36 protein-coding genes (2 of these 36 only partly in view) are annotated in these 57,671 nt (G+C 57.2%); 19 read left to right on the plus strand and 17 right to left on the minus strand.

From position 1 onward, the window contains the following. A protein-coding gene (locus SK58_RS13360; protein ID WP_048220068.1) for a pyridoxal phosphate-dependent aminotransferase crosses the window boundary here: on the minus strand, positions 1-1,047 show its 5' portion. It extends 123 nt beyond the left edge of the window; 1,047 of the gene's 1,170 nt are visible here — the first part of the coding sequence; the start codon lies at positions 1,045-1,047; its stop codon lies off the left edge, out of view. A 113-nt stretch (positions 1,048-1,160) separates the two neighbouring features. Between SK58_RS13360 and SK58_RS13365 the strand changes: the two genes are divergently transcribed. Then, positions 1,161-2,003, plus strand: coding sequence for a LysR family transcriptional regulator (locus SK58_RS13365; protein WP_015570561.1), 843 nt, complete (start codon positions 1,161-1,163; stop codon positions 2,001-2,003). On the opposite strand, the gene SK58_RS13370 is transcribed toward SK58_RS13365, so the two are convergent. Together SK58_RS13370 and SK58_RS13375 are read right to left on the minus strand one after the other, a co-directional pair. Then, positions 1,990-3,495 (minus strand): carboxylesterase/lipase family protein, encoded by a 1,506-nt coding sequence (locus SK58_RS13370; RefSeq protein WP_048220069.1) that lies wholly within the window; start codon positions 3,493-3,495, stop codon positions 1,990-1,992. The genes SK58_RS13365 and SK58_RS13370 overlap by 14 nt on opposite strands. Positions 3,496-3,537: 42 nt before the next feature. Continuing rightward, entirely contained in the window at positions 3,538-4,881 is a 1,344-nt protein-coding gene (locus tag SK58_RS13375; protein ID WP_017384005.1) for a 2-oxoadipate dioxygenase/decarboxylase HglS, read from the minus strand. A gap of 227 nt (positions 4,882-5,108) precedes the next feature. Between SK58_RS13375 and SK58_RS13380 the strand changes: the two genes are divergently transcribed. Beyond that, positions 5,109-6,032, plus strand: coding sequence for a LysR substrate-binding domain-containing protein (locus SK58_RS13380; RefSeq protein WP_003857247.1), 924 nt, complete (start codon positions 5,109-5,111; stop codon positions 6,030-6,032). 41 nt (positions 6,033-6,073) lie between these two features. Here the strand turns inward: SK58_RS13380 and SK58_RS13385 are convergent, their stop codons facing one another. From SK58_RS13385 to SK58_RS13395, 3 genes are all read right to left on the minus strand, one after another. After that, positions 6,074-7,765 (minus strand): methyl-accepting chemotaxis protein, encoded by a 1,692-nt coding sequence (locus SK58_RS13385; RefSeq protein WP_032648265.1) that lies wholly within the window; start codon positions 7,763-7,765, stop codon positions 6,074-6,076. A 159-nt stretch (positions 7,766-7,924) separates the two neighbouring features. Further along, positions 7,925-9,043, minus strand: a complete 1,119-nt coding sequence (locus tag SK58_RS13390) for an S-(hydroxymethyl)glutathione dehydrogenase/class III alcohol dehydrogenase (RefSeq protein WP_047741297.1) — start codon at positions 9,041-9,043, stop codon at positions 7,925-7,927. A gap of 32 nt (positions 9,044-9,075) precedes the next feature. Then, the gene (locus tag SK58_RS13395; protein ID WP_032104106.1) at positions 9,076-9,351 is read right to left on the minus strand and encodes a metal/formaldehyde-sensitive transcriptional repressor; all 276 of its coding nucleotides are present in this window, start codon (positions 9,349-9,351) and stop codon (positions 9,076-9,078) included. A 605-nt stretch (positions 9,352-9,956) separates the two neighbouring features. Here SK58_RS13395 and SK58_RS22390 point away from each other — a divergent pair. The 6 genes from SK58_RS22390 (at position 9,957) to SK58_RS13420 (ending at position 12,820) form a co-directional block, all read left to right on the plus strand. Next, positions 9,957-10,268, plus strand: a complete 312-nt coding sequence (locus tag SK58_RS22390) for a hypothetical protein (protein ID WP_075262150.1) — start codon at positions 9,957-9,959, stop codon at positions 10,266-10,268. A 339-nt stretch (positions 10,269-10,607) separates the two neighbouring features. Beyond that, the gene (locus tag SK58_RS13400; RefSeq protein WP_048220070.1) at positions 10,608-11,231 is read left to right on the plus strand and encodes a hypothetical protein; all 624 of its coding nucleotides are present in this window, start codon (positions 10,608-10,610) and stop codon (positions 11,229-11,231) included. A 168-nt stretch (positions 11,232-11,399) separates the two neighbouring features. Further along, positions 11,400-11,672: an ElaB/YgaM/YqjD family protein gene (locus SK58_RS13405; protein ID WP_003857263.1), complete on the plus strand. Its 273-nt coding sequence runs from the start codon at positions 11,400-11,402 to the stop codon at positions 11,670-11,672. A gap of 187 nt (positions 11,673-11,859) precedes the next feature. Next, positions 11,860-12,099 carry a regulatory protein YcgZ gene (ycgZ, locus tag SK58_RS13410; protein WP_003857265.1) on the plus strand — a complete coding sequence of 80 codons (240 nt, stop codon included), beginning with the start codon at positions 11,860-11,862 and terminating at the stop codon, positions 12,097-12,099. A 119-nt stretch (positions 12,100-12,218) separates the two neighbouring features. Further along, on the plus strand, positions 12,219-12,518 hold the full coding sequence (locus SK58_RS13415; RefSeq protein WP_017693452.1) for a hypothetical protein: 300 nt from the start codon (positions 12,219-12,221) through the stop codon (positions 12,516-12,518). A 23-nt stretch (positions 12,519-12,541) separates the two neighbouring features. After that, positions 12,542-12,820, plus strand: coding sequence for a biofilm development regulator YmgB/AriR family protein (locus tag SK58_RS13420; RefSeq protein ID WP_017384011.1), 279 nt, complete (start codon positions 12,542-12,544; stop codon positions 12,818-12,820). A gap of 84 nt (positions 12,821-12,904) precedes the next feature. Here the strand turns inward: SK58_RS13420 and SK58_RS13425 are convergent, their stop codons facing one another. Next, a complete protein-coding gene (locus SK58_RS13425; RefSeq protein ID WP_048220071.1) occupies positions 12,905-14,362 on the minus strand; it encodes an EAL domain-containing protein in 1,458 nt (485 codons plus the stop codon). Between the two features lie 285 nt (positions 14,363-14,647). Between SK58_RS13425 and SK58_RS13430 the strand changes: the two genes are divergently transcribed. Continuing rightward, positions 14,648-15,532, plus strand: a complete 885-nt coding sequence (locus SK58_RS13430) for a hypothetical protein (RefSeq protein WP_023296585.1) — start codon at positions 14,648-14,650, stop codon at positions 15,530-15,532. A gap of 33 nt (positions 15,533-15,565) precedes the next feature. On the opposite strand, the gene SK58_RS13435 is transcribed toward SK58_RS13430, so the two are convergent. The 4 genes from SK58_RS13435 to SK58_RS13450 all read right to left on the minus strand — a co-directional run bounded on the left by SK58_RS13435 (position 15,566) and on the right by SK58_RS13450 (position 38,544). Then, on the minus strand, positions 15,566-16,741 hold the full coding sequence (locus SK58_RS13435) for an HlyD family type I secretion periplasmic adaptor subunit (protein WP_048220072.1): 1,176 nt from the start codon (positions 16,739-16,741) through the stop codon (positions 15,566-15,568). Next, positions 16,738-18,903 (minus strand): type I secretion system permease/ATPase, encoded by a 2,166-nt coding sequence (locus SK58_RS13440; RefSeq protein ID WP_017384015.1) that lies wholly within the window; start codon positions 18,901-18,903, stop codon positions 16,738-16,740. Before SK58_RS13440 ends, SK58_RS13435 begins: the two co-directional genes overlap by 4 nt. A 176-nt stretch (positions 18,904-19,079) precedes the next feature. Further along, complete coding sequence (locus tag SK58_RS13445; protein ID WP_048220073.1) at positions 19,080-37,085, minus strand: Ig-like domain-containing protein; 18,006 nt, start codon at positions 37,083-37,085, stop codon at positions 19,080-19,082. Between the two features lie 121 nt (positions 37,086-37,206). Then, the gene (locus SK58_RS13450) at positions 37,207-38,544 is read right to left on the minus strand and encodes a TolC family outer membrane protein (RefSeq protein ID WP_023303703.1); all 1,338 of its coding nucleotides are present in this window, start codon (positions 38,542-38,544) and stop codon (positions 37,207-37,209) included. A gap of 732 nt (positions 38,545-39,276) precedes the next feature. Here SK58_RS13450 and SK58_RS13455 point away from each other — a divergent pair. After that, entirely contained in the window at positions 39,277-40,020 is a 744-nt protein-coding gene (locus tag SK58_RS13455; protein ID WP_015570569.1) for a DeoR/GlpR family DNA-binding transcription regulator, read from the plus strand. A 13-nt stretch (positions 40,021-40,033) separates the two neighbouring features. Then, positions 40,034-41,101 (plus strand): oxidoreductase, encoded by a 1,068-nt coding sequence (locus SK58_RS13460; RefSeq protein WP_048220074.1) that lies wholly within the window; start codon positions 40,034-40,036, stop codon positions 41,099-41,101. A 41-nt stretch (positions 41,102-41,142) separates the two neighbouring features. On the opposite strand, the gene cybB is transcribed toward SK58_RS13460, so the two are convergent. The 3 genes from cybB to SK58_RS13475 form a co-directional block, all read right to left on the minus strand. Continuing rightward, a complete protein-coding gene (cybB, locus tag SK58_RS13465) occupies positions 41,143-41,673 on the minus strand; it encodes a cytochrome b561 (RefSeq protein ID WP_015570570.1) in 531 nt (176 codons plus the stop codon). Between the two features lie 87 nt (positions 41,674-41,760). Further along, positions 41,761-43,200 (minus strand): aldehyde dehydrogenase, encoded by a 1,440-nt coding sequence (gene aldA, locus SK58_RS13470; protein ID WP_045348295.1) that lies wholly within the window; start codon positions 43,198-43,200, stop codon positions 41,761-41,763. A gap of 198 nt (positions 43,201-43,398) precedes the next feature. Then, entirely contained in the window at positions 43,399-44,193 is a 795-nt protein-coding gene (locus SK58_RS13475; protein WP_017384495.1) for a YdcF family protein, read from the minus strand. A 214-nt stretch (positions 44,194-44,407) separates the two neighbouring features. Here SK58_RS13475 and SK58_RS13480 point away from each other — a divergent pair, with 214 nt between their 5' ends. From SK58_RS13480 to SK58_RS13495, 4 genes are all read left to right on the plus strand, one after another. Continuing rightward, complete coding sequence (locus tag SK58_RS13480; RefSeq protein ID WP_017384496.1) at positions 44,408-46,060, plus strand: MFS transporter; 1,653 nt, start codon at positions 44,408-44,410, stop codon at positions 46,058-46,060. Between the two features lie 22 nt (positions 46,061-46,082). Next, positions 46,083-47,165 (plus strand): HlyD family secretion protein, encoded by a 1,083-nt coding sequence (locus SK58_RS13485; protein ID WP_017693458.1) that lies wholly within the window; start codon positions 46,083-46,085, stop codon positions 47,163-47,165. After that, positions 47,162-48,541 carry an efflux transporter outer membrane subunit gene (locus SK58_RS13490; protein ID WP_023303697.1) on the plus strand — a complete coding sequence of 460 codons (1,380 nt, stop codon included), beginning with the start codon at positions 47,162-47,164 and terminating at the stop codon, positions 48,539-48,541. The genes SK58_RS13485 and SK58_RS13490 overlap by 4 nt, the downstream gene beginning before the upstream one ends. A 73-nt stretch (positions 48,542-48,614) precedes the next feature. Next, a complete protein-coding gene (locus tag SK58_RS13495) occupies positions 48,615-49,274 on the plus strand; it encodes an O-methyltransferase (RefSeq protein ID WP_017693460.1) in 660 nt (219 codons plus the stop codon). Positions 49,275-49,359: 85 nt separating this feature from the next. Here SK58_RS13495 and hrpA read toward each other — a convergent pair whose 3' ends face one another. Next, positions 49,360-53,262, minus strand: coding sequence for an ATP-dependent RNA helicase HrpA (gene hrpA, locus SK58_RS13500; protein ID WP_048220076.1), 3,903 nt, complete (start codon positions 53,260-53,262; stop codon positions 49,360-49,362). A 203-nt stretch (positions 53,263-53,465) separates the two neighbouring features. Between hrpA and azoR the strand changes: the two genes are divergently transcribed. After that, positions 53,466-54,071 (plus strand): FMN-dependent NADH-azoreductase, encoded by a 606-nt coding sequence (azoR, locus tag SK58_RS13505; protein ID WP_015570577.1) that lies wholly within the window; start codon positions 53,466-53,468, stop codon positions 54,069-54,071. A gap of 90 nt (positions 54,072-54,161) precedes the next feature. Then, positions 54,162-54,848: an RluA family pseudouridine synthase gene (locus SK58_RS13510; RefSeq protein WP_017384499.1), complete on the plus strand. Its 687-nt coding sequence runs from the start codon at positions 54,162-54,164 to the stop codon at positions 54,846-54,848. Between the two features lie 7 nt (positions 54,849-54,855). Here SK58_RS13510 and SK58_RS13515 read toward each other — a convergent pair whose 3' ends face one another. Beyond that, positions 54,856-55,395 carry a DUF2058 domain-containing protein gene (locus SK58_RS13515; RefSeq protein ID WP_017384500.1) on the minus strand — a complete coding sequence of 180 codons (540 nt, stop codon included), beginning with the start codon at positions 55,393-55,395 and terminating at the stop codon, positions 54,856-54,858. A 168-nt stretch (positions 55,396-55,563) separates the two neighbouring features. Here SK58_RS13515 and SK58_RS13520 point away from each other — a divergent pair, with 168 nt between their 5' ends. Together SK58_RS13520 and SK58_RS13525 are read left to right on the plus strand one after the other, a co-directional pair. Continuing rightward, a complete protein-coding gene (locus tag SK58_RS13520; RefSeq protein ID WP_045348316.1) occupies positions 55,564-56,538 on the plus strand; it encodes a DUF1852 domain-containing protein in 975 nt (324 codons plus the stop codon). Between the two features lie 25 nt (positions 56,539-56,563). Continuing rightward, entirely contained in the window at positions 56,564-57,592 is a 1,029-nt protein-coding gene (locus SK58_RS13525; protein ID WP_045906719.1) for a methionine synthase, read from the plus strand. 3 nt (positions 57,593-57,595) lie between these two features. On the opposite strand, the gene SK58_RS13530 is transcribed toward SK58_RS13525, so the two are convergent. Then, positions 57,596-57,671, minus strand: partial view of a LysR family transcriptional regulator gene (locus SK58_RS13530; RefSeq protein WP_015570582.1) — the final stretch only. It continues 857 nt past the right edge of the window; the window shows 76 of its 933 coding nt (coding positions 858-933); its start codon lies off the right edge, out of view; the stop codon is at positions 57,596-57,598.

Genomic DNA, 57,671 nt, shown 5'->3' on the forward strand with positions numbered 1-57,671 from the left:
GGTGGCAACCCCGTACTCGACAATCAGCCTTTTCACCATCTCGCTGTCGCGCTCGTCGCTAAAGCCTCTGTAATCCGCCAGCAGGAAGAACGAACCGGCACTTGGTAGCAGCCTGAACGGTGAGTCGGCGAGCAAACTTTGCAGCAGATCGCGCTTGCGCTGATAAAACGCCGCCAGTGACAGCCAGGTTTGCGGATCGGTCATGTGTTCGGCAAACGCGTACTGCATCGGCGTATCGGCCGAGAACATTAAAAATTGATGGACTTTACATATCTCATCCATCAGCTCCGCGGGTGCCACACAATAACCCACGCGCCAGCCGGTGACGTGATAGGTTTTTCCGAAAGAAGAAATAATCACGCTGCGCTCCGCCAGCTGCGGGTGCGTCGCCATTCCGTGGTGCGGTTCGCCATCAAAAACGACGTGCTCGTACACTTCGTCAGACAAAATGATGATGTCGGTGTGGCGCGTCAGCGCTGCCAGCTGGTGCAGATCGGCGGCTGAAAACACCTGTCCGCTCGGGTTGTGCGGCGTATTGACGATGATCATCCGCGTGCGCGGGGTAATAGCCGCCCGTACTTCATCCCAGTTCACAGCAAAATCCGGTACCGTCAGCTTAATGGCAATCGGCGTCGCCCCTTGCAGACGCACAATCGGCGCATAGCTGTCAAAGGAGGGCTCGAAATAGATCACCTCATCCCCAGGATGAACCAGGCCGCTGATGGCTGAGTAAAGCCCTTCGCTGGCGCTGGCGGTCACCAGTACCTCACTCGCCGGGTCATAGCGCGTGCCATAGAGCGTGGCAATTTTGTCCGCAATGCGCTCCCTGAGCGGTTGCAGCCCGGTCATGGAGGCGTACTGGTTATGCCCTGCCTCCATGGCGCGGGTCACGCCGGTGATAAGTTTTGGGTCGCAGGAAAAATTCGGCGCACCCTGAGAAAGGTTGATGGCGTTATGCCGGGCTGAAAGCTGGCCGATAACGGTAAAAATGGTGGTTCCCACATCGGGCAATTTGGATCGTGTCTGCACCGGCGTTTTCAAAGTCATCCTCTGTCCCTTCTCGTGGTGAATGCATAACTATTCAAACAACAACTTCATTGCCGGGACAATCGAATTGTTGTCATAATAGCCATAACAAAAACGCATAGCTAAGGTGAGATATGTCGCGTCGTTCATTTCCGCTCAATGCCGTAGAGACGTTCATCGTGACCGCGCGTCACCTGAATCTTACCCATGCCGCCAGGGAGCTTTGTCTGACGCAGGGGGCGGTAAGCCGCAAAATCGCTTCGCTGGAAAGCTGGTTCGGCTTCCCGCTGTTCGAGCGCCATGCGCGCGGCCTGCGTCTCTCCTCTCAGGGAAGCGCCCTGCTGCCGGAGCTGCAATCTGCGTTTGAGCACCTGCTGAACGTTGCTGAACAGGCACGAACGCACCAGACCGTTATTCGTCTGAAAGCGCCTACCTGCGCGATGCGCTGGCTGGTGCCGCGTCTGCTACAGGTGGAGCGCGAACAGCCGGAACTCCAGATTGCGCTGACCACCACCACCGATCATAACGTCAATTTCAAAACCGAATCCTGTGACGCGGCGATTGTGTTTGGGACACACATGAGCGCCGGCGATCTGCTGTTCGAAGAGGCCTTAACCCCGGTGATGAGCCCGGTACGGGCCGGTTCTGCGCTGGAAACTCTCACCTTCCTTCACCCCACGCGGGACAAAACGGACTGGACGCTGTGGCTGGCGAAACAGCCGGGTCCGCCGCCAGCTATGCTCAAAAATCAACACTTCGAAACCATGGATCTGGCCATTACCGCCGCCATTCAGGGGCTGGGCATCGCCATCGCGGATGAAACGCTGGTGGAGGAGGACGTGCGCGCCGGACGGCTGATGCGGCCTTTTGACACAAGCATAAAGACGGGGGCGAGCTACCGGCTGGTATTACGCGACGCACCCGGCCCGGAAAACGGGCTGGATGCGTTTCGCGCCTGTTTGCTCAGTCGAGGCTGACGTGGTGTTTCATCACCCGTTTGAAGAGGCTCATACGGGCACGCATGAAGCGGTTTTCAAGCCGAAAACCTGCATGTTTATTCACACCGATACGTAACAGCACGTCCCGCCCTTTCCGGCAGGCGGGCCAGCGCGTGGGCCCTGCCAGGCTATCGCGAGCCCCCGCATCCCGGGCGAAGTTCACCCAGTAGTCCGCCACCTGAGCGGCGAAGGCCAGATCGCGTTCATTTACATACTGCCGCGAGGGTTCCACCTGTCCAAGGGTATCGAACACGTAGGGCACTTCGTTGCCGTGCCAGGCGCCGTTGATGTACGTCGCGTGCTCCGCTTCGGCCACATAATCAAACCAGTATCGCCAGCACAGGCCGCCCGCCCGCTGCTGCGCCTGCATCACCACGTATCCCATGGTTGTGAAGGCCATGTCGCGGCATACCTGCCTGCCAAGTTCCTCATCGCCCTTCACGCCAGGATAAAGCAGCTTAATCAGCCCCAGGCCAAAGCGCCGCTCGCGGCGAAGCTTCTGGATCTGCCCGGCCAGATCGACCCCGAACACCGACATCACGCTGGCTTCGTCGCTGTTTGACCCAATCATCACCGGTACAGGATGCTGGCGGGCCGCGAAAAAGACGTCGAGCATGGCCTCAGGCAAAACGCAATCCCCCACGATGGGCGCAGGGGCGATATTCAGCGGCGAGGTCAGCGGCCAGAACGCCTCAGGCGGGATCGCGCGAAGCTGTTCCGCGGTGGCATTGTGCAGGCCGAAATGGGCGGCAATCGCTTCGCCTTTATGCATGGCCTGCCCGCGTGGGGTGTCGGGCAGCGTGTACCCGCTTTGCACAATGGCTTTATGGAACAGTCCTCGCGCAAGCGGAGAGGCCATCAGCGACAGCACGCTGCGCGCGCCGGCCGACTCGCCAAATACGGTGATGTTCTCAGGATCGCCGCCGAACGAGGCGATGTTATCGCGCACCCATTCCAGGGCCTGGATCTGATCGAGCAGCGCAAAGTTATGCACCACGCGCTCTTCTTCCCCCTCCAGCGCCGGATGGGCAAAAAAGCCGAGGTGTCCGAGACGGTAATTGATCGTCACCACCACCGTGCCGCGCTTCGCCAGCGCCCTGCCGTTATACGGAGGCAGCCCGCCAGCGCCGAGGGTAAATCCTCCGCCGTGCAGCCAGACCATCACCGGAAGCGGATCGGCGCGTGCGACTGGCGACCAGACGTTAAGGTACAGGCAGTCTTCAGAGAACTGGCCGGGATCGCCGCCGCCCAGCTCCTGACAGCTTTCGCTGCTCTGCCAGCTGGAGGCGGAGAACGCCGTCGCCGGACGTACGCCATCCCAGCGCGCGGGGGGACGCGGGGAGCGCCAGCGCCACTGGCCTACGGGCGGTGCCGCATAGGGAATGCCGCACCACACGTGAGTATCGCCTTCAGTAAAACCAATCAATGCGCCCTGGCGCGTTTCAACCACAGGGGCGGAGGGATTTTCCATACCAACCTTCTTTTTCCATCACACCCTTGCAGAGTAACGGTTTCAGAGCAAACCGCAACGCTGTTTGCTGCGCGCTTCCGCCTCCTCGTAAAGCGAAAACTCGTCGTACACCGCACAGCCGAGCGCGGCTTCGAAGGCATTGCGGCTGGCATTGCCGTGGCTGCGCGCCTGCGTTTCATTGCCAAGATTCGACTGGAAGATCCCCGCCGCACTGACGGGCAGAAAATCCTCGTAGGTGATGGGCTGTGCCACAACCCAGCCGCGTTCGATCAGCGGCTGCGGATCGTCGCCGGGACGAAATGCGTGGCGATGCGCCTCACCTGTCGGGGTCAGACGGTAGCGGAAATAAGCCAGCCGCTGACGGCGCAGGAACATTTCGCTGTCCGGGAAGGCGCTGAAGATCTCGCGCAGGTGAAGCTGGTGGGTCAGGTTGTCTTTGCCGGTCCCGGCCTGATTTAACAGACTGTCGTACAGCTCGCGCCCTTTCGGCGTAAGGGCCACACCGCGCTGCTCAATCTCACCGAAACGCGCGGTATGGGTGCCCTTGTGTTCTCCCGCGAAAAGCACCGGCTCCTCCAGCGCCTTAAAGCTGGTCTGGCGCAGGAGGATCGGCACCTCGCGGCGCGGCGGGCCTTCAATCAGAATTTTCGGCTCAATGCCGTACTTCGGCATTAGCTCCTGCACCCGGTCGATATCCAGCGTGCGCGGCGTGAGATGGTTTATATGACACCCCGGGAAACAGACCACGTCGGCAATCAGGCGATGTTCGTTGCTCAGCGCCAGATAGGTTTCCTGATCGACCGTCGCATGGCGATGCCAGCGGAAGGTTTCCAGGGCTTCCTGCACAAATTCGCGCGCCTGTGCCTCAGTAAAGTGTCCCTGCGCATCATGCAGGTCGATCAGTTCCAGGCAGCGCGGCGTAAAGATGTTGCGCCGGGAGAGGATCTCCGCCGCCCTTTCGCGCAGCGCAACGTTTTCAATCAGCTCAAGGCGCAGCAGCGAGGTAAAAATGCGAAACGGATTACGGCAGAGCGCCGCATCGTCTGTCGGACGAAACGCCGTCGAGTGGACGGGCACGCCCGCCTGGGAGAGATCGTAATAGCTGACCGGGTACATGCCCATAATGGCGAAGATCCGGCGCAGGGTGGAAAGCTCCTGCGCGGTGCCAACGCGGATCGCACCGTGACGTTCAACATTCAGGCGCGCCAGTTCGTCTGCGTTTGCCAGTTGTTCATGTAAAAGTGGGTTATTTTCCAGAACCGCCAGGTTAACGTCCGCCACCAGTTCCAGCAAGGTGCCGTACTGCGGAACTTCCTGCTGGTACATCGCCGACATAGCCTGCGAAAAGTGTTCCCGAATATCATCAGCCGTGATGGTGTTCGCCATGATGTCATGCCTCCAGTGAATACTACCTGGAGTGTAGAGAAGCCCGTTCCTTTCGTTGGGAAGAATTTACGAATTGTGATCCAGGCAGACCAGTGGTCAAAGCGTGGGCATTTTCGAAAAACGGTTGTAACTCAAATAGATCAAATGTTAAAAATATTTTGCTATCAGGTTATCAAATTCAAACATCTTAACTTGTCACCCGCGTCGCTCTGTTTTTAACATCGCCTATGGAAAAAAATGGTCTGTTCAGTCAGCGCATACGCTTGCGCCATTTGCATACTTTTGTGGCCGTCGCTCAACAGGGAACGCTGGGGCGAGCGGCTGAAACCCTTAACCTCAGTCAGCCTGCACTATCCAAAACGCTGAACGAACTGGAACAGCTTACCGGAACCCGCCTGTTCGATCGCGGCCGTCTGGGGGCTCAGCTTACGCTCGTGGGTGAGCAGTTCCTGACGCATGCCGTTAAAGTTCTCGATGCCCTCAATACCGCCGGTCAGGCGTTAAACCGTAAAGAGGAACCGGCCAGCGACATCGTGCGCGTGGGCGCGCTGCCAACGGCGGCGCTGGGCATACTGCCTGCGGCGATCGGCCAGTTCCACCGTCAGCAAAAGCACGCCACGCTTCAGGTCGCGACCATGAATAACACCATGCTGCTGGCGGGCCTGAAGTCAGGCGAGCTGGATCTGGGCATTGGGCGGATGTCCGATCCGGAACTGATGAGTGGCCTGAATTACGAGCTGCTGTTCCTGGAATCGCTGAAGCTGGTCGTGCGTCCGAATCATCCCCTGTTGCAGGACACCGTGACCCTGAGCCGCGTGATGGAGTGGCCGGTGGTGGTCTCACCAAAAGGAACCGTTCCGCGTCAGAATGCGGAAGCGTTGCTGCAAATGCAGGGCTGCACCCTGCCTTCCGGGTGTATTGAAACGCTCTCGGCGTCGCTGTCGCGCCAGCTTACGGTGGATTACGACTACGTGTGGTTTGTGCCGTCCGGCGCGGTGAAGGACGATCTGCGACGCGGTGTGCTTACGGCGCTGCCGGTAACATCGCCCGGCGCGGGAGAACCGATTGGGATCCTGACGCGGGTAGATGCCCCGCTCTCTGAAGGCGCCCAAACGCTGTTAAGCGCCATTCGTAAATCAATGCCTCTCTGACCCTAAACGCAGAACCCGCCGCGAGGGCGGGTCTGTCTTACTCAGAACGTTTCCCAGTTATCACCTGAGACGGCCGCCGCCGGGGTTAAAGGCGCGGATTTCGCTGCGGTTGCAGGGGCTGTAGTCCGTCCAGCCCCTGCCCCGATGAGACGAAACGCGCCAACAGCCTCCGTCAGACGTGCGCCCTGCTCTTCCAGCGAGGCCGCCGCCGCAGAAGCTTCTTCCACCAGCGAGGCATTCTGCTGCGTCACCTTGTCCATCTCGGAAATCGCCTGGCTCACCTGAACAATGCCGCGGCTCTGCTCATCGGACGCCGCTGCAATCTCCAGCATAATATCGGTGACGCGTTTAACCGCCTCGACGATCTCATTCATGGTATTGCCCGCCGCAACCACTTCCCCGGAACCCTGATCGATAAGCGACACAGATTCATTAATCAGGCTTTCAATCTCTTTCGCCGCATTCGCGCTGCGGCTTGCCAGGGTGCGGACTTCACTCGCCACGACCGCAAAGCCGCGTCCCTGTTCACCCGCACGCGCCGCCTCGACCGCCGCGTTGAGCGCCAGAATATTGGTCTGGAACGCGATACTGTTAATCACGGCGGTAATTTCAGAGATCTTCTTCGAGCTGGTGGAAATATTACCCATGGTTTTCACCACGCCGGAGACCATCTGCCCCCCGCGGCTGGCCTTACCGGAGGCATCTTCTGCCAGTTTACTCGCATGATGCGCGTTATCGGCGTTCTGTTTCACCGTCGCGGTGAGCTGCTCCATGCTGGCCGCCGTCTGTTCAATCGCCGCCGCCTGCTGCTCGGTACGGGAAGAGAGATCGGTGTTACCCGCGGAGATCTCGCTGGTTCCACGATAGATCTCCTCCGCCCCTTGCCGCACGGTGCCCACGGTTGTCACCAGCGCGTGCTGCATCGTTTGCAGATCGCGCGTCAGGCGGCCAATTTCGCTGCGTCCGGTCGGTTCGTCCGGCATGGTCAAATCGCCTTTTGCGATATTTTCGATACGCGTAGCGGCTCGCTGGAGCGGGTTTATCACCGTACGGCGCAGCACCACAAAGGTGATCACCGCCAGCGCCAGCGCCAGGCCAAACGCGCCGAACATAAACATCAGCCCCAGCCGGGTGCGGGTGTGAGCCTGTGCCGTCAGCGCGTTGGCGCGTTCGGTGCGGATTTTTATCGCCTTCAGCAGCACCGCGTTATAGGCATCGTCCAGCGGACGCGCGGTCTCATTTTCGTGGTTAATAATGGCTTCAAACATGCCATTTTTGGCATATTTCAGCATCGGCTGCATACCGGCGATGTAGGCGTCATAGCGGGCTTTCAGATCGCCATCCAGCGCTTCATCAGCCGGGGTGCGAACGGTGCGCTTCATATAGGCGGCAAATCCATCCTGCGACTGCCTGATGCGGATCTCAGCCTCAGCGATGTTTTGTTTCATCGCCTCCATCTCCGCGATACGGCTCGCCGCCCCCGCGTGGATCATGTTGATACGGGCGGTACGTAAATGGTTGGAACTGTTTGACAGACCGGTGCGCACCTGGATTTCTGCCGTGACATCCTGCTGATCGTTATCGGCCTGGAGCAGGAAATAGCCTGCCAGACCCGAGCTCAATGCAAACAGGAGAATAATGCCACCGAGAATGGAGGAAAACAGCGGAACCAGCCGGATGTGATGCAAGAAACTCAGCTTAGGCTGCGCCTGCATCGATGTTGTGTTGTCCATGACCGTCGACTCTCTTATAGGTAAGATGCGTAATAACACGCCTGTAAAAGAGTCATCGGCACGCCAGGGAATTAAATTACGTCTAAAAGCGCCGGACAGGTCACACTTTAGAGAAGATCAGGGAAGAAATGCCAGCGGAAAAAACCGCTGGCAGAATAATCAGTTGTCGCCGAAATGGATAACAGTGCGAATGGATTTTCCTTCGTGCATCAGATCGAAGGCTTCGTTGATCTGCTCCAGCGGCAGGCGGTGCGTAATGAACGGATCAAGCTGAATTTTACCGACCATCGCATCTTCAACCATGCCCGGCAGCTGAGTACGGCCTTTCACGCCGCCAAATGCTGACCCGCGCCATACGCGCCCTGTCACCAGCTGGAAGGGACGGGTTTTGATCTCCTGACCCGCGCCGGCCACACCGATAATGATGCTCTCGCCCCAGCCTTTGTGGCAGCACTCCAGCGCTGAGCGCATTACGTTGACGTTGCCGATACATTCGAAGCTAAAGTCCACGCCGCCATCGGTCAGCTCAACGATCACGTCCTGAACCGGTTTGTCGTAGTCTTTCGGGTTGATAAAGTCGGTCGCCCCCATCTCACCTGCGAGCTTAAATTTCTCCGGGTTGGTGTCCACAGCAATGATACGCCCAGCTTTCGCCTGTACCGCGCCCTGGATAACCGCCAGACCGATCCCGCCCAGGCCGAACACCGCCACGGTGTCCCCCTCTTTCACTTTCGCCGTGTTATGCACCGCGCCGATACCGGTGGTGACACCGCAGCCGAGCAGACAGACTTTATCCAGCGGGGCCTGCGGATTCACTTTCGCCAGTGAGATCTCGGCGCACACCGTGTATTCGCTGAAGGTGCTGGTACCCATGTAGTGATAAATGGGCTCGCCGTTATAGGAGAAACGGGTGGTGCCGTCCGGCATAAGTCCTTTGCCCTGCGTGGCGCGCACGGCCTGGCAGAGGTTAGTTTTGCCGGATTTGCAGAACTTACACTCGCCGCACTCTGCGGTGTAGAGCGGGATCACATGGTCGCCGGGCTTCAGGCTGGTGACGCCTTCACCCACTTCCACCACCACACCGCCCCCTTCGTGGCCGAGCACCGCCGGGAATATGCCTTCCGGATCGTCACCGGACAGGGTAAACGCATCGGTATGGCAAACGCCGGTGTGGGTAATTTTGATCAGCACTTCGCCTTTCTTCGGCGGAGCAACATCAATTTCAACGATTTTCAGCGGCTGGCCTGGGCCGAACGCGACAGCTGCGCGAGATTTCATGATGTCTTTCCCTTGTTGTGAGGTGTGTGGGTTTATTTTAGATAAGAGCGCAGTAAATGGCCGACTTCCGCCATCCGCACTGCCCGCTGATCCGGGGTGGTCTCCCCCGTCACCAGCTCATCTTTGAGGTGAATTTCGACCATTTCCCCCATCAGACCATTGGCAGCGCCGCGCACGGCGGCAATTTGCTGCAAAATGGCGAGACAGGGATCGCCCGATTCCAGGGCGCGTTCAAGGGCATCAACCTGGCCCCGAATGCGGCGGACGCGGGTCATAATACGTTTTTTATCTTCGGGTGAATGCGGCATACGCCCTCCTGATACTATAGGGGGGTATTGTATCTGTTAATACGATTTTATGTAAACATGAAGTTTAGTGTGGGTTTTAAGTAGAGCCGTAGGTAATGTGAAAAATCAGCGTCTGGAGTTAATATTGGTGACTCGCTGATATACCAGAAGTGGGCAATCAGGTGCGTCATGAGCGAAAAGTAGATTGGATAAATCCATGGCAGACATGCACTGTCCCTTTAAAATTAACGTGTTGGTTGTTCTTGTTATTAAGTGTAATGCAAGTGTGGTACAGATGAAGTCATACAACGTCATTCTCCCTTAAAAATCCTACTTTTAAAGACTTGTGCAAGCACACTACCCCCCACTAAAGAATGTAGGTGTCATAAGAATACGAAAAAGAATAGACTAATACATGTTGGATATATTTATCTTTGATAACATTTAGCCTGCAGTAAAAAAATAAGTCGGATACAGCATGTTCGGACAGAAAACATTGCTGAAACTGGTTCGGATCCGGTTTATCTAATAGAATTTCTATACACTTTGATAAATATTACTATCACAATTGGGTTTTACAAATTGAATTCGGATCACAACGCTTCATCATTAAGGAATGACTAAGTATGAAAAGAATTGTTCTCGCCTCTTTGGTTTTAGCTTTTTCGTTATCTGCTAACGCAAATCAATTAAGCATTGATGACCAAATTAATAATGCTTGTGCTAAGGCCTTAAGCGGTGACAAAGAACCTTTGGGTAACTTTCCACCAGATAGTTTTGCTGCAACAGTCAGTCCGAAAGTTAAAGATGCTTACAACGAAGTTTTAAAATCTCGGTCCTCTATTGTAAACGATCAGAGTTTACAGAATGCAACCAGTTGCGGCAACCTTGTTAGAGGTAAACTGAAATCAAAAGGTGAGTACACAGAAGAAAAATAATTGCCAGGGTGGAGAAACAGCATTTTTTGTGGAACTGAACGCTTTCTCTATCAGAGTTCGTTCTTAAAAAAACATCGACAAGATAGTTCCGCAGCTGTGTTTTCCACCTCTCACTGGTCACTCAATACCCTAACATCCCATTGCCTGAAGGCACCCTCCGTAATGACAGCGCCCGCCTAAACAGCACAGACGAGGCTGACGATATTTACGCTTTCGTCTCGTCGTGACCAACCCTATTTAGCTCAAAATGTTAAAAATCCGCACTTATATGGCACAATGTGAACAGAAATAACATTCTCGTCACCTAACATATTCGCTACAAACAAAATGGTGGTGTTAATGATTGTACTAAAGAGCTTTTTATTCTTCGTTGGCGCAGCGGCCGCTTGCGCACTTATCGTACTGTGTCTTTGGGTTGATATGCGGTTTGTCGGCCATGATATTCCGGAATTATCACTGACCGAAATTATGCAGGAAACGGTATTAGCGACTATTGTCTTTCTCCATTTTCGTCTGGCGAAAATGGACGAATCCATGCGTTACTGTAATATTCTGGTGGGCGGATTTTTCCTGACAATGCTAATTCGTGAACTGGACGCGCTTTTTGATCTCATTTCTCATGGGAGTTGGGTGTGGTTCGCGCTGATTACGGCTCTGCTGGCGTTAATTCGCCCCGTTATGCATTTTCGCGCTACCCTGGTACAGCTGGCAAAATATACCCAATCCCCCTGGTACGGCATTCTGTTGAGCGGCCTGCTGGCTGTACTGGTCTTCTCCCGCCTCTTTGGAATGCAGGTGCTGTGGCACGACATCCTGGAGCATGGCTATATGCGTGTCGTGAAAAACGCCGTGGAGGAAGGTTCGGAATCATTCGGCTATATGCTGTGCCTGGCCGCATCCCTTGGCTATTACGTTACCTTTCACACTCACGCACGGCAGAAACAGTCTCTTCGCGCTGCGTAGAGAAAGATGGCGAGGGAAATATTTATCAACGACATTTTTTGGACGTTATGGTGGTCATGTAAGAAAGACATGTCCTAAAAAGGGGCAATCTGCCGTCGAATTCAGCGAATTCTCGCTCACTGCTGCAATCAGCGTCTATTCTTAGACTACCAACAAAAGGAGGCTGGAATGTCTGATTTCGACACTGATAAAAATGCACAGTACGCTGGCGATAAAGCCAAAAACAAACTTGATGAATTATCCGGCTCTGCGCAGCAGCAGTTTGGTGAATTCGTTGATTCCCCTAAACACCAGGTGAAAGGTGCAGCGAAAAAATATGCTGCCCAGGCCAGTGATGCCGTCTCGGATGTCACTGAAGCCGTCAGAAACAATCCCTTAACGGGCTTAATCGCTGCGGGTGCGGTAGGTATCGTTCTGGGACTTCTGCTGGGACGTAAATAATTTCAGGCCCTTCGGGGCCTTTCCTTTTCCCCTCTTTCCTGCTCTTTCCCCCCCTATTGTTGATAGTTTTCCTGACAAAAACACGATCCATGTGAAAAGTTGTACAATTTTAATGTACAGATTTGATCGAATAGTATAAATTCAATGCCACTGATGTTACAAAATTGTTTGTTAACGGTGGAAAATTATGCGTCGCAACCATGCTCCCTCTACAGCAGAAAGCGCTATCACCTTGTATTTTAACAAGGATAATGTCCCAACACAGCAGGAAACCCTTGGTGCTATCGTCAGTGAGATCATCAAAGAAAATGTACAACTGAGCAGAATGACAATCTGTACAAAGCTGTTGCGCAGAATTGAAGAGTCAACGTCTGACGTTGAGAAAGCGCACTATAACGGTCTGATAGCCCTCTTCTTCGAGCGTTAACCTGAACACTGTTTTTTTAACTTACTAAGTTAGTCATGCTGAGTGAGAATAGAGCTCCTGAATGCGATGACTAACCCCATGCTACAGCCTCCTGCGTGTAGCAGAGTGAGATTGAAGCTATGCATAGAACTAAATTTGAACGACTTAAGGATGACCTTATCGGTGAGGCCGTATTATCCATACTGAAAGAGAACGGACCTATTACCTTTGTGTCTCTTGCTAATCGCCTGCGGGCGATGGCTAATGTTGAATCAAATGATGAACGTAAAAATGCATTGATTGCCGCTGAAGATGAAGTGCGCCAGCGTGTAACCGGCGTCTCGCACGACCGGGGAAGAGTGATGGGCGATTATGAAATTGGGCGCATGCGCTCTCTCTTTACTCACAACACGCTTCTGACCCCAGACAAGAAACACTAATTTTAACCGAAACGGTGACCACCATGAGTAAAGCGATTATGCAGCAGACGTATAATTTTGAAGCCCTGCACGATAAAGAACTGGCGGAACATTTTCTTAATGCTGGAAAGCATCTCAGTGGTGAGGTTGAAGTGTTGGGCTCGGCAATACGCTGTATTATGCTGACCGGTGACAATCTCTCAAATAAAGAGATTATCCTGCAACTGATTCACGCCCTCGAAATTACCGAGGAGCCCGAAGCCTGCGATGTCATTCGAAACACGCTTGAAATTGTTGTCGGTTTTACGCGCGATGATATCTGATAACAGATTATTGCCCTGGTGAGTGACTGTTTTTGCTGGTGGTCGAAGAGTTAAGTCTGTCGTACCACCAGTATAGTGAAGCCATTAACTAAATAGCCGTACCATTCGATCCAGCTCATCTTCTTTAACCGCCCGGGAAAGATAATATCCCTGGAAGCGCTTAACCCCTAATGCGACAAGTTTTTCAAATTTTTCTTCGCTATCGACGCCTTCCGCAACGCATTCCCTTCCCGTCATGTCGCTGTATATCTGTATCGCTTTAATAATGCTATTGTCATTGTCGTTAGCAACAAAGTGCTCAACTATATCACGGTCAAGCTTCAGTCCATCAACATTAATCTGTCGGATGGGTAACATAGCGTAATTTCTGGAAAAGCAATCATCCAGAAACAGCCGGCATCCCTCGGCGCGTAAACGCTGGAGAGTGACAGGAATATTTGGATCCTTTGTTACATCAATGGTTTCAGCTAATTCGAAGACAAGTTTCCCGGCCCACTGCGGTTTCAGTAACATTTCAACGGCTTTTTTCGCCATTCCCGGCAGCGCGTTCCCAGCAGCCAGTTGAGGAGGAATATTAACCGAAAAATAATATTTTCCATTGTATCTGTTGATACCTGATACGGCCGCGTGAATGACTAACGCCGTCAGCTTGAGCCAAATTTCGCCATTTTTTATCCCATCCAGAAATTGGCCTGGTTTCAGGACCTGACCGTTTTTATGCCAGCGCAGCAGAATTTCAAAGCCTACTCCTTTTTTATCGCTATCGGTAATAATTTGATAAGCCGCAAAGATTTCCCGCTTATGTAACGCCTGCAATATATTTATTTCTGCTTCCGAAAACCCCTGCGCTTTGTTCTTTACTGCACAGACCTCATCCCTTAAGACACGTGCATCGCTAAACCACACTCTGATAAGATATAATTTACTCAACCCCACTTTCCGATGGGTATAAATGGTTTTATCTGACAACCCTAACCTCGCTGACTGCTCTTTTATCGAAATACCCCGATAAAAATTCAGCAATACGGTTAACTCACGTTTTGTTAAACCATGCAGGCTTTCCTTACCTTCCTTCTCAGGTCCTTCACGCAATAAACGTGACGAATCGGCATGCACATCAGAAATACTCTCTACACAATTCATTACCTCTGAAATATTCGCCACCCTGATCCTCGACAACGATCTGGTATTATTAACGAGACTTTTCAGCGTGGCATAAAGCCACCTTTCTGGTATTGCACCATACAGGGTCACGCTACAAATAACCGGCAGTGCATTCAGAACCGAGACCAACCGTTTCAGGCTTTCAAGAAAGGCAGTCACGTCGCGACCAAGAAAAACAGAAATCTCAGGCTGTTGATTTTGCATCATTTTTTGCACATCACCTGAGCAAACTTCATCATCTTCAAAATGGAGCCGCGTGACGTTTACGCCACGAGACTTGAGAAGCAGGCTATACCCCTCGAAGGTGAAACCGCAGGCTGAAATAACGAATCGTTGCTTGTAGCATGTACTTTGCATAAAAGGTAAATTTTGAGACATAACCTGCTCCTGAGAATGTAAATATCATTCCCAAATGTGATTAAAGCCAATATTCTTTGTCGCATTGAATAATTTTACCGCACCCCATTTGGTTAATAAACCGTTATCAATGTTATGCGCGGGAACATCTTTGCGTTAATCAACCCACTCATCCATATGCAGTATAAATATTACTTTCTTTTCATATAACGACAGTAAATATGCACTTCACAAGGTATAATGAAAATTCCGAAAAAGAAGACCGGACACTTCATCTTATCGGCCCAGACAAAAAGAGAAAATGCTATGGATAATCACATTTCATCCAGGGCTTTGCTACATCGAAGGGATGTTATTAAAAACAACCCGCGATTTGGTGAAGCTATAACAGAGCACTACAGAATCAATGATGCCATTTATAAAAAACAACCCTTGTTCTACAAAACGATGCTTCAGGAATCACGCTTCAACATAATACTGTCAATGTGTTGTTTTGTTTTTGGTAATCAGGCTGAGTCAGTTTCAGAGATAAAGGCACTGTGTACCCGCTATAATATCGCCAGTCCTAACAGTGTTATCGCGATCATCACCATACTTAAGACCACCGGGCGAATTAAGACCTGGCGCTGTACCGAAGATCGCCGAAAAACAAAAATCGCGCCAACGGAAAAAGGACTGGATGAGCTGAAACGCTATATGTCTGGGGCATTTACGCCTGTCAGCATTCTTTATCCGACATTCAACATTAATGTTAACCTTCTGGACAATGACATTTTGAGGCACAACTTTTTCCGGCGCGCCGCAGAGTACCTTTTCCGCGGATTAACATTCAGGAAAGTGCTTCCGGAGGTGGGTTTATTTATTGATAAGGATGGTGGCCGAATGATTATGCTCTATCTCTATTTGCAGGCCATTAAAAACAAAACAGCACACGGTGCCATAATAGCGTATTCAGCCAGCACACTGGCAAAAGAATTTTTCGTCTCGCGTATCCACGTCAACCGCATTATCAAATCGGCGCAGGAGGCAGGTTATCTTAAAGATCGCGGCGATGGCCGGATGTCAATTTACCCGGCCTTTATCGAGCTGGTCGAAAATTATGCCGGATTATATTTTGCGTATGTCACACATTACATCAACGTGGTACCAAAAGAACGACGCCATGCTGTCAACATGACGCCTACACTCTGATCTGACGGGCGTTCGGTTTGCTGAACGCCTTTTTTATCGCTCGCGCAGCGCCTCTTTTGCCTTATTCAATGGTTTCAGCAGATAATCAATGACGGATTTACTGCCGGTTTTGATATCAACCGTGGCTATCATGCCCGGGAACACCGGGAATTCCTTGCCCTGCCTGTTGGTCAGATGGTTACTGTCAGTACGAATATAAACGCGATAATAATAAACATCCCGTTTCACCTCGTCCTGAAGGGTATCCGGGGAAATCATCGTCACCTCCCCTTCCAGCCCGCCGTAGATCGAGTAGTCATAAGCGGTGATTTTCACCAGCGCTTTTTGCCCAGGATGGATAAACGCGACATCGCGCGGCGAGATTTTCGCTTCTATCACCATCTGGTCATCAAGCGGTACCAGGCTCATCAGTTTGCCGTTCGGCGGGATCACTCCGCCCACCGTCGTCACGTCAATGTCCTTCACGATGCCACGCACCGGCGCATTAAACGTTAAGCGGGTGAGTGAATCTTCGCGTCCTTTCATGACCGAACGCTGCGCTTCCATTTCCGCGTTCGCTTTTGCCAGTTCTTCGCGGGCGCGAACGTAGTACTGGTTTTTCATTTCGGTGATTTTGCTCTCCAGCTCATTTTTTTGACGTTCAAGGCGTAAGACTTCGACCTTACTGGCCGCCCCCTGCGTCACCAGCGGGCGCGTTAATGCCAGTTCACGCTGCACGAGATCCGCTCCCTGGCGTAAACCCGCCAGCCCTTTTTCCAGGCTTTCGCGACGTGACTGATAAAGCGCCGTTTCCTGTTTGACCAACTCAACGTCGTCATCCAGCTCGGCCGGGAATGTCAGCCCGGTGTCGTTTACCTCAGCATTCAGACGCGCGGCCGTCGCCATCGCGGCGTTTAATCGAGACTCGCTCTCCAGCACGCTGGACTCGGTTTTCGTCCGGTCCAGTTGGGCAAGCTGTTGATCACGCTCGACGATATCGCCCTCGCGCACCATCAGACTGTGGATAATCCCCCCTTCCAGGGACTGGATCACCTGCTCGTGGGAGGACGGGATCACCTTGCCGCTACCCGTCGTGACCTCATCCAGCTGGAACAGGCTGGCCCAGGTAATAAAGACCACCAGCAGGGCAAACAGCGACCATGCCACCAGCGACGAACGCGGCAGGCGCGGCTCCTTGAGCCGGCTGTTAAAGCGGGAGAAATCATTCATGCCACGCCCTCCGTTTTCAGTTTAACCGTGCGCTGCGGCGCCTGCTGCGGGGCCATTCCGTGCTGGCGTAAAATGGCATCACGAGGGCCATCCATCACCACTTTGCCGTTTTCCAGGACGATGATGCGGTCAACCAGGTCCAGAATCGGCAGACGATGCGTCGCCACCACCAGCGTCCGGCGCTTACCGAGCCACTGGTGCAGATGCTGGATAAACTGCTTCTCGCTGACCTCATCCAGCCAGGCGGTGGGTTCATCCAGCAGCAGAATATTCGGCGAGGTGATCAGCGCGCGCGCCAGCAGCAGCGCCTGACGTTGCCCGCCGGAAAGCCCCGTCCCGCCCTCATTGATGATGGTGTTCAGCCCCATTTTCTGCTTGCGCACAAACTCCAGCGCGCCGCTGTTGACCAGCGCCTGATGGATTTCCTCGTCTGTCGCCAGCGGATTACCCATCAGGATGTTGTCACGTACGGAGCCGAAGAACAGCCGCGCCTGCTGGCTGAGCAACTGCATGTCGCGGCGCACGTCGGCCGGGTCAAGATGATTGAGAGCAATATCGTCCAGCAAAATGCTGCCCTGCTGTGGCTCCTGCATTCCCGCCAGCAGATGCAGCAAAGTGCTTTTCCCCGAACCATTCCGCCCGAGCACCGCCACGCGCTCCCCGGCGCGAATGCGCAGTTTGCTGATATTCAGCACGGTAAGCTTCTCTTCTTCATCGTAATAAAACCCAACGTCGTCCAGCCGATAATCACCGCGAAGATGGGCTTTATGCACTTTTTTGCCGTGCTGGGGATCGTCAATCGGGCGCTGCATCAGGTCATCCAGCCCCTTGCGGGCCACCTTTGCCGACTGCCAGCGGGAGAGCACGCCGGAAATCTGCGACAGGGGCGCAATGGTCCGGGACGCCAGAATCGAGGTCCCCACCAGCGCACCGGTGGTCATGTCGCCGCTGATAACCAGATAACACCCCACCAGCAGCACCACGGCGTAGACGATAGACTGCACCTCCTGGGTCCAGGTCAGCAGCAGCCCCGTCAGCCAGCGCTGCTTCATGCCGACGCTCGCGGCAACGTCATTGGTGTTATTCCACTGGTTCTGGAACCTCTGCTCGGCGCGCATTAGCTTGATGTCCTCAAGCCCCTGCACCGCTTCCACCAGCGTGGCGTTACGAATCGCCGATTCACGCATCCCTTCGCTGGAGAGTTTTCCCAACGGGCGCTGCACCAGCAGGCCGGGAATGAGCAGCAGCGGTACGGCCAGCAGCACCACCAGCACCAGCGGGCCGCCAATCATCCACAGAATGAAGACGAACAGCAGGAAGAACGGCAGATCGGAGATAGCGGCAATGGTGGTGGAAGTGATCAGCTCCCGCACCGACTCCAGCTCGCGGATCTGGGCGATAAACGACCCGGTCGATTTCGACCGTGCGCCGTTTTTAATCCTCAGGGCGTGGGCAAACACGCGCTCGGAAATACGCAGGTCGGCGCGTTTCCCTACCACGTCCGAAATATGCACCCGCAGCATGCGCATGATGAATTCAAACACGATGGCGATCATCACACCGCCAAACAGCACCCACAGCGTGGCCTCCGACTGGGACGGCACCACCCTGTCATACACCTGCATGGAAAAGACCATGCCGGAGAGCGCCAGCACGTTGGCGACCAGCGCCACCAGCATTATGTCGCTGTAACGACGCCAGTCTTTCAGCGCCAGCTGCCAGAACCAGTTTTTCTCATAGGGTTTGATGTAATCATCCACGCGCGCATCCGGCGTGGACTCCAGGGGACGCAGCACCATCAGCCCCTTTAACCGCGAACCGAGTTCGTCGCGCGTCAGCGTCGTCTCCAGGCCCCCGTCGCCGCTAAACTGCACGCTGACGTTTCCTTCGTTGTCCATACGGTTGATGACCGCAATTTGCCCGCCGGTGAACTCCGCCAGCAGCGGTAAACGCCACGGATCGAGCGCTACGGCTCCCGCCGCCACCCAACGCATCCCCAGCCCAAGCTGGCGCGCCATCTCCTCCAGCACCAGCTGGCGTGGAGACTGGCTTTCATGGTTAATCGTGACCCGAACATGCTCCGCCGAAAAATCCAGCCGATAATATTTCGCGATGATGAGCATGCCCTGCAACCAGGGTTCGTACTGTGGATGTGTCTTCATAATGCTACGTCCTGTTCAGGGCGATGATTTCGCACTGAAATGATACCTTTCCGGGATGATTAGAAATCGAACACTGTCTAAACGAGCCCGCAAAATAATCTTGTGAAATATAGGGTTATGGCTATTCGTGTAAAGAAACGCAAAAGGCCGCGAGGATCGCTCCCCGCGGCGTTGTTTTACGCAATTAACAGTTGATGATTGGCCAACAGCGTCGCCAGATCCGTCTGCACGCCGTTCAGCGTTACCAGCGTGGTGGGCGTGAACTGACCGCCCGTCCCGTCCAGGTCAACCTGGATCTCGGTGTTGCTGCCGTTTTGCACAACGCGGATGTAGTCGGCGATGTTGCCCGCGCTGCTGTCCAGCGTCGCCACGCCGTTCACGTAGCTCGCCGAGCCGGTGCCGGTATAGCCGCTGTCGGAAAGCAGGTCGCGCAGATCGATACGGTCCGTATCCGCCGTCCCTTCCCAGGTGCCGACGGTAAAGCCGTTCACCACATCGCTACCGTTGCCGCCCGTCGCGTCAGACGCGTTGATCAGCTTATAGAGCAACGTATCGTGACCGCCGCTGCCGATGTTGAAGGTGTCGTTCCCGCCCCGGCCTTCGAACTGGTTATCACCGCTGTTGCCGGTGATCACGTCGTCATAGTCGGAGCCGTTAATCCCTTCAATATTCAACAACCGCGTGGTACCGAATCCGGTGTCCTGCGCCGTTGAGAGGCGCAAATCAACGGTTATCCCAGAGGTGGCATTACGATAATCCACCACGTCCATGCCGCCGGTATTGCTCCAGGTGTCGTAGTCGGAATGGGTATTCCAGCCGCCGGAGCCGTTATAGGTATAGGTACCATCCTCTGCGATAAAGGTGTCGTTATACCCGGTACCGGTGATGGTTCCGCTGTGGCCGCCGGTGGCCGCTTCGGCGGTGAGAACATAACCCTCTTTGCCGTTGCCCGCGTCCAGGCCGGTCCAGGTGACGTTATCCGAGACGCCGTTGGTGATCTTCACGATCTCCGCCGAGTAGGTTTCGTTCGGATCCAGCCCGTAGAAACTCACCAGCGCAGAGGTATCGTTCGAGCCAATGCCGGACTGAGCGTTGATGATCTGCGAGGCCACCAGCACGCCCGCAGCGTTATACAGATTGACCGTATTGCCGTAGTACGCGTTGATGCCTTCGCTATCGACAATGTGCAGATGCATCGCGGTACCGTCAGCGATCTCCGCATTGTTCTGCACCAGCACCACCTTACCGTTCTGCTGAGACACCAGCAGATCCTGCGCACCGTCCCAGTTGTAGTCCACCGCGGCGACACCGGTGACGTTGGCCAGCCCAGAAGCCAGCTGGCTTGAAGTCCAGGTTGAGCCGTAGCCGTTGTTGGTGAACAGGGTCGCCGTCTGTGAGCTGCCGTAGGTGCTGAGCTTGATGATGTCCATCTGCCCGTCACCGTTCCAGTCTACCGCCACCGACAGATAGCCCGCCGTGGCGTTAGAGGCTTCCACCGCGCTTTTGGTCGTGGAAAGCTGCCCGGTACCGTCGTTGTAGTAAATCACCCCGCCGTTGTTGTTGTAGCTGCTGCCGAGGTACAGATCCATGTAGCCATCGCCGTTAAAGTCCGCCCACGTCATGGAGGCCGCCGTGGTGGTATTCGAGGCGTTGGCCACAAACACGTTGGTCAGGTTCTGGCCAATGGAAAGCGTACCGTTCCCGTTGTTGTTAATCACGGTGAGCGAGTACGCCCCGCTGCGGTTGGTGTGCTGCACGATGTCCACGGTACCGTCGTTGTTCAGGTCGACGCCGGAGATTTCACGCCCGGAATCGAACTGGCCGTAGAATCCACCTTCCCCGCCGGTGCCGTCCGGCGACAGAACGCCGTTGGTATTCACCAGGTAGGTCAGGGAGTCCATACCGGCATCGCCGTACGCCAGATCAAGATAGCCATCGCCGGTTTTGTCGTAGGCAATTACGCCGCCGTACCAGATGGTGGTTCCCATCGCCAGCTGGCTGGCGGTGTAGCTGCTGCCATCGTAGGTCCACATCACCTGCGTAGAGCCCGCGTAGGTGTTCTCCGTCGCAAAGATATCCTGCGTGCCGTTACGGTCAAAGTCAGCTGCCGTCTGGCTCACCACATAGTAGCTACGGGTGTTAGTTAACGTATTCCCGGCATAGGTTGAATCATCGCTGCTGGAATAAGACTGTCCATTAGCAATGATATTCCACAGCCCGCTGCTGTTCATGCCGAGAGTCATGGTTGAGTTGTTGCTGTTCCCCGCAGTGGTCGCCCAGTCGGTATTCACCGAGGTGGTATCGATCACCAGGCTACCGGTTGCCGTACCGGTGGTGTTACCGTTGCCCGCGCTACTCTTCACCTGCGCGGTTACGTCGTAACTCGCCACACTCAGGGCATCGCTGTCCGGGATCTGTAGATACCAGGTATTGTGATCCGGGTCGACGACCACCGCACCGCCGGTCTGGGAGGTGTAGGTTTTCCCGTTCACCGTCACCACCAGATATTCACCGTTCACCAGGTCTGCGGAGACCGTACCGCTGACAATCGGCGTGGTATCCGAGGTGGTCTGGGCAGTAATCGCCGCGGTGGTGGTCGGGATGCTGGTATCGACGTTCAGCACAAAGCCATCCGATTCCGTGTAGTTACCGGCTTTGTCGGTGACGCGCAGAATGTAGGTGTGATTCCCGTCGAGCAGGCCGTTGTCCTGATAGGACCAGCTTGCGCTGCCGTTCATCGTGACCTGACCCAGTAAGATCCCGTCCCGGTAAAGCTGCACGATTTCGCCATCTTCCGGAGCGCGGTTAAGCGTACCGTTGATCAGCGGCGAGGTATCGTCCGTCGCGACTGATGCGCCGTACGTGCCTGTACGTTCACCTTCCCCGTCGGTATAGCTGACCACCGTTCCCACCGTGTCAGGCGGCGTGGTATCAACCGTTACCACCTGCGAAGAGGTTGAGCCGACGTTGCCCGCCTGGTCGATGATCCGCACCTGGTAGGTGTAATCCCCGTCCGCCAGATCGCGGGTATCCGTATAGCTCCAGCGCTGGTTAGTGACGGTAGTGTCAATCCAGGTATTACCGCCGTCGAGGCTGATCTGTACGCGCTCGTCGCTGGCCAGCGCGCTGCCCAACGAGCCGTTGATCGTCAGCGAGGTGTCCATGGTGATGAAATCACTCCCGGACTGCCCGGTATCTTCGCTGATGCTGTCAATGGTGATGCCGTACTGCGGCGCCTGGGTATCCACCGTCACGTCCTGCGTGGTGGTGGCCCCAACGTTGCCCGCCTGATCGACAACCCGCACCTGATAGCGGTAGTCGCCGTCGGCCAGGGTGCGGGTGTCGTTATAACTCCACCGGGTGCCGCTTACCGTGGCGTAAACCCAGGTGGTGCCGCCATCCATGCTCACCTGCACATACTCACCCGCCCCGAGTTCGGCCCCGAGCGTCCCGTTGAGCGTGTACGAGGTCGAACTGGTCAGGAAGTCGTTATTGTCGAAGCCGGTATCGACGGTGATGTTATCCACGGTCACCGTAATCGCCGCATCCGGCGCGACCGTATCGACCGTCACCTGCTGATGAGCGCTGGCACCTACGTTGCCTGCCGCATCCACTACTCGAACGTAGTAGTCATAGGTCTGGTTACCCAGCGTGCGGCCGTCCACGTAGTACCAGCTGTTGCCAGTGACGATCACGTTCTGCCAGGTGACCCCGCCGTCGATGCTGATCTGGGCATATTCGCCGTCGGCCAGCGTTGCGCCGAGCGAGCCGTGCAGCGTCAGAGAGGTGTCATTGGTGATAAAGTCGCTGCTGCTCAGGCCGGTATCGTCGCTGATGCTGTCGATAGCGATCGTTTTGCTGGCGTCCGGCGCGACGGTATCAATGGTCACCACCTGGCTGGTAGTGGCGCTGATATTCCCCGCGTCGTCAATCACCCGCAGCTGATAGTTGTAGTCTCCGTCGGCCAGCGTGCGGCCGTCAACGTAGGTCCAGCTCAGGCCGCTGACGCTCACGTCAGTCCAGGTTGCGCCACCGTCGAGGCTGATCTGAGCGTGGTCGCCGCTGCCCAGGGCCGCGCCGAGCGTCCCTTTCAGGCTGATCTGGTTGTCGCTGGTAATAAAGTCGCTGTCGGACAGGCCGGTATCCTGCGAGACGGAATCCACGGTAATGGTCGCCGCCGCAGGCTTCGTCAGATCGATTACCACGTCCTGGCTGTCCGTTGCCCCAACGTTGCCTGCATTGTCGATCACGCGCACCTGGTACTGGTACGTACCGTCGGTCAGGGTACGGCCATCGGTGTAGCGCCAGGTGGTGCCGGTGACGGTCAGGTCAATCCAGGTGGTACCGCCGTCAAGGCTGATCTGCGCCTTCTCGTTATTGCCGAGCTGCGCGGTCAGGGAACCATTCACCACCACCTGGCTGTCGTTGGTGATGAAGTCATTCGCGCTGAGGCCGGTATCGTTTTGCAGGGAATCAATGCTGATCCCCATCGACGGTGCGGTGAGATCCACGGTAACGGTATGGTTATCGCTGGCGCTGTTGCCGATGGCGTTGCTCACCTGCGCGTTAATCACGTACGAACCGCCGTCCGCCAGCGCGGTCACGTCTGCGCTGCCGACCGTATAGCTCCAGGTGCCGTCATTTTGAACGGTAGCCGTGTAGGTTTTACCGTTAAGCGTAATGGTCACCGTCTGGCCCGTTGGCGCATCGGTGGTGCCGCTGATAACCAGCGGCGTGCCGTGCTCGGCGGCGTTGACGATATCATCCTGCGCAAAGGTGTTAATGGCGATGGTCGGCACGTCACCGTTCAGCGTCACGTCGTGCGTTGCGCTGCCCGGGTTACCTGCCTTATCGCTCACCGTAGCCGTAATGGTGTAATCCCCGTCGCTCAGTCCGAGGAAGTCGCGTCCCGGCACGAAGACGGACCAGGAGCCATTTGCCGCCACGGTCGCCTGATAGCTGTGGCCGTTGAAGGAGACGGTCACCGTCTGGCCCTGCTCCGCGGTGGTGGTCCCGCTGATGGTCTGTCCCGCCAGCTGCTCGGCGTCGTTGACGATATCGTCATCGGCCACGGTGCTGATGGTCACGGCTGGCGCGACGGTATCGACCGTTAAGGTATGCGTCGTCTGGCCGTTATTACCCGCCTTGTCGTTCACCGACGCGGTGACCGTCAGCGCGCCTTCGCTCAGGTTGGCAAGATCGGCGGCCGGGACGTCGAGCGTCCAGGTGCCGTCGTTTGCCACAAGCGCAGTGTAGGTTTTCCCGCCCAGCGTGACGGTCACCGTCTGGCCTGCTTCCGCGCTGGAAGAGCCGTGTACGGTGAGCGGCTGCTGGGCTTCCGCCGCATTCAGCACATCGTCGCCCGACAACGTGTTCACGCTAATCACCGGCGCGGTGGTGTCCACGCTGATGGTGTGCGTCGCCGAGGCGCTGTTCCCGGCGCTGTCCTGCGCCGAAACAGAAACCTGGTAGCTCGCGCCGTCGGCCAGGGTGCCCACGTCGGCGGCCGGTACGGTGGTTGTCCAGGAGCCATCGCTCTGGATAGTGGCCGTATAGCTCTTACCATTCAGGGTGATAGTGACCTGCGTGCCGTTCGCAAACTGCGCGCTGGAGCCGTTGATGACCAGCGACGCCCCCGCTTCTGCCGCATTGATCACGTCATCACCGCTGAGGGTGTTGACGGTCAGCGCGACCGATGCGGTATTTACCACCACGTCATGGGTCTGGGTGCTGCTGTTGCCCGCGCTGTCGGTGATTGTCGCGCTGAGGGTCACGGTGCCGTCGGTCAGGGCAGAAATGTCGCTGGCAGGAACGCCCACGCTCCATTTGCCACTGGCGTCAACGGTGGTGGTGTACTGGTTCGAACCTATCGTGATGACCAGCTTATCGCCGACGCTGGCGCCGGTTGCGGTGCCGCTGATGACCTGCGCCTGCCCGTGCTCAACGCTGTTGATGACGTCATCGCCCGCCACGACGTTAAAGCTGACGGTCGGCGGCGTGGTATCGAGCGTAATCGCTTTGCCCGCGCTGCCCGGGTTACCCGCGGCGTCACTCACGCTCACCTGCACGGTGTAGCCGTTATCCGCCAGAGTGGACAGATCGGCGGCCGGCACGTTAATGCTCCAGACGCCGCCCTGCTGAACCTGTGCGGTATAGCTGTTTCCACCGAGGTTAACGGTTACCGTCTGACCGACTTCAGCCGTGGTGGTGCCGGAAATGGCCACGCCCGCAGCCGCTTCGCTGCCGTTGATCACGTTGTCGCCGGCTACCGTGTCAATGGTCACGGTTGGCGCCGTGGCATCGACGCTGTACTCCCGGCCCGCAGACGCGCTGTTGCCGTTCACATTGGTCACGCTCACCTGCACGCTGGCGTCGCCGTCTTTCAGACCCGCAAGATCCGAGGAAGGCACGGTGGCCGTCCAGTTGCCGTCGGCATCGACTTTGGCGGTGTAAGACTTGCCGCCAAAGGTGATGGTCACGGTCTGGTTCTCTTCCACATTGGAGGTGCTGCCGGAAAGCACCAGATCCGCGCCTTTTTCTGCCGCGTTAATCACGTCGTCGGTGGCGATGGCATCAATGCTGATCGCCACGGCTGCCAGATCGACGGTGACGTCGTGGCTGATAGAGACCGGATTGCCCGCCGCGCTCTGGCCTGCAACGGTCACGGTAACCGTGCCCGCAGCCAGGGCCCCGACGTCTGCTGCCGGGATCGCCGCGCTCCAGGTACCGTCTGCCAGCACGGAGGCCGCATAGGTTTTGCCATTGACGGTCACGGTGAGCGTAGTGCCTGCCGCCAGTCCGTCGCTGGAGCCGGTGACAATCAGGTTCTGTCCATGCTCGATGCTGTTAATCACATCGTCGCCCGCGACGGTATCCACGCGCAGGCCCGGCAGGCTGGCGTCGATAGTGATATCGCGCTCGCCCGTTCCCGTATTGCCATGGTCATTAGTGACGGTTGCTGACACCGTTAAATCGCCATTGCCCAGCGCGGTCAGGACGGATTCCGGCACGTTAACGGACCAGGTCAGATCGCTCTGCACCGTCGCGGTATAGGTGTTGCCGCCGATGTTCACCGTCACGGTGTTACCGATGTCCGCGTTCGCCACCTTACCGGTAATGGTCTGGCCTGCGGCCACTTCCGCCGCGTTGATGACGTTGTCCCCCGCCACGGTGTTGATGGTGACGGTTGGCAGCGCGGTATCGACAAGCAGGTTCGCCGTAGTGCTGATGCTGTTGCCCACGCCGTTGGTGGCCGTCGCGCTCAGGGTGTAGCTGGCTTCACCGAGGCCTGACAGATCCGCAGCCGGAACCGTCAGGCTCCAGGTGCCGTCTGCCGCAGTCGTCGCCGTGTAGTTTTTACCGTTCAGGGTCACGGTGACCACGGTGCCTTCCGCCAGGTTGGCGCTGGTGCCGTTGACGCTCAGATCCTGCCCTTTTTCTACCGCGTTCAGGACGTTGTCATCGCTGATGGCGTTGAAGCTGACCGACGGCAGACCGGTATCGACGGTCACATTATGCGTGCCGCTGCCGGTATTGCCCGCCGCGTCGGTGACTGACGCAGTGACGGTCACGCTGCCGTCGCTGAGGCCTGAAATCACATTCGCCGGAACACCCACGCTCCAGTTACCCGCCGCGTCCAACACGGTGGTATACGACTGGCCGCCGATGGTGACGGTGACGGTGTCGCCCGCCGCCGCGCCGGTCGCGGAGCCGCTGACGATCTGCGCCTGATTGTGTTCAGCCACGTTAATCACATCGTCACCTGCAACGGTGTGGATGGTCACCGCAGGTACGGTGACGTCCACCGTCAGGGTGTGGTCAACCGACGCCGGGTTACCCGCCTTGTCGCTGACTGAGGCGGTGACCGTCACGCTGCCGTCGGTTAATCCTGCCAGATCCGCCGCCGGAACGTTCAGCGTCCAGCTGCCGTTCGCGCTGACGGTTGTGGTGTAATCTTTGCCGTTCAGCGATACGGTCAGCGTCTGGCCTGCTTCGGCGGTACTGGTGCCGGAGATTGCCAGGTCTGACTGAGCTTCCGTGGCGTTCAGGATATCGTGGGTGGCAATCGTGTTGATGGTCACGGACGGCGCGGTAGCATCCACGCTGTACTCACGGCCCGCCGAGGCGCTGTTGCCGTTCACGTTGGTGACGCTCACCTGCACGCTGGCGTCGCCATCCTTCAGGCCAGCCAGATCCGCTGACGGCACGGTATAAGTCCAGTTGCCGCTGTCGTCCACGGTGGTGGTGTAGATCCTGCCGTTCAGACTGATGGTCACGGTCTGCCCGGCTTCCACGTTGGTGGTCACACCGGACAGCACCAGATCCGCGCCCTTCTCCGCCGCGTTAATCACGTCGTCGGTGGCAAGCGCATTGATGCTGATGGCAACGGTAGCCAGATCCACGGTCACGTCGTGGCTGATGGTGATCGGATTACCCGCCGCGCTGTCACCGGTAACGCTGATTTTCACGGTGCCTTCCGGCCACGCGCTCACGTCGGTGGACGGGATCGCCGCGCTCCAGGTGCCGTCTGCCAGTACCGTTGCCGCGTAATCTTTACCGTTGACGGTAACCGTCAGCGCCGTGCCCGGCGCCAGCCCGTCGCTGGAGCCTGAAACAATCAGGTTCTGCGCGTGCTCGATGGTGTTGACCACGTCGTCACCCGCCACGGTATTCACGCGCAGGCCCGGCAGGTTAGCGTCGATAGCGATCTCGCGTTCGCCGGTGCCGGTGTTGCCGTGGCCGTTGGTGACGGTCGCCGTCACGCTCAGGCTGCCGTTGCCGAGTGCGGTCAGCACGTCAGACGGCACGTTGACGGACCAGGACAGATTATTCTGCACCGTTGCGGTGTAGCTGTGGCCACCGATAGTCACGGTCACGGTGTTGCCCGCTTCGGCATTCGCCACGGTGCCGCTCAGTGTCTGGCCTGCCGCCACTTCCGCCGCGTTGATGACGTTGTCGCCCGCCACGGTGTTGATGGTGACGGTTGGCAGCGCGGTGTCGACAAGCAGGTTCGCAGAACTGCTCACGCTGTTGCCCACGCCGTTGGTGGCCGTCGCGTTCAGGGTGTAACTGGCCTGACCGAGACCGGCCAGATCCGCAGCCGGAACCGTCAGGCTCCAGGTGCCGTCTGCCGCAGTTGTCGCCGTGTAGTTTTTACCGTTCAGGGTCACGGTGACCACGGTGCCTTCCGCCAGGTTGGCGCTGGTGCCGCTGACGCTCAGATCCTGGCCTTTTTCAACGGCATTCAGGACGTTGTCATCGCTGATAGCGTTGAAGCTGACCGACGGCAGACCGGTATCGACGGTCACATTATGCGTGCCGCTGCCGGTATTGCCCGCCGCGTCGGTGACTGACGCAGTGACGGTCACGCTGCCGTCGCTGAGGCCGGAAATGACGCTGGCCGGGACGCCCACGCTCCAGTTACCCGCCGCATCCAGCACGGTGGTATAAGTCTGGCCGCCGATGGTGACGGTAACGGTATCGCCCGCCGCCGCGCCGGTGGCGGAGCCGCTGATAATCTGCGCCTGATTGTGTTCAGCCACGTTAATCACGTCGTCGCCTGCCACGGTGTGGATGGTCACTGCCGGAACGGTGACGTCCACCGTCAGGGTGTGGTCCACCGACGCCGGGTTACCCGCCTTGTCGCTGACGGCCGCGGTCACGGTGACGCTGCCGTCGGTTAATCCTGCAAGGTCAGCTGCCGGCACGTTCAGCGTCCAGCTGCCGTTCGCGCTGACGGTTGTGGTGTAATCTTTGCCGTTCAGCGATACGGTCACCGTCTGGCCTGCTTCGGCGGTACTGGTGCCGGAGATTGCCAGGTCGGACTGCGCTTCTGAGGCGTTCAGGATATCGTCGGTGGCAATCGTGTTGATGGTCACGGACGGCGCGGTAGCATCCACGCTGTACTCGCGTCCCGCAGACGCGCTGTTGCCGTTCACGTTGGTGACGCTGACCTGCACGCTGGCGTCGCCGTCTTTCAGACCGGTCATATCCGCAGACGGCACCGTGGCGGTCCATTTACCCTCAGCGTCCACCGTGGCGGTGTAGTTCTTGCCGCCGAAGGTGATGGTGACGATCTGGTTTTCTTCGACGTTCGAGGTGGTGCCGGAGAGCACCAGATCCGCACCCCTCTCGGCGGCGTTGATCACGTCATCGGAAGCGATGGCGTCAATGCTGATGGCGACGTTTGCCAGATCCACCGTCACATCATGGTTGATAGTCACCGGATTGCCCGCGCTGCTCTGGCCTTCAACGTTCACGGTGACCGTGCCTGCGGCAAGGGCACTCACGTCCGCAGAAGGGATCGCCGCGCTCCAGGTGCCGTCTGCCAGCACGGTAGCCGGATAGGTTTTACCGTTTACGGTGACGGTCAGCGCTGTGCCCGCCGTCAGGCCGTCGCTTGAACCCGTGATAATCAGATTCTGCCCGTGTTCGATGCTGTTAATCACGTCATCGCCCGCTACGGTGTCCACGCGCAGGCCCGGCAGATTCGCGTCGATAGTGATATCGCGCTCGCCGCTGCCGCTGTTGCCCACGCCGTTCGTGACGCTGGCGGTCACGGTCAGATCGCCATTGCCCAGCGCGGCGAGCACAGATTCCGGTACGCTGACGGACCAGGTGAGATTGTCCTGTACCGTTGCGGTGTAGCTGTGGCCGCCAACAGACACAGTCACGGTGTTGCCCGCTTCGGCATTCACCACTGTGCCGCTAATGGTCTGGCCGGTTGCCAGCTCCGCTGCGTTGATCACGTCGTCGCCCGCCACGGTGTTGATGATGACGCCAGGCAGCACGGATTCCACGTTCACGGTGTGCGAGGTGCTGGAGCTGTTGCCGACGCTGTCCGTCGCGGAGGCCGACACGGTGTAAAGCGCTTCACCCAGTTGCCCCACCTCGCTCGCCGGAACGGTTGTGGTCCATTGGCCATTGGTGTCCACCGTGGCGCTGTACGCTTTGCCGTTGAGCATCACGGTGACCACCGCGCCCGCTGCCAGCCCGGAAGCCGTACCTGTGATGGTCAGATCCTGCGTTTTCTCGCTGCTGTTGATCACATCGTCACCGGACACGGTGTCAATGGTCAGCACCGGCGCGGTGAGGTTGACTTCAACCTCGTGCGTTGTGCTGTTGCTGTTTCCGGCTTTATCGGTCAGCGCCGCGGTGATGGTGTAATCCCCGGCGGTCAGGGCACTCACGTCCGCCGCAGGCACGCCCACGCTCCACCTGCCGGAAGTGTCCAGGGTCGCGGTGTAATCTTTGTTATTGATGGTGACGGTCACCACGTCGCCCGCCGCCGCACCGGTCACGGAACCGGTGACAATCAGCGCCTGCGCGTGCTCGGCGCTGTTGATCACGTCGTCGTCGGAAACGGTGTTAATGGTCAGCTGTGGCACCGTGGTATCCACCAGCACATCGCGGTCCGCAGAGGCCGGGTTACCCGCCTTATCCGCGACGGCTGCCGTGATGGTGTAATCGCCGTCGGTAATCGCGCCGATATCCGCAGACGGTACGGTGACGCTCCAGCTGCCGTTCGCCTGTACGGTGGTGGTGTAGTCCACGCCGTTCAGCGTCACGGTCACGGTCTGGCCCGCTTCGGCGTTGGAGACACCGTTAACGACCAGATCCTGCTGCGCTTCGGCCGCGTTGATGATGTTGTTGTCGCTGACGATCTCGATGGACACCGTCGGCGCGGTGGCGTCCACGTTGTATTCGCGGCCCGCCGAGGCGCTGTTGCCGTTCACGTTGGTGACGCTGACCTGCACGCTGGCGTCGCCGTCTTTCAGTCCGCCCAAATCGGCAGACGGTACGGTCGCCGTCCAGTTGCCGCTGGCATCCACCGTCGCGGTGTACAACTTGCCGCCGAAGGTGATGGTAACGGTCTGGTTTTCTTCCACGTTGGTGGTCGAGCCAGACAGCACCAGGTCCGCGCCTTTCTCAGCCGCGTTGATTACGTCGTCAGAGGCAATCGGATTAATGCTGATGGCGACTGCCGCCAGATCCACTTTCACGTCGTGGCTGATGGAAACCGGGTTACCCGCCGCGCTCTGGCCGTCAACGGTCACGGTGATTGTGCCTGCGCTCAGCGCGCCGACGTCCGCCGCCGGAATAGCCGCCGTCCAGGTGCCGTCCGCCAGCACGGTTGCCGCGTAGGTTTTGCCGTTGACGGTGACCGTCAGCGCCGATCCGCTCGCCAGCCCGTCGCTGGAGCCGGTGATAATCAGGTTTTGACCATGTTCGATGCTGTTGATCACATCGTCGCCTGCTACGGTATCCACGCGCAGGCCCGGCAGGCTGGCATCAATCGTGATGTCGCGTTCGCCGGTGCCGGTGTTGCCGTGGCCATTGGTCACGCTCGCTGTTACGGTGAGATCGCCGTTACCGATAGCGGTTAAGACGTCAGACGCCACGTTAACCGACCAGCTCAGGTCGTCCTGAACCGTCGCGGTATAGGTGTTGCCCCCGATACCGACCATGACAGTGTCACCGCTCGCCGCGCCGCTCACTTTCCCGCTCAGGGTTTGTCCGGAAGCCACTTCCGCCGCGTTAATCACGTCGTCGGTGGCAACCGCATTAATGGTGACCTGCGGCAGCGCGCTGTCGACCAGCACGCTATGGCTGGTATTCGCGCTATTACCCGCGGTATCGGTCACGCTGGCCGTCACGCTGTAGCTCGCTTCGCCCAGTACCGAGACGTTTGCCGCCGGAACGGTGACGCTCCAGTTACCGCTGGCATCGGTGGTGGCGGCGTAACTGATACCGTTCAGGGTTACGGTGATGCGGGTCCCGTCCGGCTGGTTGCTGGTGCCGGAGATCAACAGGTCCTGGCCTTTTTCGGTCGCGTTGATCACGTCGTCAACCGCCAGGGTATTGATGGCAATCACCGGCGTGGTCAGGGAGACGTCAAACGCGTGCGTCGCGCTGGTGCTGTTGCCCGCTTTATCGGTGAGTGTGGCGGAGATCGTCTGATCGCCGTTAGCCAGCGCGCCCACGTCCGCCGCCGGAACGCCCACGCTCCAGTTACCGGCACCGTCCAGCATCGCGGTGTAGTCTTTGCCGTTCAGGGTCAGGGTAATCACATCGCCCGCCTGCGCGCCCGTCACCTTGCCGGTGACAATCAGCGCCTGGCCGTGCTCGGCAATATTAACAATGTCGTCGCCCGCCACAATGTTGAAGGTAATCTGCGGCACGGTAGTGTCGACCAGCACGGACGCCCCCGCGCTGGCCGGGTTGCCCGCTTTATCGGACACGGTCACCGTGACCGCCGCGCTGCCGTCGGCGATCCCCGCCAGATCCGCCGCCGGAACGTCCAGCGTCCAGCTGCCGTTCGCCTGCACCTGGGCGGTGTACTGATTGCCGTTGAAGGTCACGGTGACCGTCTGGCCTGCTTCGGCAGTAGACGTCCCGCTCAGGGTCAGATCCTGCGCCGCCTCTGCCGCATTCAGCATGTTGTCGCCGCTGATGGTGTTGATGGTGACCGCTGGCGCGGCGGTATCGACGCTGAATGCCTGCGAGGAAGAGGCCGCGTTGCCGTTCACGTTGGTGACGCTGACCTGTACGCTGGCGTCGCCGTCCTTCAGGCCGCTCAGATCGGCAGCCGGTACGGTGCAGGTCCAGTCGCCGTTGGCATCGACCGTCGTGGTCCAGGTTTTACCCGCAAAGATAATGGTAACGGTATGGCCCGCTTCAACGTTCGAGGAGGAGCCGGACAGCACCAGATCCTGGCCTTTTTCTGCCGCGTTAAGCACGTTGTCGTCCGTCACGCTGTTGATGCTTATCGCCACCGGGGCGAGATCGACATCCACAACGGTACCGATATTCACCGGGTTGCCGGAGGTATCCTGCGCGCTGGCGCTGATGGTGAGCGACCCGTCCGCCCACCGGGAGACGTCGGCAGCCGGAACCGCAGCCTGCCAGGTGCCATCCGCCAGTACCGAGGCGGAATAACTCTTGCCGTTGATGGTCACGGTGACGGTGCTACCCGCCGCCAGGTCGGTGCTGGTGCCGGAGATAACCAGGTTCTGCGCGTGTTCAATAACGTTAATGACGTCGTCACCGGCGACGGTATCAATGCGCAGGCCGGGCAGCTGGGCGTCAATGGTGACATCCAGGGAAGACGATCCGGTATTGCCGTGCGCGTTCGTCACGCTGGCCGATACGGTCAGATCGCCGTTACCGAGCGCGGTTAACTGACTCTGGGTTAACGGCAGGCTCCAGGTGAGATCGTCCTGTACGGTGGTCGTGTATGTCTGCCCGCCGAGGATAATCGTGACGGTATCGCCCGATGCCGCGTTAGAAACCTTTCCGGTCAGGGTTTGCCCTGCGGCCACTTCCGCCGCGTTGACGATATTGTCGCCCGCGAGGGTGTTGAGGGTAACAACCGGCAGCGAGCTATCCACCAGCACATCGTGCGTGGCAGCGGCGCTGTTGCCCACATTATCGGTGACGCTCGCCGTCACGGTGTAATTGGCTTCACCCAGCGCGCTCACCGCAGAGGCGGGGACGGTAACGCTCCAGTTGCCGCTGGCGTCGGTGGTGGCGGTGTAGTTGATACCGTTCAGATTAACGGTGATGGTGGTTCCTTCCGGCTGGTTGCTGGTACCGGAAAGCAGCAGATCTTCGCCCTTCTCTGCCGCATTGATCACGTCATCCGCGGCCAGCGTGTTAATACCGATAACGGGCGTCACAGTATTGACCACCACATCCACTGAACTGCTGCCGGTGTTGCCGGATTGGTCGGTCACGGAGACGTTAATGGTCCAGGTGCCGTCCGTCAGCCCCTGAACGACGGACGCAGGCAGGCCGAGGCTCCAGTTGCCTGCCGCATCCACCACGGTGGTGTAGTCCACGTTATTGATGGTGATGGTGACCAAATCGCCCGCCGCCGCGCCGGTGACGGAGCCGCTCAGGATCTGCGCCTGAGCATGGGCCAGCTGGTTAACGGTGTTGGTGTCGGTGACGAAATCGTTGATGGTCACCTGCGGCACGGTGGCATCCACCAGCCCAACGCGTTCCGCGCTGCTGCTGTTGCCCGCCACGTCACTGACGGTGGCCGTCACGGTGACATTGCCATCGGTCAGCGCGCCTACGTCGGCGGCAGGCACGTTCAGCTGCCAGCGACCGTCCGCCTGTGCCGTGGTCTGGTAAGATTTACCGTTCACCGTCACGGTGACCGTCTGGCCCGTTTCAGCGGTTGTGCTGCCGCTGAGCACCAGATCCTGCTGCGCTTCTGCCGCATTAATGATGTTGTCGTCGGTCAGGTTATCAAGCGTAATGGCTGGCGGCTGCGTATCGACGATCACCACGCGTGAGGCGTCCGCGCTGTTGCCGTTGACGTTAGTCACGCTGACGCTCACCTGCGCACGCCCGTCGATCAGCGTTTCCATCGCGCTCGCCGGAACGGTCAGGTGCCAGGAGCCGTCCTGCTGCACCTGTGCAGTAAAGGTTTGATCCGCGAATTTCACCACCACGGTCTGCCCGGCCTCCACGCCCTGCGTCTGACCAGAAAGCGTGACATCCGCGCCTTTTTCCGCCGCGTTGAGCATATCGTCAGTGGTTACGGTATCGATGGTGACGGCCACCGCATTCAGGTCAAGCTCGATCGGGTGTTCAGCCGCCACGGTGTTGCCCCAGGCATCTTCCGCGCTGACGCTGACGGTCATGCCTCCCGCCGTCCATGCCTGAAGGTCCGCCGCCGGCACGCCAATCTGCCAGTTGCCGCTGGCGTTAACCGTGGTGACGTATTCGACATTATTGATGGTAACGGTGATCTGTGTGCCTTCGGCCAGATGAGTGCTGGAGCCGGTTACGGCCAGATCCTGCTGCTGCTCGATGGCGTTAATCACGTCATCGCCAGAGATCGTGTTCACGCGCAGGCCCGGCAGTTCGGCGTTGATGTTGATATCACGTTCGCCGGTGCCGGTATTGCCGTGCGCATTGGTGACAGAGGCGCTGAAGGTTAAATCGCCGTCGCCAAACGCCTGGAGGTCGGCCGATGGGATCGTCACGCTCCATTTGAGGTCGCTGCCAACCGTCGCGGTGTAGCTCTTGCCGCCCACGGTGACAGAGACGGTATCGCCCGCCGCCGCGCCGGTGACGCGTCCACTGAGGGTTTGGTCAACCGCCGCTTCGGCGTTATTGACCAGGTTATCCCCGGCAAAGGTGTTGACGATCACCTGCGGCAGCACGGTGTCTACCAGCAGATTCGCCTCGGCGGAGCCGCTGTTACCCACGCTGTCGGTGCCGCTGACGCTGACGGTGTAAAGGGTATTCGCCAGATCCAGCACGTCGGAAACCGGCACCTGAACGGACCAGCGACCGTTCTCAACGGTGGCCTGATAGTTAACGTTGTTCAGCGTCACGGTGACAGCGCTGCCGTTCGGCAGATTACTGGTCCCGCTCAGGCTCAGGGGCTGCATGGCCTCCTGCGCGTTCAGGACGTTATCCTGGCTGATGGCGTCAATCGTGAATTCCGGCGGGTTGCCGCTCAGCGTCACGCCGTGCGTCGCGCTGCCGGTGTTGCCCGCGGCATCAGTGACGGAGACAGAAATCGTGTGGCTGCCCTCACCGAGCGCACCGATGACGGAGGCAGGCACGCCGACGCTCCAGCTGCCGTCCGCCTGGACGGCACCGGTAAAGGTCTTGCCGCCAACGGTCACGGTGACAATGTCGCCCTCCGCCGCGCCGTTCGCCTGGCCGGAAATAATCTGCGCCTGCCCCTGCTCGCTGGTGTTCAGAATGTCGTCGCCCGCGACGGTGTTGATAGTGACCACTGGCGCTGCGGTATCGACCGTGAAATCGGCGGTGGTGGATGACCCGTTACCCGCTTTGTCGCTGACGTTTACCGTCAGGGTGTGCTCGCCGTTAGCCAGCGCCTGTACTTCACTGGCCGGAAGCGTAACGGACCAGCTGCCGTCGCTGCCCACGGTCGCCGTGTGATTTTTGCCGTTCAGCGTGACCGTCACAATCTGGCCCGCTTCCGCATCGGTTTTCCCGGTCAGCGTCAGCGGCTGATTATGTTCAGCCGCGTTGATGATGTTGTCCTGGGCGATCGTGTCGACAGAGATCACTGGCGAGGCGGTATCCACGCCAATCGTCTGGCTGCCGGACACGGTGTTGCCCGCCGCGTCTTTTCCGCTGACGTTGACCGTCCAGGTACCATCGCCCAGCGCCTGTGCGTCGGCAGCAGGGACCTTCACGCTCCATGCGCCGTTTGCCCCCACTTCTGCGGTATAGGTTTTACCGTTGAGCGTGACGGTAAGCGCCGTTCCCTGGGCCAGGTTTTTGCTGGTGCCGGACAGCGTAAAGCCAGCGGCCTGCTCGCTGGCGTTGATCACGTTATCGCCCGCCGTGGTGGCGAGCGTCACGCTGGTATCCGCTGTAGAAACGGTTACGGTAATACTGCCCGCAGAGGTCGATTTACTGCCGTCGATCTGTACGACGGACCAGGTATGTTCCCCGTCCGCCTGGGTCGGGAGTGTTACCGTCCAGGTGCCGTCCTTCGCAACCATGGTGCTGGCGATGGTGCTGCCGTTGCCGTCTTTAACCTGAATGGTCGCGCCCGGCTGCCCGGTACCGCTGAAGGTTGGGGTGTTGTCATCCGTGACCTCTTTTGCACTCAGCACGCCCTGCTTGTCACCCGCGTTGTCCGTGAGCAAAAATGTCGGCGTGGCGCTTTCGACTTCTTTTGTATTATCAATAACCCTGGTTTTGGTTTCGCCATCGCCGCCGTGAGCCAGCAGTGCGCCGATCGCACCGCCCCCTAACGCCGCACCGGCAATCCAGCCCCACGGCGCATCGCTTAAGACGCTTCCCTGCTCCAGGAAAGGTTCAATGCTGCTAATGGGTGCAGCCTGGGCGGTTAATTCGGTGGCGGCAACGCCTGATGCTTCCCCGGCATCGGCAAATGAAATATGCGTCAACGCCTGCTTATCGTTAAATACCAGCTCGGAATGATTATGGGTTTCCGTGTCTTCGACAAAATAATTATTGCAGCGGATCACGCTGCCATCTTTCATATAAATGAGGAGGTCATTCCCCTGGCGGACATAACGCACCACGTCCTGAGCAGAACCCTGAATTTCAATCACGCTCGGTGAGGAAATAGAGACCGAGAGATTCCCCTCTCCGGTTAATTTCGTCTTCTCTGCCGTTTTGCGAATGATGACATCAACAACTTTTGCGGTACTCATATTCTTCTCCTTGCAGGTGCGCGTATTCCTGTGGATATGTCCACCAGAGGGATGTAGCTATCCTTGGGAAAAATCACCCATTATTGTCTGACTTATTTCGCGCAGAAAGGCGCGCCTTTTTTTAACTTAAATCAGGTAATTTCGCGGCAGCGTTTTTCTCTATTCCGATAAGCGGCAAGAGATTATCCACCGCAGAGGCGTAATTAATCGCCGCACTCCAGCCATCGTATTCAGCCATTATTTTCGCTGAGGTGGCAGACCAGACATCCTGCTCCACGCTGAGCAGATCGTTAATGCTGCGCTTGCTCAGGGTATATTCATTTTTGTAGACATCGCGGGCGCGCAACGCATTTTCCAGCTGACGCTTCCCGGCTTCCATTCGTCCACGCGCCCCGGTCCAGTCGGCCTGTGCGACGGAGGCTTTTTGCAGGACATCAAAACGGGCCTGATCGACCTGGGACGATGCCATTGCCCTTGCGCCCTCGGCCTGACGGACGCGCGCCGAGACCGCGCCGCCCTGATAAAGCGGTGCGTCAATATTGAGCTGGATCTGATCATCCCAGTACGCGCGATTATCAGACTCATAGCGGGTGCGGCCCCCTTTCAGGCTTAAGGTCGGCCAGTGCTGAGACCTGGCGGTTTCTACGCCGTACTGGGCTGAACGCTCCATGTTCTGCGCGGCCATCACCGTTGGGATCAGTGAATAATCAATCCGATTGAGAGAATCCGGCTCCACGGCCAGACCTCCCGGAACCGGTGAATAGCGTTCAGCCTGTATGCCAGTTAATACCGCCAGCCGCGCGCGGGCGCTGTTCAGAGACGCATTATACTGCTCTACCGTCGCCTGCATCCCGGCGATACGGGTGCGGGTCTGAAGCTCATCAGAGGTGGAGCTTACGCCAGCATCGGCGCGGAGTTTTGCCAGCTGCTCAACGTTTTTAAGCGCCTGCACGTTCTCTTTTGCCGCCTGCAACAGATCGCTGTAGCGTTTTACTTCCACATAGCTGAGGGCCGTTTTTTCCGCGACGGCAGACATCGTGCTCATCAGCTGGTAGCGATAGCTGTCACGCTGAGCTGAAGACTGGCTGATGCTGTTATTGGTCTTGCCAAAATCGTACACCAGCTGCGTCAGGCTCAGGCCCCAGGCTGCGGAATTTCGCAACGAGCCGCTTGAATCGGTGGTCTGGCTGTGACCCGTACTCCCGTTCAGGGCTATTTGTGGCATCCAGCCACTGCGCGCTTCGTCTATTTGTGCCTGGCCGATCCCCAGTTGCGCTGCCTGCTGGCTCACTGAGGGGTCGCGATCGAGAGCGAAAAGAATACTTTCTTTCATCGTCATTGCCGCAACGGGAGATATCCCCGCCTGGCCGTTATTTGCATTAGCCGCAGTCACCACCAGCGAAATTAAGGTCAGGGAGACAGATAATCTGAGCAACCTGTTATTGCATTTCATCTTCATAATATCCCCCGACTCCAGGTGATAGCCAAATAAATACCCAGGAAGAGGTACAAATAATTCTTCAGAAATCCCTCACCTCTTCTCGATTAATTTGGGTAATAGTTCCCCAAGCCCATTTCAATTGAGATGAGAGCCGTTCAATCTCTTTTTTTCTTTTAAGAATTTACTTAAATATTTATTGATTCGCAGCATAACAAAATGTGATATGAGCAACCACACCCGCAATGTTAATGCGGTGTTACAAATAAGAAAAAAGATGGGGTTTCTGGACAAAACGTTATAAAAGGCCTTTCAGATGAAACAAATAAACCCCCTGTAATATAAAGAAAATTCTAAAATGCCCCGGTGTACATTTTTGCGTTAATTTCACCCCGAATCAGACACAAAGATTTTCAAAGAAATGTCAACTTAAGTAATACACCGAATAAAATTAAATTATTTTACTTTAAAAATAGAAACTAATAGATATATGCACTAATTTATAATTACAAATTAGCTAAACATTCTGGTTAGAGCCAATAATCCGGCAGCTTAAGCCAAATTTTCAAGTAAAACATAGCGATAACAACATACCTAAAAGATACATACATGTTTTTGATGACTGATTAATGCGATATCAATAATCACATCATTAAACTGTTTTTGGATAACATCCCGCACCTGTCGCGATTCCCTTTCCTGCAAAATGCTGTAAACTGCGATTTATTGCGACATTTTGCAGGATACTGCCCCATGCATAAAACCGCCAGACAGAAATATGTGCTTGATATCATTACTGAGCAAGGCCAGGCCAGCATTACCGAGCTGGCAGAGCGATTGCAGGTTTCGGCGGACACCATCCGTCGCGATCTGACCGACCTGGAAAAACAGGGACTGGCACAAAAAAACCATGGCGGCGCCATCGCGCTGAATCTCTCGACGATGACCCGAGTAAGCAGGAATAGCTTGCTCCCTGAAATTAAGCAGCGGCTGGGTAAACAGGTTGCGCAATGCGTGCCTGCGGGCTCGACGCTTTTTCTGGACGCCGGAAGCACACTGCTGGCCGTTGCCTCTTTCCTTCAGGGGCCGCTGACCATCATCACCCCTTCTCTTGATATCGCCCAGCAGGTTAGCGATCGGGAAGATATTGACCTGATCCTGCTCGGTGGAAAGTGGGATCAGAAACAACGCCTGTTTGCCGGAAGCGCCACCCTTTCCCTGCTCTCTCGCTACCGGGCGGATATTGCCATCCTTGGCGCATGCGCCATCCATGCCGAACTCGGATTGAGCGCCAGTCAGGAGGCGGATGCCGAAGTGAAGCGTGCCATGCTGGCCGCAAGCCAGGCGCACTGGGTAGTCGCCGACCATCTAAAACTCAACCAGTGCGAACCGTATCTGGTGTCAGGGTTATCCGAGATTCATCAACTGTTTTTAGATCGTCCCTGGGCAGAGCTCGGGGACCATAGCGCCTTGCAGGTTACCGTTGGCGCGCATTAACGTGGAGAAGGTCATGAATAAAGTGAAGACAATGAATATTGCGCTGATCGGGTATGGTTTTGTAGGTAAGACGTTCCATGCCCCGCTGATCCAGTCCGTCGAAGGCCTGAAGCTGGCGGTGGTCTCATCCCGGGATGAAGAGAAAGTGAAACGCGACCTGCCGGACGTCCTCGTTGTCGCCACGCCGGAAGAGGCCATTCAGCACCCGGATATCGACCTGGTGGTTATCGCCTCCCCTAACGCGACCCATGCGCCGCTGGCCACCCTGGCGCTCAATGCCGGCAAGCATGTGGTAGTGGATAAGCCGTTTACGCTGGATATGCAGGAAGCGCGAGATCTGATTGCGCTTGCGCAAGAAAAACAGCGCCTGCTCTCGGTCTTCCATAACCGCCGCTGGGATAGCGATTTTCTCGGCATTAAGCAGGTGATTGAGCAAGGCCGTATCGGTAAGGTGAAACATTTTGAGTCGCATATCGATCGTTTCCGTCCGGAGGTTCGCGTGCGCTGGAGAGAGCAAAACGTGCCCGGCAGCGGCCTGTGGTTCGACTTAGGCCCGCATATGATTGACCAGACGCTACAGCTTTTTGGTCTGCCGCAGTCGGTACAGGGCAACATCGCCACCCTGCGTGACGGCGCGGAGATTAACGACTGGGCGCACGTGGTGCTGAATTATCCGGAACACAAAGTGGTCCTCCATTGCAGCATGCTGGTGGCGGGTGGCGTTGCCCGCTTTACCGTCCACGGCGATAAGGCCAGCGTGGTGAAAGCGCACATCGATCAGCTGGAAGCCCAGCTGCTGGCAGGCGTCGTTCCGGGTAGCGAAAGCTGGGGTGAAGACAGCGACGCTATGGTGCTGTTTAATGCCCAGGGTGAAGCCAGCGCTATCCCTGCGCCAAAAGGCGACCAGCGGCAGTACTATATAAACGTGCGCGATGCCCTGAACGGCAAGATTGACAACCCGGTCCATCCGGTGGAAGCCCTGGCGGTGATGGCGGTGCTGGAAGCGGCGGTAAAATCTTCGGAAACGGGTTCAACTCTGGAACTTGACTTAACGGCGCAGGAGCGCGCGCAACTGCAATAAGCCGCAAAAAAATGCCCTGCGGGTTAGCAGGGCATTATCGGTTACTGACGCTTTTTCGGCATCATGCGCAGCAGCGTGTTGTCCTTCCAGAAGTAGTGATGCATCAGCGCGGCAAAGGCGTGCAAACCAATCACGAAATACCCCAGATTCGCCAGCGTTACGTGCCACTCCTTTAGGGTATCCACCAGGTCAAAATTCCCCTCCGCCGCATGCGGCATCGTCAGGCCAAACGCAAACCAGTCATTTCCCCGGTTATACATCATCACCATACCGATCAGCGGCAGCGCAATGAACAGCAGGTAGATTACCAGATGCCCGAGATGGGACAGCCCGGTGATCATCGCTTTTGGTTTCGGTTGAATAGGCGGAGCCGGGAATTTGAGGCGGATAAGCAGGCGCGCCACCATCAGCACCAGGATGCTGATCCCGCAGGAAACGTGGATCATATTAATAAGCGGACGATCGGTTCTTGGGAACCACCCTCTGAACTCCATGGCGCAATAGGCCATAATGACTAACAGAAAAACCAACCAGTGAATGCTGATTTGCAGACCCGTATATTTTGTGCGCATGTTGTTTCCCGATAAAGAATCATTATCGCGCCAACATAACCACCTTTCCTGAAAATGTGAACCCCCTCGCATGGAGGGGGCTCCTGATTACGACTGCAAATAGACCACCTGCGTCTGCAAATACTCATTCAGACCGTGTTTGCCATCCGCCCCGCCGATACCGGATTTACGCCAGCCTGCATGGAAGCCCTGCATCGCTTCAAAGTTTTCACGGTTAATGTAGGTCTCGCCGAACTTAAGCCCCTTAATGGCTTTCATCGCGACGTTCAGGTCCTGCGTATAAACAGACGAGGTTAAACCGTAGTCGCTGTCGTTGGCCATGTTCAGCGCCTCTTCCAGGGTGTCGAATGCCACCACTGGCAGCACCGGGCCAAAGGTCTCTTCGTGCATGATGGCCATATCCTGACGTACGTCCAGCAGCAGCGTTGGGGGATAAAAATACCCTTTGCCTTCTGCCGCTTTACCGCCAAGGACCACTTTAGCCCCCTCCTGCACCGCGCGCGCCACCTTCTGCTCCACGCGCTCCAGCGCGGCGGCGTTGATCAGCGGCCCCATGGCAATATCCGTTCGCTCAGCCGGATTGCCAAACTGGACGGCTTTCATTGCCTCGCCCAGACGATTAACAAAGCGGTCGTAGATCCCCTTCTGGACATAGACACGTTCCGCACAGTTACACACCTGCCCGGTATTGATGACGCGTGAATCCACAATGGACTTCACGGCCAGCTCGAGGTCGGCATCGTCCATCACGATGGCCGGGGCTTTACCGCCCAGCTCCAGCCCCACTTTGGTGATGTTTTTCGCCGCCGCAGCCATGATCTTCTCGCCTGCCCCGACGCTGCCGGTCATGCTGACCATCGCCACTTTCGGGTTCCCGGCCAGCTCCTGTCCGACGGTTTCACCCCGGCCCAGCACAAGGTTAAAGACGCCTTTCGGCAGGCCAATCTCATCGACGATTTTGGCAAACGCAATGGCGTTGTTTGGGGTAAATTCGCTCGGCTTGATAACGATGGTGTTACCGGTGAGCAGCGCGGGAGCGAGCTTACGGGCAATCAGGAAGAAGGGGAAGTTCCACGGCAGAATGCCGGTGGTGACGCCCAGGGCACGCTTAAACACCAGAATATTTTCGCCCGGACGGTCGCTCTGAATGATTTCCCCTTCATAACGGCGCGCCCACTCGGCCATATAGTCGATATAGTCAGCGGTAAAGTTCACTTCCACTTCCGCCAGCTGCTGGATCTTGCCGCCTTCGGCCACAATCAGCGCGCTGATTTCACTGACGCGCTCGCGGATCCCGGCGGAAATTTTGCGTAGCCAGCTGGCGCGTTCAATAGCAGGCAGCGCCTCCCAGCCAGCCTGCGCGCGATCTGCCGCGTCAATGGCCTTGCGGGCGTCCTCGGCGCTGCCATCGGGAATACGGGAAATGACCTCTTCCGTGGCCGGATTGATCACGTCAATCCATGCATCACCCTGCCAGGCAACAAACTGTCCATCAATATACATAGGATGTTGTACGGGTACTGTCATAACCTGCTCCTGTAATCACACTGTTTTTAACAAGTAAACTTAATGTTAAAAACTATAATTACCGGGGCAATTGCCTACTCTATGAGTCTGTTTTTGTGAGATATCTCATAAAAGAAACGGGTCAGCCCGTTTCCAAAATCACAAATCGGCAACACAGGATGCCCGTTTGCGTAAAAGATGGCGCAAACGGGCAGAGCATCACAGCAGGGAACGGCTCACCAGCGCGTCGGTGAGAATGACGTCGTTTCGCAAGATCTGCCACGCGGCGTCCACGTCGGCAGGGATATCGACATGGGCAATGAAATCACGTCCCGCCGGACCGTAGCCGTTGATGTCATCCCTGAGTCGCGGAAATTCACCCAGCACCAGCGACAAGTAGCGCTCTACCGGCCATAACCCCTCGACCGGGCCGCTAAACACCAGACCGTCGTCGCTGTTTTGCAGCACGGGCGTCAGGCCGGGATGACTCACCCATGCGGGCGATGCGGCCTCGTCGCGGCAAACGCGGGCAAACGTAGCCATTGTGCGACGCTGCATTGTCGGGTCCTGCACCACCAGCACCCGGGCGGCGTTCAGTCCGGATTGTTTCATCAACGCCCGGCTGAAGCGGGCGTTTTCGCCACAGTTGGTCGACTGATCCTCAACGTGAAGATGCTCGGCCGGAATGTTCCAGAATTCACGGGCGATGTCGGCCAGAATAGCCGCCTCAGCACGTCCGGTGGTGGGTATCCTGTTATAGCGGGGGTGTTTCGCAATCGCGGCGTAGAGGAAGGTCGTCGAGTGACCGATCCCGCCGCTGATGATCAGAGGAACACCCTGTTCAGCCGCGATTTTACAGGCAGCATCAATCGCGGGGATCACCGCATTACCCGCCAGAATCACCAGATCAACGGGCTGGTTGTCCTGATAGTCGTCCTGAGCAAGCCACGCCCCAACGGTATTCACGGCGTCGAGGGTTGTGCCAGGCAGACAGGGAAAAAGTGCCATTGTCATCGTTACCTCCTTACAGCATACAGAGCCTTCGATTATCCCCCTTTCTTCGCGTCATGCTATGGCATGAATGCTGAAAAAACGGGCCGGGATGTGCTCAAAAAGCACTCACATTTGATTAACATGAGAAAATCGTATTCACTTGAATTATGATTTGCGTCAGCCTTAGAATCATTAGCCCGCTCACAATTCAACTTTTTGAAAGGTAAACCCCGTTATGCGCCTGCCCCAACGCGACCCTTATGCTCCTCGCGAGTGGCAGCCACACGAGAAACCCGCCCTGCTGGGTTCCCCTTCCACCCCGGAGCATCCGACGTCGAAACGAATCGCCTATGGCGTGGTCGGCCTGCTGGTGTGTCTGACCGGGGCGCTGGGTAACGCGGTCGTCACCGCCAATCTGCAAAACCTGCAAGGCACCTTTGGCGCCTGGTCGACTGAAATCGCCTGGTTGCCTGCCGTCTATGTCATGACCAACGTCTCCATCAACCTGCTGCTGGTAAAGTTTCGCCAGCAGTACGGTTTGCGCGCCTTTACGGAAGGCTTCCTGGTGTTGTATGTGCTGGTCACCTTTTTCCACCTGTTTGTGAACGATCTCAGCTCGGCGCTGATGGTACGGGCGGCACACGGGATGGTCGCCGCCGCGCTCAGCTCGCTCGGCATTTATTACCAGATCCAGGCCTGGCCCGCGAAGCACCGACTGAAGGCGCTGACCATCGGCATAACCGGGTCGTCGCTGGCGATCCCGCTGGCGCGGCTGTTCTCCACCGAGCTGTTACAGCTTGATGAGTGGCGCGGGCTGTACTTCTTCGAGCTGGGTCTGGCCCTGATCTCCCTGGCCTGCGTGATGGCGCTCAAGCTGCCGCCGGGCGATCGACGCAAGGTCTTCGAGAAGAAAGATTTCATCACCTTCTTTTTGCTTGCGCCCGGCATGGCGCTGCTGTGCGCGGTTCTGTCGTTAGGGCGTCTGGACTGGTGGTTTGAAGCGCCGTGGATCGGCTGGGCGCTGGCTCTCTCGCTGGTGCTGATTGTCTCCGCGATCGTGTTTGAACATAACCGCAACAACCCGCTGCTTAATACCCGTTGGCTCTCCAGCGGCAGCATCGTCCGCCTGGGGCTGATTATGCTGCTGATCCGCATCGTACTGGCGGAGCAGAACACGGGCGTCATCGGCTGGCTGCAATATGTAGGCTTGCAGAATGAACAGATGACCCATCTGGCGTGGGCTATTTTCGCCGGGATCGTCTGCGGTATCGTCACCAGCTGTCTGACGATTAAGCCCACTAAACTGGCCTGGCCGATTATCACCTCGCTGGCGCTGATGATCGTTGCCTCGCTGCTGGACAGCCAGTCCAACAACCTGACCCGGCCGGATCAGCTTATATTCAGCCAGTTCCTGCTGGGCTTCGGCAGCGCGTTCTTCCTTGCGCCTGCGATGCTGGCAGCCATTGGCGGGGTGATCGCCGATCCGCGCAATCTGGTCAGCTTTTCCGTGATGTTTGGCATGAGTCAGAACCTTGGGGGCCTGCTGGGTTCCGCGATCCTCGGCACCTTCCAGACCTGGCGCGAGAAGTACCATTCCAGCCTGCTGGCTGACCAGCTCACCACCCTTAACCCGCTGGTGAACGAACGCATACAGCTTTACACCCAGATGTACAAAAGCCTGGTTGGCGACAGTTCCCTGCTGGGAACCCAGGCCATTACCCAGCTTCAGTCGGTGACGACGCTTGAGGCGAATATTCTGGCTTACAACGATACTTATCTCCTGACGGCGAGCATTGCCACTGCCACGCTGGTCTGGATTTTATGGCGCTTGCTGCGTCTGCGCATCACCGCCCGTATGGCCCTTAAGAACGCCACTGGCAACAAGTAATGACTATTTTTCAGGAGAAGTTATGAGTCAGCAGGATGCCGCCAAAGAGCAGGCCAACACCCGCAAAAATGTGCGCGTCGTTTCCATTTTCACCGCCGCGGCTATCGGCATTGTCGGGGTACTGGTGATCCTTTATGCCTGGCAGCTGCCCCCGTTCACGCGTCATGCCCAGTTTACCGATAACGCCTACGTGCGCGGCCAGACCACGTTCATCAGTCCCCAGGTAAACGGCTACATTACCGAGGTCCATGTTCAGGATTTCGCGCAGGTTAAAAAAGGCGAGCTGCTGTTGCAGATAGATGACCGCATCTATCGCCAGCGCGTCCATCAGGCCGAGGCGCAGCTGGCAATGAAAATTGCAGCCCTGAATAACAACCTGCAACAGCGCAAAAGCGCGGAAGCGGTGATTGCCAAAAACGAGGCGGCGCTGAAAAACGCCCGTGCCCAAAGTCTGAAAACCCAGGCGGATTTGAAACGCGTGAAAGAGCTGACCGCGGACGGCTCCCTCTCCATTCGCGAGCGCGATTCGGCGCTGGCCAGTGCCGCCCAGGGGAGCGCCGATATCGACCAGGCGAAAGCAACGCTTGAGATGTCGCGTCAGGATTTACAAACGGTCATCGTCAATCGCGGTTCGCTGGAAGCGGACGTTGAGAATGCGAAAGCCGCGCTGGAGCTGGCGCAGATCGATCTGCAAAACACCCGGATTGTCGCGCCGCGTGACGGTCAGCTCGGGCAGATTGCGGTGCGTCTGGGGGCGTACGTCACCGCCGGGACGCACCTTACCACGCTGGTCCCGCCGCAGCACTGGGTGATCGCCAATATCAAAGAGACGCAGCTGGCGAATTTACGCGTCGGACAGCCAGTGAAATTCACCGTCGATGCCTTAAACGATAAAGCCTATCAGGGGCGCGTGGAGAGCATATCCCCGGCCACAGGGGTCGAGTTCAGCGCTATCACGCCGGATAACGCCACGGGCAACTTTGTTAAAATCGCCCAGCGCATCCCGGTACGTATTGAGGTACTCGGTGAGCCGGAGGCGTACCGGCTGCTGCGTCCTGGCATGTCGGTGCAGGTGACCATCGACACGCGGGAGGCGAAACAATGACCCTTCGCCCGATAGCCGGCCTGCTGATAATGGCTTTCCTGGCGGGATGCCAGTCGGTAGACGTTGAGCCCGCCAAATCGTCCCTGCACATACCGGCCCAGTGGCGCGCGACGTCGGGGCCAGCCAGCCCGACAGAGCAGCTCTGGTGGCGAAATTTTCACGACAGCAATCTGAATCGCTATGTGGATCAGGCGCTGAAGAATAACAGCGACGTGCTGATTGCCCGCGAGCGGATTAACGAGTACCAGGCCCGGGTGTACGCCGCCGATGGCAGCCTGTTCCCGTCGCTTGACGCGGGCGTGACCGGGACGCGCGCGCGCTCGCAGTCCGCCGCCACGGGGCTTCCGGTATACGGTACGTTGTACAAAGGCAGCCTGACCGCCAGCTACGACGTGGATATCTGGGGCGTAAACCGCAGCACCTCCCGTGCCGCTGAAGCGTCGCTGGAGGCACAAAAGGCGGCGGCTGCGGCGGCTGATCTTACCGTCGCATCCTCGGTGGCCTCCGGGTACGTCACCCTGCTGTCGCTGGACGAACAGCTTCGCGTTACCCGGTCCACGCTGAAGTCGCGTGAAGAGGCGTTCAACCTCGCCAAGCGACAGTTTGAGACGGGATACAGCTCTCGCCTTGAGCTGATGCAATCGGATTCTGAGCTGCGCGCCACCCGCGCCCAGGTTCCACTGCTTCAGCACCAGATTGCGCAGCAGGAAAATGCGCTTAGCCTGCTGCTGGGCAGCAACCCGGGTGACGTTGCGCGCGGTGAAAGCTTTGATGCCCTGACGCCGCTGAAACTGCCCTCCCAGCTGCCGTCGACGCTACTGAACCGACGCCCGGATATCGTCCAGGCTGAACGTCAGCTGATTGCGGCGGACGCGACGCTGGCGGCATCGCGCGCCAGCCTGCTGCCGTCGATCAACCTCACGGCCACGGGATCGGTGCAGGATCGCACGCTGTCGGGATTGCTGGATAACCCGCTACAGCTCTGGAGCGTGGGCGGCAGTATTCTTGCGCCGCTGCTGAACCGTCAGGCGCTGAATGCGCAGGTAGATATCTCTCAGTCCCAGCGGAATCAGGCGCTGTATAGCTACGAAAAAACCGTGCGTAACGCGTTTGCTGAGGTGAATGACAGCCTTGATGCCATCACCCGCTATCAGGAACAGCTTACCGAGCTGCTGGCACAGCAGACGGTCGCGCAGGAGACGCTGAGGATTGCGCAAAACCGCTACCGCAACGGATACTCTTCTTATCTGGATGAGCTCGATGCGCAGCGCACGCTGTTCTCGGTGCAGACCAGCGTGGTACAGGTGAAAAACAACCTGCTGCTGGCGCAAATTGATTTGTATAAAGCGCTGGGCGGCGGCTGGAGCAGTGCCTGAAGACATGCCCGGAGGCGCTGCGCTTACCGGGCCTACATTTCGCACCCGACGATACCCTCCAGGGAGTCAATCTATGCAACAACAGTGGTGTTCAGTAGATACTTACATGATTTCTTCGCTTATTCCTGAGGATGAGGTTCTCCAGAGCGTGCTTGAAAACAACAAACGCGCCGGTTTGCCCGAGCACGATGTTGCCGCTAATCAGGGGCAACTGCTGGCGCTGTTTGTCCGCATGACACAGGCGCGTCGAATACTGGAAATCGGTACGCTGGGTGCGTATAGCTCAATCTGGATGGCGCGCGCCCTGCCGCCGGATGGAAAGCTGATTACGCTTGAAGCGGACCCGAAACATGCCGCTGTTGCACGCCAGAACATTCACCTTGCGGGACTCAGCGATCGTATCGAATTGATTGAAGGCCCGGCGCTAAAGTCGCTCGAGAATTTCGGTGACGTCCCTCCCTTCGACCTGATCTTTATTGATGCCGATAAGCCTAACAACCCCGGTTACCTGGAGTGGTCGCTGCACTACTCCCGCCCCGGCACGGTCATTATCGGTGACAACGTGGTACGTGACGGCGAGGTGATTAACGGGCAAAGCGACGATGCACGCGTGCAGGGAGTACGGAAGTTTATCGAGATGACTGGAGATAACCCGCGCTTAACCGCCACTGCGCTGCAAACGGTGGGCATTAAGGGATGGGATGGGTTTACGCTGGCGATGGTGAACGGGTGAACAAAAGCCGGGTGGCGGCTACGCCTTACCCGGCCTACATGTTTTACCGTAGGCCCGGTAAGCGCAGCGCCACCGGGCAACGGTTTTAGCCGGAAATCTGCTCCATCGCCTGCAAGATACGCTTATCCGAAATGGGATACGGCGTTCCCAGCTGCTGAGCGAAGAAGCTGACGCGCAGCTCCTCGATCATCCAGCGGATCTCCCGCACGTCGTCGTCATCGCGACGCGCCGGCGGCAGTTTGTTGAGCCACTGCTGCCACGCCTGCTGCACGTTTTCGACTTTCAGCATCTGCGCACGATCGCGATGCGGATCGACCGCCATTTTCTCCAGACGCTTCTCTATCGCCTGCAAATAACGCAGCGTATCGCCCAGACGCTTAAAGCCATTGCCGGTGACAAAGCCGCGATACACCAGCCCCGCCATCTGCGCCTTGACGTCCGACAGCCCCAGGGCCATGGTCATATCCACCCGCCCCTTCAGGCGCTTGTTGATATTGAACACGGCGGTAAGGATCTGCTCAACCTGTTTGGCAATCTCCACCACGGTGTCGTTCAGCTCCGCGCGCACCTTTTCATGAAGCTGAGCAAAGCCCTCTTCCGTCCAGACCGGACCGCCGGCCTCGTGGATCAGCTTATCCACACCGCAGGAGATGCAGTCGTCGATCAGGTCCAGCACCTTACCGTACGGGTTAAAGTAGAGTCCCAGCTTGGCTTTGTTCGGCAGCTTCTCGTGCAGATACTTAATCGGCGACGGGATGTTAAGCAGAAGCAGTCGACGCAGCCCGCGCCACATCATCTGCTGTTGCTCCTGCGGATTGTCAAAGAGCTTAATCGCCACGCTGTCGCGCTCATCCACCAGCGCGGGCCAGGCTTTCACCTTGTAGTTCCCGCGCTTCTGCTCGTAGCTTTCCGGGAGCTGACCAAAGCTCCAGATGTGCAGCCCGCTCTGCTCAATGCCGTCATCGGCCACCGCAGAGAGCGTCTCCTGGACTTTACCTTTTAGCGCCTCTTTCAGCTCCGTCAGAGAACGGCCTTCGAGCAGCTTTTTGTTTTTATCGTCCACCACGCGGAATGTGATTTTCAGGTGATCGGGCACCTGATCCCAGTTCCAGTCGTCGCGGTCGATGGTGGTTCCGGTCATGCGGCGGAACTCACGCTCCAGCGCGTCCAGCAGCGGCAGCTCCAGCGGTGTGACGCGGCCTAAAAACGCTTCGGCGTAGTTCGGCGCCGGCACAAAGTTACGCCGCACCGGTTTAGGCAGGGATTTGATTAACGCAATGACCAGCTCGCGGCGCAGGCCGGGGATCTGCCACTCAAACCCGCTCTCTTCCACCTGGTTTAACAGCGGCAGCGGAATGTGCACCGTCACACCATCGGCATCCGCGCCCGGCTCAAACTGATAGGTCAGACGCAGCTTGAGGTTGCCCTGATGCCAGAAGTTCGGATAATCGAGCTTGCTGACCGACTCCGCGCCCTCTTTGATCAGCATGCTCTTTTCGAAGTTGAGCAGGTCCGGGGCCTCTTTGCTGGCTTTCTTCCACCAGCTGTCGAAATGGCGCGCCGAGATCACATCGTGACTGATGCGCTGATCGTAAAACTCAAACAGCGTCTCGTCGTCCACCAGAATGTCGCGACGGCGGGACTTGTGTTCAAGCTCTTCCACCTCGGCGCGCAGCTTCAGGTTTTCGCGGAAGAACGCATGACGCGTCTGCCAGTCGCCTTCCACCAGCGCGTGGCGGATAAACAGCTCGCGACTCAACGCCGGATCGATCTGGCTGTAGTTAACCTTACGCGCGGCCACCACCGGCAGGCCGTAGACGGTGACTTTTTCCGTCGCCATCACCGCGCCCTGCCCGCGCTCCCAGTGCGGCTCGCTGTATGAGCGTTTCAGCAGGTGCTGCGCCACCGGCTCAACCCACTCCGGATCGATACGCGCGGCGATACGCCCCCACAGACGGCTGGTTTCCACCAGCTCGGCGACCATGGTCCACTTCGGCGGCTTCTTAAACAAACCGGAGCCCGGGAAGATGGAGAAACGCGCGTTGCGTGCGCCGGTATATTCCTGCTTATCCGCATCCTTCATCCCGATATGAGACAGCAGGCCAGTCAACAGGGCGATATGGATTTCGCGGTACTCCGCCGGTTCACTGTTCACCGGGATACCCAGCTCTTTCACCACCTGGCGCAGCTGGGTGTAGATATCCTGCCACTCGCGTACGCGCAGATAATTGAGGAAATCCACCCGGCACTGACGGCGGAACTGGTTCGAGGAGAGCGCTTTTTGCTGCTCGCCAAGGTAGTTCCACAGGTTCACAAAGGCGAGGAAATCGGACTCTTTATCGTGGAAGCGACGGTTTTTTTCATCCGACGCCTGCTGCTTGTCCATTGGACGCTCGCGCGGATCCTGAATGGAGAGCGCCGAGGTGATGATCATCGCCTCGCGCACGCAGCCGTGTTTTTGCGCCTCCAGCACCATGCGCGCCAGACGCGGGTCGACCGGCAACTGGCTAAGCTGGCGGCCCAATGGCGTTAGCTTGTAGGCCGTCGCCTGTTCGTCGGTGGTGATGGCCCCCAGCTCTTCCAGCAGCCGCACCCCGTCCTGAATATTGCGCTTATCCGGCGCTTCCACAAACGGGAAGGCGGCGATATCGCCCAGCCCCAGCGCGGTCATTTGCAGGATAACGGATGCCAGGTTGGTCCGCAGGATCTCCGGATCGGTAAACTCCGGGCGCGACAGGAAATCGTCTTCCGAATAGAGACGAATACAGATCCCTTCCGACACGCGGCCGCAGCGGCCCTTACGCTGATTAGCCGACGCCTGCGAAACCGGCTCAATCGGCAGGCGCTGAACTTTGGTGCGGTAGCTGTAGCGGCTGATGCGCGCCGTACCCGGGTCGATCACGTATTTAATGCCCGGTACGGTCAGCGAAGTTTCGGCCACGTTGGTCGCCAGCACGATGCGGCGCCCGCTGTGCGGCTGGAACACGCGGTTCTGCTCGCTGTTCGACAGGCGCGCGTACAGCGGCAGGATCTCGGTATGGCGCAGATCGCGCTTGCTGAGCGCATCGGCGGTATCGCGGATCTCGCGCTCGCCGCTCATGAAGATCAGAATGTCGCCAGAACTCTCGTTGCCCAGCTCGTCGACGGCATCAAAGATGGCCTGAAGCTGGTCGCGCTCGGTATCGTCCGCCTCTTCCACAATCGGGCGATAGCGCACTTCCACCGGATATGTGCGTCCTGACACCTCGATAATCGGCGCATTGTTGAAATGTTTTGAGAAGCGCTCCGGGTCGATGGTCGCGGAGGTGATGATGATTTTCAGATCGGGACGCCGGGGCAGCAGCTCTTTCAGGTAGCCGAGCAGGAAGTCGATGTTCAGGCTGCGCTCGTGCGCTTCATCGATGATGATGGTGTCGTACTGCATCAGCAGACGATCCTGCTGGATTTCCGCCAGCAGGATACCGTCGGTCATCAGCTTAACCATGGTGTTATCGCTGACGTGGTCGCTGAATCGCACCTTGTAGCCGATGCAGCCGCCCGGCTCCGTTTGCAGCTCTTCCGCAATACGGTTCGCCACGGTGCGCGCCGCCAGACGACGCGGCTGGGTGTGACCGATCAGCCCTTTCACCCCGCGGCCCAGCTCCATGCAGATTTTCGGCAGCTGAGTGGTTTTACCTGAACCGGTTTCCCCCGCGACGATCACCACCTGGTGGTCGCGTACGGCCTCAAGAATGTCCTGTTTCTTCTGGCTGACGGGCAGATTTTCCGGATAGGTAATCTCCGGACGTGCGGCTTCACGCAGCACAACTTTCCCTGCCGCCTGTTCAATCTCGTTGGCCATCTCCTGGTAAATGGCCTGTTGTGCATCAGGATTTTTAACCTTCTTAACGCCGTGCAGACGGCGCGCAAACCGCTGTTTATCGCGCAGCATCAGCGAATCAAGCTTTTGCATCAGCATCGGGAAGGTCAATTTTTGGTGTTCTGTCATAGCGTTAACGGGCAGTGCACTGCCGGATAAAATCTCTTTTTAATGATTGGTATAGAGTACCACATCAGCGCTTTTCGCGCCTTATTCAAAAAATTCGAACATAGGCTTCGATATATTGCGCTATCCCTGTGGCAGGATTGTGAATAAAGTGTCAACAAGCAACGGGGCAACCCCCTCAATCAAATACAAAACAGGAATTTCCCATGAGCAAAGTATTAGTGTTGAAATCCAGTATTCTGGCAGGGTATTCACAGTCTGGTCAGCTGTCTGACTATTTCGTTGAACAGTGGCGTGAACAGCACAGCGCGGATGAAATCACCGTGCGTGACCTGGCGGCAAACCCAATTCCTGTGCTGGACGGCGAGCTGGTTGGCGCGCTGCGTCCGAGCGATGCGCCTCTTACCCCGCGTCAGCAGGAAGCCCTGGCGCTCTCCGACGAGCTGATTGCTGAGTTGCAGGCGCACGACGTTATCGTGATCAACGCCCCAATGTACAACTTCAACATTCCTACCCAGCTGAAGAACTACTTCGACCTGGTGGCGCGTGCTGGCGTAACCTTCCGTTACACCGAGAACGGCCCGGAAGGTCTGGTGAAAGGCAAGCGTGCGGTTGTACTGACCAGCCGCGGCGGTATTCACAAAGATACCCCTACCGACCTGGTCGCACCGTACCTGACGCTGTTCCTGGGCTTCATCGGCATTACCGACGTGAACTTCGTGTTCGCTGAAGGTATCGCTTACGGCCCGGAAGTGGCCACCAAAGCGCAGACCGACGCGAAAGCCGCTATCGACAGCCTGGTCGCTGCCTAAGTTTTCCCCCTCTCACCGCCCGGTGGGAGGGTTTTTCTTTTCCCCCGTATTTCGTTATCATCCGCACCCACTCTCCAGCCCGGCGGCCTGATGTCTGTCATTATCGATACGTTTATTGCACCACCCTGTCACGACGACATTGAGATCCTCTGGCAGGACGAGCATCTGCTGCTGATCAATAAACCTTCCGGTCTGCTCAGCCTGTCGGGGAAAAATCCGCAAAACCTCGATTCCGTCCACCACCGTCTTGTTCAAACCTTTCCCGGCTGCACGCTGGTGCATCGTCTTGATTTTGGCACTTCGGGTCTGATGGTCATTGCGCGTAACAAAGCGATCAACGCCGCGCTTTGCCACCAGTTCAGTCAGCGCGCCGTGAACAAGGTTTACACCGCCCTGTTGTGCGGACATGTGGAACAGGACGAAGGGACCGTGGATGCGCCGATTGCCAAAGATCCGGCGCTGTTTCCGCTGATGACGATCTGTGCCCGCACCGGTAAGCCCGCTCGCTCGCGCTATCGGGTGGTGGAACGTATTTACCAGGATACGATAATGCCGCTGACGCGGGTTGAGCTTACCCCGGAGACCGGGCGCACCCACCAGCTGCGCATTCACTGCCAGCAGTTAGGCCACCCTATTCTTGGGTGCGATCTGTATGGTGGTCTGGAATGGCCGGGGGCGGAAGAAACGCCCCGGCTGATGCTGCATGCAAGCGCTCTGAATTTTATTCATCCGCTGAGCGGCGAAACGATAAACGCCCGTCACGCCGCGCCGTTCTGAGCGGGGATTACCACATTAAATCGTCAGGGATTTTGAAGTCTGCGTACGGATCGTCTTCGTCCTGCTCTTCCTGACTCAGGGCGCTGTTTAGCACAATGCTGTCCGCATCGCGCTGGGCAATTTTATCCGCCACTACCGCCGGGATAATCGCGTAATCACAGTCGCCATTCGCGTTAATCACCAGTCGGGCAATCGCCAGACGGCCGTTGATCAGCTGGGTTTGCGTCTGCTTATCGACCTCGATTTTTTTGATAAGGTTGCCGTCGGTAAAGTTAAAGGTAATGTTGCCCTTCGCCACGGTGATGCGGTTCATCTCAATCAGCTGCTTCACCTGCGCCCTGAACTCTTTTGCCAGCACCGCCTGTTTTTGCTGTTCGCTCAGCTGCTTATCACGCTCCAGCTGGGCTTTCTTGTTCTCTTCAACAGCCTCTCTCGCCTCGCGAGCCTGGACGCGGGATTTTTTCGCCGTGCGCTGGACCTTCGCCATCTTTTTACTGCTGACTAAGCCCGCTTTCAGCATCTGCTCTTGTAGGGTGAGTTTTGTCATGTTCGTTTAAACCGGTTGGAAATGTCGGGGGATTATACCTGAATCGCGCAGTTCATGAAGAACCCTCATGTTGCAGTGAAATTAAGTCACTTCCCCTGCGCCAGTGGCTCAGGCATAAATTATGCATTGATAACGTTCCGGCAACATGAACTTAGGATGCATAACCAAATGAGTCAGGCTTTCACATTTACCCTTAAGCGCAGTTGCTTTGATGAAAATTATAACCCGTCAGAAAACACGCGTACCACCACCAACTTCGCCAACCTGGCGCGTGGCGAGAAGCGTCAGGAGAACCTGCGCAATACGCTGGTGATGATCAACAACCGCTTTAACGCGCTGGCGAGCTGGGATAACCCGAAAGCTGACCGCTATGCCGTCGAGCTGGAGATTATTTCTGTCGATATGAATATCGGCGGCGATTTTACTTTCCCGGCCATCGAAATTCTGCAAACGACGATCGTGGATAAAAAAACCCACGAGCGCATCGAAGGCATCGTCGGAAATAACTTCTCATCGTATGTTCGTGACTATGATTTCAGCGTCCTGCTGCTGGAGCATAATAAAAACCGGGCCCGTTTCTCTCTCCCCGAGAATTTTGGCGAGCTGCACGGCAATATCTTTAAAAGCTTCGTTCATTCTGCGGAATATCAGGCGAACTTTAAAAAAGCGCCGGTGATCTGCCTGAGCGTCTCCAGCAAAGACACCTATCGTCGTACCGGTAACCACCACCCGGTGCTGGGCTATGAGTACCAGCCGGACGGCGAGTCGCTAACGGAACAGTACTTCGCGAAGATGGGCCTGAAGGTTCGCTATTTCATGCCGGAAAACAGCGTCGCGCCTTTTGCCTTCTTCTTCACCGGCGATTTACTGCGTGATTACACCAATCTGGAACTGATCGGCACCATCAGCACCATGGAGACGTTCCAGAAGATCTATCGACCAGAAATTTACAATGCCAATTCCGCTGCGGGACAGTGCTATCAGCCCGACCTGAATCAGCAGGATCACTCATTAACCAAAATCGTCTATGACCGTGAAGAGCGCAGCCGGCTGGCCATTGAACAGGGTAAATATACCGAAGAGCGGTTTATCAAACCCTATAAAACCCTTCTTGAGCAGTGGTCTCAACACTTCACGCTTTAATTTAATACGGATAAAAGGTTCTTTTATGAAAACATTGCTCCCGACATCAACGGCTGGCAGCCTGCCGAAACCCACCTGGCTTGCGCAGCCGGAAACGCTCTGGTCGCCGTGGAAACTCCAGGACGAGGAATTACTGGCAGGGAAACAGGATGCGCTGCGTTTGTCTCTGGATGAACAGATTCGCGCCGGGATTGATATCGTCAGCGACGGGGAACAAACCCGCCAGCATTTTGTCACCACCTTTATTGAACATCTCAGCGGCGTGGATTTTGAGAACCGTCAGACGGTGCGCATCCGTAACCGCTACGATGCGAGCGTGCCGACCGTGGTAGACGCGGTGGCGCGACAGAAGCCGGTGTTTGTTGACGACGCTAAATACCTGCGCCAGCTGACTGACAAGCCGATCAAGTGGGCGCTGCCCGGCCCGATGACCATGATCGACACGCTATACGATGCCCACTATAAAAGCCGCGAAAAGCTGGCCTGGGAGTTCGCTAAAATTCTCAATCAGGAGGCCCGCGAGCTGGAAGCGGCCGGCGTCGACATTATTCAGTTCGACGAACCTGCCTTTAACGTCTTTTTCGACGAGGTGAATGACTGGGGTATCGCCGCGCTGGAGCGCGCCATTGAAGGGCTGAAATGCGAAACCGCGGTACATATCTGTTACGGGTACGGCATCAAAGCCAATACGGACTGGAAAAAGACGCTCGGCTCCGAGTGGCGCCAGTATGAAGAGGCATTTCCAAAGTTACAGACCTCGACGATCGATATCATCTCGCTGGAGTGCCACAACTCGCGCGTGCCGATGGATCTGCTGGAGCTTATCCGCGGTAAAAAAGTGATGGTCGGGGCAATTGACGTCGCCACCCAGACCATCGAAACGCCGGAAGAGGTGGCCGATACGCTGCGCAAGGCGTTGCAGTTTGTTGATGCAGACAAGCTCTATCCGTCCACCAACTGCGGTATGGCCCCCCTTTCCCGCCAGGTCGCCAACGGTAAGCTGAAGGCGTTAAGCGCCGGGGCTGACATTATCCGTCGCGAGCTTGCCCGCTAACCTTCAGGTTTGCCAGTACAGTGGCGTACCGAATCGCTCAATATAGTAATCAATCACCGCCCTGACGTTCAGGGGCGGA

The organism is Enterobacter sp. BIDMC93 (assembly GCF_001037805.1).
Taxonomy (GTDB): domain Bacteria; phylum Pseudomonadota; class Gammaproteobacteria; order Enterobacterales; family Enterobacteriaceae; genus Enterobacter; species Enterobacter hormaechei_C.

What these genes read in the sequence shown, in the direction of transcription:
- SK58_RS13460 (WP_048220074.1), top strand. Translation starts at nt 40,034, where the DNA reads ATGAATAAAGTGAAGACAATGAATATTGCGCTGATCGGGTATGGTTTT.
- SK58_RS13390 (WP_047741297.1), bottom strand. Translation starts at nt 9,043, where the DNA reads ATGAAATCTCGCGCAGCTGTCGCGTTCGGCCCAGGCCAGCCGCTGAAA.
- ycgZ (WP_003857265.1), top strand. Translation starts at nt 11,860, where the DNA reads ATGCGTCGCAACCATGCTCCCTCTACAGCAGAAAGCGCTATCACCTTG.
- SK58_RS13395 (WP_032104106.1), bottom strand. Translation starts at nt 9,351, where the DNA reads ATGCCGCATTCACCCGAAGATAAAAAACGTATTATGACCCGCGTCCGC.
- SK58_RS13385 (WP_032648265.1), bottom strand. Translation starts at nt 7,765, where the DNA reads ATGGACAACACAACATCGATGCAGGCGCAGCCTAAGCTGAGTTTCTTG.
- SK58_RS13480 (WP_017384496.1), top strand. Translation starts at nt 44,408, where the DNA reads ATGCGCCTGCCCCAACGCGACCCTTATGCTCCTCGCGAGTGGCAGCCA.
- hrpA (WP_048220076.1), bottom strand. Translation starts at nt 53,262, where the DNA reads ATGACAGAACACCAAAAATTGACCTTCCCGATGCTGATGCAAAAGCTT.
- SK58_RS13435 (WP_048220072.1), bottom strand. Translation starts at nt 16,741, where the DNA reads ATGAATGATTTCTCCCGCTTTAACAGCCGGCTCAAGGAGCCGCGCCTG.
- SK58_RS13450 (WP_023303703.1), bottom strand. Translation starts at nt 38,544, where the DNA reads ATGAAGATGAAATGCAATAACAGGTTGCTCAGATTATCTGTCTCCCTG.
- SK58_RS13525 (WP_045906719.1), top strand. Translation starts at nt 56,564, where the DNA reads ATGAAAACATTGCTCCCGACATCAACGGCTGGCAGCCTGCCGAAACCC.
- aldA (WP_045348295.1), bottom strand. Translation starts at nt 43,200, where the DNA reads ATGACAGTACCCGTACAACATCCTATGTATATTGATGGACAGTTTGTT.
- SK58_RS13515 (WP_017384500.1), bottom strand. Translation starts at nt 55,395, where the DNA reads ATGACAAAACTCACCCTACAAGAGCAGATGCTGAAAGCGGGCTTAGTC.
- SK58_RS13485 (WP_017693458.1), top strand. Translation starts at nt 46,083, where the DNA reads ATGAGTCAGCAGGATGCCGCCAAAGAGCAGGCCAACACCCGCAAAAAT.
- SK58_RS13405 (WP_003857263.1), top strand. Translation starts at nt 11,400, where the DNA reads ATGTCTGATTTCGACACTGATAAAAATGCACAGTACGCTGGCGATAAA.
- SK58_RS13445 (WP_048220073.1), bottom strand. Translation starts at nt 37,085, where the DNA reads ATGAGTACCGCAAAAGTTGTTGATGTCATCATTCGCAAAACGGCAGAG.
- SK58_RS22390 (WP_075262150.1), top strand. Translation starts at nt 9,957, where the DNA reads ATGAAAAGAATTGTTCTCGCCTCTTTGGTTTTAGCTTTTTCGTTATCT.
- SK58_RS13415 (WP_017693452.1), top strand. Translation starts at nt 12,219, where the DNA reads ATGCATAGAACTAAATTTGAACGACTTAAGGATGACCTTATCGGTGAG.
- SK58_RS13400 (WP_048220070.1), top strand. Translation starts at nt 10,608, where the DNA reads ATGATTGTACTAAAGAGCTTTTTATTCTTCGTTGGCGCAGCGGCCGCT.
- cybB (WP_015570570.1), bottom strand. Translation starts at nt 41,673, where the DNA reads ATGCGCACAAAATATACGGGTCTGCAAATCAGCATTCACTGGTTGGTT.
- azoR (WP_015570577.1), top strand. Translation starts at nt 53,466, where the DNA reads ATGAGCAAAGTATTAGTGTTGAAATCCAGTATTCTGGCAGGGTATTCA.
- SK58_RS13475 (WP_017384495.1), bottom strand. Translation starts at nt 44,193, where the DNA reads ATGACAATGGCACTTTTTCCCTGTCTGCCTGGCACAACCCTCGACGCC.
- SK58_RS13440 (WP_017384015.1), bottom strand. Translation starts at nt 18,903, where the DNA reads ATGAAGACACATCCACAGTACGAACCCTGGTTGCAGGGCATGCTCATC.
- SK58_RS13520 (WP_045348316.1), top strand. Translation starts at nt 55,564, where the DNA reads ATGAGTCAGGCTTTCACATTTACCCTTAAGCGCAGTTGCTTTGATGAA.
- SK58_RS13380 (WP_003857247.1), top strand. Translation starts at nt 5,109, where the DNA reads ATGGAAAAAAATGGTCTGTTCAGTCAGCGCATACGCTTGCGCCATTTG.
- SK58_RS13490 (WP_023303697.1), top strand. Translation starts at nt 47,162, where the DNA reads ATGACCCTTCGCCCGATAGCCGGCCTGCTGATAATGGCTTTCCTGGCG.
- SK58_RS13375 (WP_017384005.1), bottom strand. Translation starts at nt 4,881, where the DNA reads ATGGCGAACACCATCACGGCTGATGATATTCGGGAACACTTTTCGCAG.
- SK58_RS13420 (WP_017384011.1), top strand. Translation starts at nt 12,542, where the DNA reads ATGAGTAAAGCGATTATGCAGCAGACGTATAATTTTGAAGCCCTGCAC.
- SK58_RS13425 (WP_048220071.1), bottom strand. Translation starts at nt 14,362, where the DNA reads ATGTCTCAAAATTTACCTTTTATGCAAAGTACATGCTACAAGCAACGA.
- SK58_RS13510 (WP_017384499.1), top strand. Translation starts at nt 54,162, where the DNA reads ATGTCTGTCATTATCGATACGTTTATTGCACCACCCTGTCACGACGAC.
- SK58_RS13430 (WP_023296585.1), top strand. Translation starts at nt 14,648, where the DNA reads ATGGATAATCACATTTCATCCAGGGCTTTGCTACATCGAAGGGATGTT.
- SK58_RS13455 (WP_015570569.1), top strand. Translation starts at nt 39,277, where the DNA reads ATGCATAAAACCGCCAGACAGAAATATGTGCTTGATATCATTACTGAG.
- SK58_RS13370 (WP_048220069.1), bottom strand. Translation starts at nt 3,495, where the DNA reads ATGGAAAATCCCTCCGCCCCTGTGGTTGAAACGCGCCAGGGCGCATTG.
- SK58_RS13365 (WP_015570561.1), top strand. Translation starts at nt 1,161, where the DNA reads ATGTCGCGTCGTTCATTTCCGCTCAATGCCGTAGAGACGTTCATCGTG.
- SK58_RS13495 (WP_017693460.1), top strand. Translation starts at nt 48,615, where the DNA reads ATGCAACAACAGTGGTGTTCAGTAGATACTTACATGATTTCTTCGCTT.